59 protein-coding genes (2 of these 59 running past the window's edge) are annotated in these 55,037 nt (G+C 60.2%); 30 read left to right on the top strand and 29 right to left on the bottom strand.

The window, feature by feature from the left end; translation table 11 throughout:
* Positions 1-1,108: the 3' portion of a serine hydrolase domain-containing protein gene (locus HDF09_RS09650; RefSeq protein ID WP_183765237.1), read on the top strand. 101 nt of this gene lie to the left of the window's left edge; the window shows 1,108 of its 1,209 coding nt (coding positions 102-1,209); its start codon lies off the left edge, out of view; the stop codon is at positions 1,106-1,108.
* A gap of 34 nt (positions 1,109-1,142) precedes the next feature.
* Here HDF09_RS09650 and HDF09_RS09645 read toward each other — a convergent pair whose 3' ends face one another.
* On the bottom strand, positions 1,143-1,616 hold the full coding sequence (locus tag HDF09_RS09645) for a DUF4265 domain-containing protein (protein ID WP_183765236.1): 474 nt from the start codon (positions 1,614-1,616) through the stop codon (positions 1,143-1,145).
* A 66-nt stretch (positions 1,617-1,682) separates the two neighbouring features.
* Positions 1,683-2,882: a pyridoxal-phosphate-dependent aminotransferase family protein gene (locus HDF09_RS09640; RefSeq protein ID WP_183765235.1), complete on the bottom strand. Its 1,200-nt coding sequence runs from the start codon at positions 2,880-2,882 to the stop codon at positions 1,683-1,685.
* Between the two features lie 151 nt (positions 2,883-3,033).
* On the opposite strand from HDF09_RS09640, the gene HDF09_RS09635 reads away from it, so the two are divergent.
* From HDF09_RS09635 to HDF09_RS09625, 3 genes are all read left to right on the top strand, one after another.
* On the top strand, positions 3,034-3,501 hold the full coding sequence (locus HDF09_RS09635) for a GatB/YqeY domain-containing protein (RefSeq protein ID WP_183765234.1): 468 nt from the start codon (positions 3,034-3,036) through the stop codon (positions 3,499-3,501).
* 169 nt (positions 3,502-3,670) lie between these two features.
* A complete protein-coding gene (locus HDF09_RS09630; RefSeq protein ID WP_260181050.1) occupies positions 3,671-4,096 on the top strand; it encodes a hypothetical protein in 426 nt (141 codons plus the stop codon).
* Positions 4,097-4,337: 241 nt separating this feature from the next.
* Positions 4,338-4,793 (top strand): hypothetical protein, encoded by a 456-nt coding sequence (locus HDF09_RS09625; protein WP_183765230.1) that lies wholly within the window; start codon positions 4,338-4,340, stop codon positions 4,791-4,793.
* A 57-nt stretch (positions 4,794-4,850) separates the two neighbouring features.
* Here the strand turns inward: HDF09_RS09625 and HDF09_RS09620 are convergent, their stop codons facing one another.
* The gene (locus tag HDF09_RS09620) at positions 4,851-6,749 is read right to left on the bottom strand and encodes a TonB-dependent receptor plug domain-containing protein (protein ID WP_311719158.1); all 1,899 of its coding nucleotides are present in this window, start codon (positions 6,747-6,749) and stop codon (positions 4,851-4,853) included.
* A gap of 148 nt (positions 6,750-6,897) precedes the next feature.
* Here HDF09_RS09620 and HDF09_RS09615 point away from each other — a divergent pair, with 148 nt between their 5' ends.
* The gene (locus tag HDF09_RS09615; RefSeq protein ID WP_183765223.1) at positions 6,898-7,368 is read left to right on the top strand and encodes a MarR family winged helix-turn-helix transcriptional regulator; all 471 of its coding nucleotides are present in this window, start codon (positions 6,898-6,900) and stop codon (positions 7,366-7,368) included.
* A 36-nt stretch (positions 7,369-7,404) separates the two neighbouring features.
* Here the strand turns inward: HDF09_RS09615 and HDF09_RS09610 are convergent, their stop codons facing one another.
* Both HDF09_RS09610 and HDF09_RS09605 read right to left on the bottom strand, forming a co-directional pair.
* On the bottom strand, positions 7,405-8,616 hold the full coding sequence (locus tag HDF09_RS09610; RefSeq protein ID WP_183765220.1) for a hypothetical protein: 1,212 nt from the start codon (positions 8,614-8,616) through the stop codon (positions 7,405-7,407).
* A 156-nt stretch (positions 8,617-8,772) separates the two neighbouring features.
* Positions 8,773-9,447 (bottom strand): ribonuclease HI family protein, encoded by a 675-nt coding sequence (locus tag HDF09_RS09605; protein ID WP_183765217.1) that lies wholly within the window; start codon positions 9,445-9,447, stop codon positions 8,773-8,775.
* A gap of 405 nt (positions 9,448-9,852) precedes the next feature.
* Between HDF09_RS09605 and HDF09_RS09600 the strand changes: the two genes are divergently transcribed.
* The 5 genes from HDF09_RS09600 (at position 9,853) to HDF09_RS09580 (ending at position 14,846) form a co-directional block, all read left to right on the top strand.
* Positions 9,853-10,644 (top strand): RNA polymerase sigma factor, encoded by a 792-nt coding sequence (locus tag HDF09_RS09600; protein ID WP_183765214.1) that lies wholly within the window; start codon positions 9,853-9,855, stop codon positions 10,642-10,644.
* A gap of 137 nt (positions 10,645-10,781) precedes the next feature.
* On the top strand, positions 10,782-11,735 hold the full coding sequence (locus HDF09_RS09595) for a HEAT repeat domain-containing protein (protein WP_260181049.1): 954 nt from the start codon (positions 10,782-10,784) through the stop codon (positions 11,733-11,735).
* A 63-nt stretch (positions 11,736-11,798) separates the two neighbouring features.
* Positions 11,799-12,818 (top strand): PDZ domain-containing protein, encoded by a 1,020-nt coding sequence (locus HDF09_RS09590; RefSeq protein WP_183765208.1) that lies wholly within the window; start codon positions 11,799-11,801, stop codon positions 12,816-12,818.
* 180 nt (positions 12,819-12,998) lie between these two features.
* Complete coding sequence (locus HDF09_RS09585) at positions 12,999-14,063, top strand: radical SAM protein (RefSeq protein ID WP_260181048.1); 1,065 nt, start codon at positions 12,999-13,001, stop codon at positions 14,061-14,063.
* Between the two features lie 42 nt (positions 14,064-14,105).
* The gene (locus HDF09_RS09580) at positions 14,106-14,846 is read left to right on the top strand and encodes a class I SAM-dependent methyltransferase (RefSeq protein WP_260181047.1); all 741 of its coding nucleotides are present in this window, start codon (positions 14,106-14,108) and stop codon (positions 14,844-14,846) included.
* A gap of 56 nt (positions 14,847-14,902) precedes the next feature.
* Here the strand turns inward: HDF09_RS09580 and HDF09_RS09575 are convergent, their stop codons facing one another.
* Both HDF09_RS09575 and HDF09_RS09570 read right to left on the bottom strand, forming a co-directional pair.
* Positions 14,903-15,469: a PPC domain-containing DNA-binding protein gene (locus tag HDF09_RS09575; RefSeq protein ID WP_221270085.1), complete on the bottom strand. Its 567-nt coding sequence runs from the start codon at positions 15,467-15,469 to the stop codon at positions 14,903-14,905.
* 4 nt (positions 15,470-15,473) lie between these two features.
* On the bottom strand, positions 15,474-16,127 hold the full coding sequence (locus HDF09_RS09570) for a DsbA family protein (RefSeq protein ID WP_260181046.1): 654 nt from the start codon (positions 16,125-16,127) through the stop codon (positions 15,474-15,476).
* A 98-nt stretch (positions 16,128-16,225) separates the two neighbouring features.
* On the opposite strand from HDF09_RS09570, the gene HDF09_RS09565 reads away from it, so the two are divergent.
* From HDF09_RS09565 to HDF09_RS09550, 4 genes are all read left to right on the top strand, one after another.
* Entirely contained in the window at positions 16,226-17,710 is a 1,485-nt protein-coding gene (locus tag HDF09_RS09565) for a TolC family protein (RefSeq protein WP_260181045.1), read from the top strand.
* A gap of 36 nt (positions 17,711-17,746) precedes the next feature.
* Entirely contained in the window at positions 17,747-18,271 is a 525-nt protein-coding gene (locus HDF09_RS09560) for a hypothetical protein (protein ID WP_183765205.1), read from the top strand.
* A gap of 82 nt (positions 18,272-18,353) precedes the next feature.
* Positions 18,354-19,694, top strand: coding sequence for an MFS transporter (locus tag HDF09_RS09555; RefSeq protein ID WP_183765202.1), 1,341 nt, complete (start codon positions 18,354-18,356; stop codon positions 19,692-19,694).
* A gap of 38 nt (positions 19,695-19,732) precedes the next feature.
* Positions 19,733-20,476, top strand: coding sequence for a hypothetical protein (locus tag HDF09_RS09550; protein WP_183765199.1), 744 nt, complete (start codon positions 19,733-19,735; stop codon positions 20,474-20,476).
* Between the two features lie 84 nt (positions 20,477-20,560).
* Here HDF09_RS09550 and ppc read toward each other — a convergent pair whose 3' ends face one another.
* The 5 genes from ppc to HDF09_RS09525 form a co-directional block, all read right to left on the bottom strand.
* Positions 20,561-23,497 (bottom strand): phosphoenolpyruvate carboxylase, encoded by a 2,937-nt coding sequence (gene ppc, locus HDF09_RS09545; protein ID WP_183765197.1) that lies wholly within the window; start codon positions 23,495-23,497, stop codon positions 20,561-20,563.
* Between the two features lie 91 nt (positions 23,498-23,588).
* Complete coding sequence (locus tag HDF09_RS09540; RefSeq protein ID WP_183765192.1) at positions 23,589-23,933, bottom strand: DUF3052 family protein; 345 nt, start codon at positions 23,931-23,933, stop codon at positions 23,589-23,591.
* Complete coding sequence (locus HDF09_RS09535) at positions 23,881-24,366, bottom strand: hypothetical protein (RefSeq protein WP_183765190.1); 486 nt, start codon at positions 24,364-24,366, stop codon at positions 23,881-23,883. Before HDF09_RS09535 ends, HDF09_RS09540 begins: the two co-directional genes overlap by 53 nt.
* A gap of 37 nt (positions 24,367-24,403) precedes the next feature.
* Positions 24,404-24,652 (bottom strand): hypothetical protein, encoded by a 249-nt coding sequence (locus HDF09_RS09530; protein WP_183765186.1) that lies wholly within the window; start codon positions 24,650-24,652, stop codon positions 24,404-24,406.
* A 125-nt stretch (positions 24,653-24,777) separates the two neighbouring features.
* Positions 24,778-24,957, bottom strand: coding sequence for a Trm112 family protein (locus tag HDF09_RS09525; RefSeq protein ID WP_221270084.1), 180 nt, complete (start codon positions 24,955-24,957; stop codon positions 24,778-24,780).
* Positions 24,958-25,009: 52 nt separating this feature from the next.
* Here HDF09_RS09525 and HDF09_RS09520 point away from each other — a divergent pair, with 52 nt between their 5' ends.
* The 5 genes from HDF09_RS09520 to HDF09_RS09500 all read left to right on the top strand — a co-directional run bounded on the left by HDF09_RS09520 (position 25,010) and on the right by HDF09_RS09500 (position 29,441).
* Positions 25,010-25,957: a bifunctional 5,10-methylenetetrahydrofolate dehydrogenase/5,10-methenyltetrahydrofolate cyclohydrolase gene (locus HDF09_RS09520; protein WP_183765183.1), complete on the top strand. Its 948-nt coding sequence runs from the start codon at positions 25,010-25,012 to the stop codon at positions 25,955-25,957.
* A gap of 4 nt (positions 25,958-25,961) precedes the next feature.
* The gene (gene coaE, locus HDF09_RS09515) at positions 25,962-26,618 is read left to right on the top strand and encodes a dephospho-CoA kinase (RefSeq protein WP_183765180.1); all 657 of its coding nucleotides are present in this window, start codon (positions 25,962-25,964) and stop codon (positions 26,616-26,618) included.
* 153 nt (positions 26,619-26,771) lie between these two features.
* A complete protein-coding gene (locus HDF09_RS09510; protein WP_183765177.1) occupies positions 26,772-27,320 on the top strand; it encodes a hypothetical protein in 549 nt (182 codons plus the stop codon).
* Positions 27,321-27,572: 252 nt separating this feature from the next.
* On the top strand, positions 27,573-28,790 hold the full coding sequence (locus tag HDF09_RS09505; protein WP_183766180.1) for a S1C family serine protease: 1,218 nt from the start codon (positions 27,573-27,575) through the stop codon (positions 28,788-28,790).
* Positions 28,791-29,174: 384 nt separating this feature from the next.
* Positions 29,175-29,441 (top strand): hypothetical protein, encoded by a 267-nt coding sequence (locus HDF09_RS09500; RefSeq protein ID WP_183765174.1) that lies wholly within the window; start codon positions 29,175-29,177, stop codon positions 29,439-29,441.
* Positions 29,442-29,466: 25 nt separating this feature from the next.
* Here the strand turns inward: HDF09_RS09500 and purN are convergent, their stop codons facing one another.
* Positions 29,467-30,075 carry a phosphoribosylglycinamide formyltransferase gene (purN, locus tag HDF09_RS09495; RefSeq protein ID WP_183765171.1) on the bottom strand — a complete coding sequence of 203 codons (609 nt, stop codon included), beginning with the start codon at positions 30,073-30,075 and terminating at the stop codon, positions 29,467-29,469.
* Positions 30,076-30,138: 63 nt separating this feature from the next.
* Positions 30,139-31,875 (bottom strand): amidase, encoded by a 1,737-nt coding sequence (locus tag HDF09_RS09490; protein ID WP_183765168.1) that lies wholly within the window; start codon positions 31,873-31,875, stop codon positions 30,139-30,141.
* A gap of 116 nt (positions 31,876-31,991) precedes the next feature.
* Between HDF09_RS09490 and HDF09_RS09485 the strand changes: the two genes are divergently transcribed.
* Positions 31,992-32,654, top strand: coding sequence for a DUF6629 family protein (locus HDF09_RS09485; RefSeq protein WP_183765164.1), 663 nt, complete (start codon positions 31,992-31,994; stop codon positions 32,652-32,654).
* Between the two features lie 99 nt (positions 32,655-32,753).
* Here HDF09_RS09485 and purM read toward each other — a convergent pair whose 3' ends face one another.
* Both purM and HDF09_RS09475 read right to left on the bottom strand, forming a co-directional pair.
* On the bottom strand, positions 32,754-33,836 hold the full coding sequence (gene purM, locus HDF09_RS09480) for a phosphoribosylformylglycinamidine cyclo-ligase (RefSeq protein ID WP_183766178.1): 1,083 nt from the start codon (positions 33,834-33,836) through the stop codon (positions 32,754-32,756).
* Between the two features lie 202 nt (positions 33,837-34,038).
* Positions 34,039-34,488 (bottom strand): thiol-disulfide oxidoreductase DCC family protein, encoded by a 450-nt coding sequence (locus HDF09_RS09475; protein ID WP_183765160.1) that lies wholly within the window; start codon positions 34,486-34,488, stop codon positions 34,039-34,041.
* A gap of 46 nt (positions 34,489-34,534) precedes the next feature.
* On the opposite strand from HDF09_RS09475, the gene hemL reads away from it, so the two are divergent.
* Entirely contained in the window at positions 34,535-35,824 is a 1,290-nt protein-coding gene (hemL, locus tag HDF09_RS09470; protein WP_183766176.1) for a glutamate-1-semialdehyde 2,1-aminomutase, read from the top strand.
* A 32-nt stretch (positions 35,825-35,856) separates the two neighbouring features.
* Here the strand turns inward: hemL and HDF09_RS09465 are convergent, their stop codons facing one another.
* Positions 35,857-36,201 carry a hypothetical protein gene (locus HDF09_RS09465; RefSeq protein ID WP_183765157.1) on the bottom strand — a complete coding sequence of 115 codons (345 nt, stop codon included), beginning with the start codon at positions 36,199-36,201 and terminating at the stop codon, positions 35,857-35,859.
* A 381-nt stretch (positions 36,202-36,582) separates the two neighbouring features.
* Here HDF09_RS09465 and HDF09_RS09460 point away from each other — a divergent pair, with 381 nt between their 5' ends.
* The 5 genes from HDF09_RS09460 (at position 36,583) to HDF09_RS09440 (ending at position 40,339) form a co-directional block, all read left to right on the top strand.
* A complete protein-coding gene (locus tag HDF09_RS09460) occupies positions 36,583-37,830 on the top strand; it encodes an RNA polymerase sigma factor (protein ID WP_183765153.1) in 1,248 nt (415 codons plus the stop codon).
* Between the two features lie 141 nt (positions 37,831-37,971).
* Positions 37,972-38,409, top strand: coding sequence for a YciI family protein (locus HDF09_RS09455; RefSeq protein ID WP_183765151.1), 438 nt, complete (start codon positions 37,972-37,974; stop codon positions 38,407-38,409).
* Between the two features lie 172 nt (positions 38,410-38,581).
* Positions 38,582-38,968 carry a YciI family protein gene (locus HDF09_RS09450; protein ID WP_183765148.1) on the top strand — a complete coding sequence of 129 codons (387 nt, stop codon included), beginning with the start codon at positions 38,582-38,584 and terminating at the stop codon, positions 38,966-38,968.
* Positions 38,969-39,064: 96 nt separating this feature from the next.
* Positions 39,065-39,808: a hypothetical protein gene (locus tag HDF09_RS09445; protein WP_183765145.1), complete on the top strand. Its 744-nt coding sequence runs from the start codon at positions 39,065-39,067 to the stop codon at positions 39,806-39,808.
* An 84-nt stretch (positions 39,809-39,892) separates the two neighbouring features.
* A complete protein-coding gene (locus HDF09_RS09440; protein ID WP_221270083.1) occupies positions 39,893-40,339 on the top strand; it encodes a YciI family protein in 447 nt (148 codons plus the stop codon).
* A gap of 108 nt (positions 40,340-40,447) precedes the next feature.
* On the opposite strand, the gene HDF09_RS09435 is transcribed toward HDF09_RS09440, so the two are convergent.
* The 3 genes from HDF09_RS09435 to HDF09_RS09425 form a co-directional block, all read right to left on the bottom strand.
* On the bottom strand, positions 40,448-42,349 hold the full coding sequence (locus tag HDF09_RS09435) for an NHL repeat-containing protein (RefSeq protein WP_183765139.1): 1,902 nt from the start codon (positions 42,347-42,349) through the stop codon (positions 40,448-40,450).
* Positions 42,350-42,615: 266 nt separating this feature from the next.
* A complete protein-coding gene (locus tag HDF09_RS09430; protein WP_183765135.1) occupies positions 42,616-43,923 on the bottom strand; it encodes an MFS transporter in 1,308 nt (435 codons plus the stop codon).
* Positions 43,924-44,139: 216 nt separating this feature from the next.
* Positions 44,140-44,871, bottom strand: a complete 732-nt coding sequence (locus HDF09_RS09425; protein ID WP_183765132.1) for a polysaccharide deacetylase family protein — start codon at positions 44,869-44,871, stop codon at positions 44,140-44,142.
* Positions 44,872-45,389: 518 nt separating this feature from the next.
* Between HDF09_RS09425 and HDF09_RS09420 the strand changes: the two genes are divergently transcribed.
* Positions 45,390-46,124, top strand: a complete 735-nt coding sequence (locus HDF09_RS09420; protein WP_183765129.1) for a hypothetical protein — start codon at positions 45,390-45,392, stop codon at positions 46,122-46,124.
* Positions 46,125-46,220: 96 nt separating this feature from the next.
* Here the strand turns inward: HDF09_RS09420 and HDF09_RS09415 are convergent, their stop codons facing one another.
* The 4 genes from HDF09_RS09415 to fabD form a co-directional block, all read right to left on the bottom strand.
* Positions 46,221-46,505: a hypothetical protein gene (locus tag HDF09_RS09415; protein WP_183765126.1), complete on the bottom strand. Its 285-nt coding sequence runs from the start codon at positions 46,503-46,505 to the stop codon at positions 46,221-46,223.
* Between the two features lie 70 nt (positions 46,506-46,575).
* Positions 46,576-47,055: a peroxiredoxin gene (locus HDF09_RS09410; RefSeq protein WP_183765123.1), complete on the bottom strand. Its 480-nt coding sequence runs from the start codon at positions 47,053-47,055 to the stop codon at positions 46,576-46,578.
* On the bottom strand, positions 47,052-47,507 hold the full coding sequence (locus HDF09_RS09405) for a hypothetical protein (protein WP_183765120.1): 456 nt from the start codon (positions 47,505-47,507) through the stop codon (positions 47,052-47,054). The genes HDF09_RS09410 and HDF09_RS09405 overlap by 4 nt, the downstream gene beginning before the upstream one ends.
* Before the next feature lie 42 nt (positions 47,508-47,549).
* Positions 47,550-48,539, bottom strand: a complete 990-nt coding sequence (fabD, locus tag HDF09_RS09400; RefSeq protein ID WP_183765117.1) for an ACP S-malonyltransferase — start codon at positions 48,537-48,539, stop codon at positions 47,550-47,552.
* 121 nt (positions 48,540-48,660) lie between these two features.
* Between fabD and HDF09_RS09395 the strand changes: the two genes are divergently transcribed.
* Positions 48,661-49,098, top strand: coding sequence for a universal stress protein (locus tag HDF09_RS09395; RefSeq protein WP_183765114.1), 438 nt, complete (start codon positions 48,661-48,663; stop codon positions 49,096-49,098).
* Between the two features lie 35 nt (positions 49,099-49,133).
* On the opposite strand, the gene HDF09_RS09390 is transcribed toward HDF09_RS09395, so the two are convergent.
* The 3 genes from HDF09_RS09390 to HDF09_RS09380 form a co-directional block, all read right to left on the bottom strand.
* Positions 49,134-49,418: a hypothetical protein gene (locus HDF09_RS09390; protein ID WP_183765111.1), complete on the bottom strand. Its 285-nt coding sequence runs from the start codon at positions 49,416-49,418 to the stop codon at positions 49,134-49,136.
* Between the two features lie 385 nt (positions 49,419-49,803).
* Complete coding sequence (locus HDF09_RS09385; RefSeq protein WP_183765108.1) at positions 49,804-50,463, bottom strand: DUF4230 domain-containing protein; 660 nt, start codon at positions 50,461-50,463, stop codon at positions 49,804-49,806.
* A 232-nt stretch (positions 50,464-50,695) separates the two neighbouring features.
* Positions 50,696-53,056: an alpha/beta fold hydrolase gene (locus tag HDF09_RS09380; protein WP_183765105.1), complete on the bottom strand. Its 2,361-nt coding sequence runs from the start codon at positions 53,054-53,056 to the stop codon at positions 50,696-50,698.
* On the opposite strand from HDF09_RS09380, the gene HDF09_RS09375 reads away from it, so the two are divergent.
* Positions 53,046-53,282 carry a hypothetical protein gene (locus tag HDF09_RS09375; protein WP_183765102.1) on the top strand — a complete coding sequence of 79 codons (237 nt, stop codon included), beginning with the start codon at positions 53,046-53,048 and terminating at the stop codon, positions 53,280-53,282. The two genes, HDF09_RS09380 and HDF09_RS09375, sit on opposite strands and share 11 nt — an antisense overlap.
* Before the next feature lies 1 nt (position 53,283).
* Positions 53,284-53,709 (top strand): TA system VapC family ribonuclease toxin, encoded by a 426-nt coding sequence (locus HDF09_RS21315; protein ID WP_183765099.1) that lies wholly within the window; start codon positions 53,284-53,286, stop codon positions 53,707-53,709.
* 95 nt (positions 53,710-53,804) lie between these two features.
* Here the strand turns inward: HDF09_RS21315 and HDF09_RS09365 are convergent, their stop codons facing one another.
* Together HDF09_RS09365 and pyrG are read right to left on the bottom strand one after the other, a co-directional pair.
* Complete coding sequence (locus HDF09_RS09365; RefSeq protein ID WP_183765096.1) at positions 53,805-54,359, bottom strand: chlorite dismutase family protein; 555 nt, start codon at positions 54,357-54,359, stop codon at positions 53,805-53,807.
* 66 nt (positions 54,360-54,425) lie between these two features.
* Positions 54,426-55,037, bottom strand: the end of a protein-coding gene (gene pyrG, locus HDF09_RS09360; RefSeq protein ID WP_183765093.1) for a CTP synthase. It continues 1,032 nt past the right edge of the window; 612 of the gene's 1,644 nt are visible here — the last part of the coding sequence; the start codon falls outside the window, past its right edge — the gene reads right to left on this strand; the stop codon is at positions 54,426-54,428.

Here is a 55,037-nt window from a genome sequence, read left to right as displayed (position 1 = left end):
TGCTTGCGGTGAGGAGGTTCAGGTCGATGTGATGGGCCGGATGGCTGTCGACGGAGAGGAGCCGATGCGGCGAGATACGATCTTCCGGATTGCATCGATCACGAAGCCGATTGCTGCGGCCGCAACTATGATTCTGGTCGATGACGGCAAGCTTCGGCTGGACGATTCGGTGGAGCGGTGGCTGCCTGAGCTTGCGAATCGCAGGGTGCTCCGCCGCATGGATTCACCTCCCGACGACACGGTGCCTGCTAATCGCTCGATCACGGTGCGCGACCTGTTGAACTCTACATTCGGGTTCGGCAGCGTGATGGCTAGGCCGGGAACTTATTGGATTCAGCAGCTGATTCGTGATGGGAATCTTGGGGGCGATGGGCCGCCGCAGCCGTCGCTGACGCCCGGAACGGATGAGTGGATGCGCAGGCTGGGGGAGTTGCCGCTGATGTATCAGCCGGGCGAGCGGTGGCTCTACAACACCAGCTGCGACGTACTGGGTGTTCTGGTGGCGCGTGTTTCGGAGAGGTCGTTCGGAGGGTTTCTGCGCGAGCGGTTGTTTGATCCGCTGGGCATGAAGGACACGGGGTTCAGCGTTCCTGCGTCGAACCTTGATCGTCTGCCCGGTCTTTACTCGTTCAATCATGAGAGCAGGAAGTTGGAGGAGTTCGACAGTATGCGGGACAGCGAATATAGCCGGGCGCCAGCGTTTGAGTCGGGTGCTGGTGGGTTGGTCTCGACTGCGGATGACTACTATGCGTTCTGCCGGATGATGTTGAACAAGGGGGTGTGCGGGCGAGAGCGTGTGCTGACGGAGGCGTCCGTTGAGGCGATGACGAGAGATCAACTTACGCCTCAACAGAGAGAGGGTGCGGAGTTGTTCTTCGGCAATCACAGCAGTTGGGGCTTTGGGATGGCGGTGAGCCTTCGACGTGAGAAGCCCTGGATGGTGCCGGGAAGATTCGGCTGGGATGGAGGCTTTGGGACTTCGGCTTATTCGGATCCGGCGAATGACTTTATCGGTGTTTTGATGACGCAGCGGATGATGGATTCGCCTGAGCCGCCGGCGGTGTTTACGGATTTCTGGGCGGGTGCGCATCGGGCGCTCGAAGGTTGAATAGCGACCTAAGCGCTCCCATCCGCGGGCAATTTTATTGAGGCAGATAACTGAAACCTGAGTTCGGATGCCGAAGAACTCCTTCTTCAAAATCCCATTGCCCGTTCTCTTCACCCTGCTCAATAAGAGTCGAAATAGGTTTTATCTCTACAGTGCCAGGTATGTGTAAGGAAATGAAACCTTCGCTGACGAGCTCTGACGGGCAGCCAAGATCGCGAAACATCTTTCGAACAGCTGGTGCCTCTTCTTTATCGAAAACGACCAGACGGAATGTGCTGTTCGGGGACGCTTCCACGAGCTCAGAAAATACAAGCCTTCCATCCTCTTCTGGCTTTGCGGCGATTAGATCTCCGTCACTGACTCCTCTCACATAGAACGGAATGTTGTCTATGCGATATCGCCCTTCGCCCAAATCTATTGCCCAAAGATTCTCAAGAGTTACTGGAGGCCAGCCGTCTTCATCCTGCTCCAGGTAGAAACCGATCTTGACGTGGTTAGGATCTGACATAGTCGAAATTCTCTAGGACGCTTCGAAAGCCACGGCTTACATTGACCGTGGCTTTCGATCAAATAGCTACTTGGCGTGTTCGGCGAAGAAGGTTTGGGCGGCGATCAGGCCTTTGCCGAAGGCGAAGTTGGGGGCGGGGAACTTGGTTTTTGCGATGACTTGTTCCAACGCGCCGAGGATGGCGATGGTGTCCATGTAGTCGAAGAAGCCGATGTGGGCGATGCGGAAGAGCTGGCCCTTCATCTCGCCCTGGCCGTCGGTGACGATGGCGCCGAACTGAGATTTGAGGCCCTTGACGAGCGTGCCGGAGTCGCTGCCCTCGGGGGCGACGATGGCGGTGGCGGCTGCTGCTTCGTAGCCTGCGGGGGCGAAGAGCTTGAGGCCGAGTGCGGTAGCTGCGGCGCGAGTCATGGCGGCGCAGGTGATCGCGTTGTCGACCAGTTTGACGCGGCCTGCGGCGAGGTCGCCTTCTGGCTTTTCGGGTGTGGCGGCTTGTGCGGCGATGTAGTTCAGGGCTGCGCCCAGGGCGGCGATGAGCGCTACTGATGGCGTGTAGGCGGACTCGCCCTTGGCGGCGTTCTTGCGCTCCTTGCGGAGGTCGAAGTAGTAGCGCGGGTTGTAGGTGGCCTCCATGCGGTCCCAGGCGCGGGCGCTGACGGCGAGGTAGCTGAGGCCGGGGGGAATCATGACGGCCTTCTGCGAGCCGCCGATGAGGACGTCGATGCCCCAGCCGTCCATGTCGAGGTGCGAGGTGCCGAGGCCGGTGATGCCGTCGACGATGAGGAGTGCTTCGGATTTCTCCTGCTTGAGGAGATTGGCGATGGCCTCGATGTCGTGGCGGACGCCGGTGGAGGACTCGGTGGCCTGGACGAAGACGGCGCGGGTTTCGAGCTTCAGGTTGGCTTTGACTTCGTCGAGGGAGAAGGTGCTGCCGTAGGGGGCGCTGACAACGTCGACGTGGCAGCCGAAGGCTTTGGTGATGCCGGTCCAGCGCTCGCCGAACTTGCCGGCTGTCAACACCAGCACGCGATCTCCCGGTGACGTGAGGTTGGAGACGGCGGCTTCCATGGCGCCGGAGCCGCTGCTCGAGAGGATAATGACGTCGTTTTTGGTGCCGACGAACTCTTTGAGCTGGGAGAGGACGCGGGTGTACATTGCGCGGAACTCGGGTGTGCGGTGGTGGATATCGGCCGCGGCCATGGCGAACTGGGCGGCGGGGAGGAGGGGCGTCGGGCCAGGGGTGAAGAGGCGGGTTTTCCGGATCATGAGTTTATTGTAGCGGGGTCCTGCCAGACGGGCCTCCTGCGCGGAGGGCGGTCACTTCGTGACTTGTATACCTTGTCTTGGTTGGTGAAGGGCTTGGGGCCTCGCGTTGCTCGGCTTACTTATAATTGGGGATTGGTTGGATGGAGATGCGATGACGATTGGCGAGAAGATTCAGACGGATATTGTGGTGGCGATGAAGGCTAAGGATGAGCACAGGCTTACGACGCTGCGGATGGTGAAGTCGGCGCTGAAGAATAAAGAGATCGACAAGCGCGAGAAGCTGACGGATGCGGAAGAGTCGCAGATTTTGACGACGCTGATCAAGCAGCGGAGGGAGTCGGTGGAGTCGTTCACTAAGGGGGGGCGGCCGGAGCTGGCGGAGAAGGAGCAGACGGAGATCGGAATGATTGAGGGCTATCTGCCGCAGGCCGCGGGGGAGGATGTGATTCGCGGGGTCGTGCAGGGGGCTATTCATACGATGTCCGAGGGCGGTGCGAAGCCGACGCCGAGGGAGATGGGCGCGGTGATGAAGGTAGTGCAGCAGCGGATTTTGGCGGATGGGCTGAGAGCGGATGGGAAGCTGGTCAGCGAGATTGTGAAGGCGGAGTTGGCGAAGTAGTTGCGCGATGCCGGGAGCGGCGGTTGGAGGATTCAGGTAGGTTGGTAGGGTTGAACTATTGGTTTGATCGCGCGAACGGTTACGTAGGCTGTGGCGGAAAGGTTCTTGTCCAGGAGCTTGTTCTTCGATGCTGTCTGCTTCTTTCAAATCAGTTGAATCGGAAGGGACTTTGTCGCTAGGAATGCCTGCGGCGAAGGCGGTGAAAGCTCAGGGCGTTATTGCCTGGTCGAGCCTCTTCTTCGCGCTTCTGCAAAGCGTCTGCAGCTTCTTTGTCGCTCTGGATGGTCTGCGTGTCGTGATTGGAGTAGGGGCTTTGGCCGGCATCACACAGGCCGGGATGACCTGGGACAAAGTCCACACCGACTGGATTCGCGTACCCATGATTGCGTTTGCCCTGGTGGGTGCGCTGCTGAACCTGGCGATTCTGCAGCGTGTTCGGTATCTCCGCAGACGCCCGTCGGCGCTCTGGCGTCAAAGGCCTCTAACCCTGCGCAAGATTCGAATGGAGCGGGTGCAGTTGGTTTTATCGCTGGTCACGCTGGCACTTATAGCGATTGAAGAGCTGATGCACTTTCGCACGTTTCATCGGATGTGATCTTCGTTTTGCGTGCGGGTTGGCGGCTGTATCTTCGCGACCAGTTGAACTTGCGTGGTGCGATGATGGCGGAGCCTTGCAAGGGAGGCCGGCGGACGGGCTGCGCGCGGATGGGAAGCTCTGGTGAGCGAGAATGGTGAAGGTGGAGCTGGCGAAATAATCAGGCGCTTCGAGGGGAGTTTTCAGGATTGCGTGTCCGCTTCCAGCAGGTGTATATTTCTCGGCCATCGAGGTAACAACTATGCGAAAGATTCTGTGCGCGTTAGCGCTGTTAGCGTTTGCGACGCCGCTGCTGGCTAGTGATCCCTTCGTTGGGACATGGACGCTCAACTCGGCAAAGACAAAATATACGACCGGTACCGCACCAAAGAACGTAACACTTGTAATTGAGGAGCAGGGCGCCAGTCTTCAGGTGACTGGTACTGGCACGACCGGTGATGGCTCGCCGATATCGGTGAAATATACGGTTCCGGTCAAAGGCGGGGTAGGGAGCGTCATGGAGGGCGACTTCGACGGCGTCAGCTCAAAGGTGGTCAGCTCTCACAGTCGCGTCAATACCTTTACGAAAGCCGGAAAAGAGATCAGGACACGCCATGCCGTCGTTTCGGCAGACGGGAAGATGCTTTCGACCTCGGTCAAGGGAACTGGTGCGGACGGGAAGCCGGTGGCCGGGGAGGACGTTTACGACAAACAGTAGTTCTGGCGGTTGGGTGTTCCTGGATGGGTTCGCTGGGAATGCCCGACTTGTGCCGGGCTAATGGCGCGAAGTGGTCCAGTTGAACTCTGTGCCGGCGAGGATGGTGCGGCCTTGCAGGGGAACCTGGGGAATCTCCTGGTAGCCGGTGTTGCTCAGGTTCAGCAGGCGGAGGTAGGGGCGAATGTGGCCGGTGTTGCGCGAGAGTGCGACGTCCCAGAGCGGGTAGGCGGTGTGCTGGGTGCGTTGGACGATGTTGATTTGGGTGCGGGCGTTGATCTGGTGGCCGATTGCAGACGGCAGGATTCCGGGCAGGGTTCCATTCCAGGCGAAGATGGCGTTTTGTGCGGCGTAGTTGTAGGCGTACTCGGAGATGAGGTTGGCGGGGGGTGAGGCGGCGTGGGCGGCGGTGTAGCTGAACTGCAGGTTCTGGGTGGTGGTGAGGCGGAGGCGGAGGGTGGTCTCGGCTCCGGTGATGTTGAGGTTCTGGATGTTGACGGCCTGGTAGGGTTCGGCGAAGGTGAGGGTTGGCGTGGCGAGGGCTAGCTTCGAGTAGTCGATGGTGTCTTTTTGCTGGAGGCGGAAGGCGGTTGTGGTGAGGGTGAGGCGTCCGTTGTTTGGAGTCCAGTCGATGCCTGCTTCGTAGCTCCAGGAGGACTCGGGTTTGAGGTTGGGGTTGCCGATGGTGGTGGGGTCGGCGTAGTAGAGATCGACGTAGGTGGGGAGGCGGAAGCCGTGGCCGCCGGAGGTGCGGAGGCGCGTGGTGTGGGTGAGGGTGTAGGCGGCGGCGATGCTGGGGGAGAAGACGTTGCCGTTGCTGGAGAGGACTTCGTCGCGTGCTCCGATGGACAGGGAGAAGCGGGCTAGATACCGATTCGAAGGGGCGCGGAGGTTGAGGTTGGCGTAGCCTGCGCCCTGGTTGCGGGCGTGTTGACCGAGCGAGTTCGAGTGGATGGAGTCGCCGTTGGCTTCGAGGCCGTAAGAGAGGGTGGTGTTCGGGCTGAGGGTGTCGGCGCGGCGGAGCGCTGCTTCGTAGCTGGTGGTGATGTGGTTGTTCTCGTAGATCTGCGGCTGGTCGGCGAAGAGGACGAAGAGGTCGGAGTGGCGGCGGTAGCCGAAGCTGGCGGCGGTGCGTTGGCCGAGCTGCTGCTGGATGCTGGCGAACCAGCCTTTGGTGCGCTCCTGGGAGTCGTAGGGGCCGTAGAAGAGGTTGGCGCCGTAGGGGCGGTCGCTGGCGGCGAGGAGGATGTCGGTTGTGCCGGGTTTTAGCGTGAGCCAGGTCTCGGAGGCGAGGGCGTTCGACGAGTAGTTGCGGTCGGGGATGAAGCCGTCGGAGGTGTCGCGGCTGCCGGTGAGCTGCTCGGCGATGGGGCCGCGGGTGTAGGAGGCGCGGAGGTGCTGCTCGATGGAGTAGAAGCTGCCTGCTCCTGCGCTGGCTACGATGGCGAGGCCGGGGGCGGGCGGTTGGGTGAGAAGGTTGACGGCGCCGCCGATGGCGTCGGAGCCGTAAAACGTTGATCCCGATCCGTGGAGGATGTCGATTCTGGTGACGGCGTCGAGGGGGATGGGGAGGTCGAGGTTGAGGTGGCCGGTCTCGGGGTCGTTGATGCGGAGGCCGTTGAGGAGGATGAGGGACTGCTCGAAGGTGGTGCCGCGGAGGGAGAGGTCGGCCTGGACGCCGTTGGTTGCGCGGGCCTGCAGGTTGAGGGAGGGGTCCTGGCGGAGGAGGTCTACGACGCTGTTCGAGATGAGGGGCTGGTCGCGTGGCGAGAGGAGGTTGACGGAGCGGTCGCTCTCGGCGAGAGGGAGGGGTTCGAGGGTGGTGGTGACGGTGATGCTTTCGGCGATGGCAGGGATGGGTGCAGGCCTCTGCGGATTGGCGGTGGATGATGGAGGGGGTGGCTGCTGGGAGAGGGCTGTGCCGACGCAGAAGATTACAGGCAGTAGATTTCGCTTCACATATCTTTTTAATTGGTGCGCGGGCATGAGTCCATCATCGTCCTTGCGCGAGCGGAGTGAAAAGTAGTTTTGTCCTTGTCTAAACAATTGATCCGGTAAACCATATAAGCTGGTTGCGCTGCTTTTTGATTGATGTTGAGGAGATCAGGTGAGGATTGATGCGTTTTTGAGTCAGAGCCCTGTGGTGCAGACGATTCGTGCTGCTCGCCGGATGGAGTCTGCGGTCAATCAGGTTCTGCGGGGGCAAGGCGTCACTCTGTTCGAGTCGCTGGTGCTGGCGGCGATTCTCTTCGAAAGAACAGGGGAGATACAGCCGTCGCATCTGGCGGAGACGTTTCAAACGACTCGAGGCAATATAAGCCACTGCGTCTCGTCGCTGGAGGCGAAGGGGCTGGTTCGCAGAAAGATGGATGTGGAAGATGCGCGTGCGCTTCGGTTGGTGCTGTTGCCCGCGGGGCGCCGGCGGGCAGTCCGAGTGGCTGGGATTCTGGATGGGATGCAGAGGCGCTTCGAGGACAGGTTTGGGGCGGTGAAACTCGAGGGGATGATTGGGCAAATGGGTGCGGTGGAGGAGGTCTGCCGGAGCCTGGCCCGTACCGCAGACGGCGCAGAGTTGTGAGGTTGGATGGTGCGTTCGAAGGCTCGAAGCAGCTAGCTACCGGCTAGCAGCGAGGCCACTCTCCGCGTCGAACTGAGGGTTGACGTAGTCCCACTCCTCGGGATCATCCAGTCCAACCCTGAAGGACTCCAGTTTGAACTTTGTGTGATCGAGGAGATCCATCAACAATCTTAGAAGTGAAGGATTTTTTGTGACCAAGTCAAATTCGGTCACGTGGATGATAGGGCCCTGGGTAAAGCCGGCGAGATACTGCATCAGTTCGCTTGTGGTTTGCAGCTTATCGGGAAAGGTGGCGTAGTCGGTCGAGGCGGGCAGCTCCTGAATGCTGATGGTTTTGGCAGTTCCGTCGACGATACACTCCACAGGCGTCCACGCCTCGCTGAAGCCGAGAGGTCCGAATAGAACACGGAAGTTTGCATTGAGATGTTCCAGCTCTTTGGCGTGATCGGCTTTGATCTTGTCCAGAAGCCTGTTTCTCTCGGGACTATTGAAGGGCAGTTCATAGAGAGGGAAGAAAGCTTTGATGTCACGTTCGGCAATTTCGTGGAGGTTGCGGCAGAAGTCGGCACGCTGGCTGATCGCGGTGACGACGAGAGCCTTGTGGTTGTCGGGCACGATCCTCTCCTCGATGGTGAACGCGGAGACAAAACGGGTGTACGGCTGGGTAGGAAAGGTCTTTGCGAGAGCGAGGCACATGGTCTGCAGAAAGCCCTGCTTTGCGGCATCGCTGTCGCTGATGAGCGGGATCTTTTGCACGGAGAGAGGGCGCCACTGTGTCCGGCTCTTCAGCTTTGCATTTTGAACGATCTGCTGATCGATATGGACGGTGAAGTTTCCCATCACAACGCCGGGAGAGTGGGCTCCCAGGGTGGTGACGTCGCCCATCTTTACTTTTTCGATGGGCGCTGCGGGGCCGGCTGGCGCGGACGAGCCATAGTCTCCGCCGACAAACCCTGGGGAACCTGACCCCGCGGTGCGGATGTCGCCTATGGTCACGCTGCGGGATCTCCGGGCGGCGCTTCTGCTGACCAGGATGACGATAACCGCAGCAAGAAAAAGTCCGGCCGCAGCGATGCCGCCCTTGGTGAACTCCTGGCCGAAGATGGTGAACGCCACCTCGTTGCCGACGTGCTTCAGCGCCAGCACCGCACCGACGATAGCCAGGAGCGCAGCGATGAGGTATGCCCCAACAAGGGTCAGACGCCCATGATCCGATCTGTCCGGGTTTCTGTTTGGGTTTCCAGTCATATCTGACGGTCCCTCGCTCTTGTGGAAGATATTGGGAATGGTGTCAGGTGAAAGGCAAATTGGCAAATGCTTTTTTCTGAGGCCGCTTGTGATTTGCAGTCTTTCGGGCACTACGGGGACGCATCCAAGGGCTGGGTGCCTTCAGGGAGAAGGCAGCTATTCGCGGATGATTTTGACGAAGACGCCGTCGGGGAGGGTGGCGTTGCCGAGGATGTGGACGACGCCGTCCTTGGTGAAGCCGCGGAGCATGGTGTCGGCTTTGGCGTAGGGGTTGGGCGGGGCTTCGGCTTTGGTGGGGTAGGGGTTGGCTTTGATTGGGCTGGGTGCGCTGGACCCAGTGGCTGGACCGCGATGCATTCCGCGGTCCATGGCTTCGTTGGCGAGGCGGTCGGCGTCCTTGTTTTTGTGGCGGAGGGCGTGAGTGATCTCGAAGGCTTCGAGTTTGGCGATGCGGCTTCGGGCCTCATGCCAGAGGGGCTTCAGGTCGGGGGAGTTGACCTTGTACTTGCCCTGGATCTGCTTGACCATCAGCTCGGAGTCGGAGACGACGCGGAGGCGGGGGTGGTGGTGATCGAGGGCGTATTGCAGGCAGCCGAGGAGGCCGGAGTACTCGGCGTAGTTGTTGGTGCGGAGGCCAAGGAACTCGGAGAGCTCGGCGAGGACGTTGCCCTGGTCGTCCTGGATGAGCGCGCCGTAGCCGGAGGGGCCGGGGTTGCCGCGTGCTCCGCCGTCGCAGTGGGCGTTGATCCAATCGGTCTTTTTTGCGGCAGGCGGATTGGGTGTGGGGGCTTCGGAGAAGAGGCTTGGCGCGGCGGTCGGACGGGGAGGCATTGGGTGAGTTTACCGGATGGTGGGGCTCACGTGACTTAGGCGGGGGTCGATGGGGCGGGTCGATGGATTGAGATGGCTGGAACACGGCTGAGACAGGCAAACGAAATGCGGGGGTCTCTCCACTGCGGCGGCAAAGTGCGCCGCCCGTTCGACTTCGCTCAGGGTCGAGATGACGATGTTATTCCGGTTGGGTGAAGTAACAGCTACCCCTGCGGCGCGCCAAGTGGGCGGCTTGCGGTCGAGATGACGAGCGGTTAGTGGTCAAGTTTCGAAGTTACCCACTACCGACGAGTGTTATGGGATGGTTTGGGCTGCCCCTTTTGTGGTAGCTCTGGATGCTCACCTTTTGCAAGTTTGGGGGTCTATTGGGGTGTAGTTCGATTTCCTGACTCCGGAGTCAGAACGATGAATGCAGAGGTTGCTAGGTTGAATCCTGGCGGGGAGTTGTCTTCTCCGCTCGCTGTGGGGCTCCGAAAACGGCACGTCAGCCCGTTTGCCGCGGGATTATTAGGGGCAACAGCGGTAGAATCGTTGCCAGCGATGGCAAAGGCAGCGGCTCAACCAGGAACTAGGAACGGCGGCAAGCTGACGCAGGCGCAGCTGGATGCGCGGGCACAGCAGCGAACCGAAGACGACGAGCTGATTCGCGAGGCGCAGAAGGGCCAGCGAACGGCGTTCGACGCTCTGGTGCGGCGATATGACCAGTCTGTGCTTCGGCTGGCGCTGCATATGCTCGGCAATGAGCAGGATGCGCAGGACGTCCACCAGGAGGCCTTCATCAAGGCTTATCGCCACCTGGGGAACTTCCGGTTCGAGTGCAGCTTTTATACATGGCTTTACCGGATTGTCACAAACCTTTGCCTGGATCAGTTGAGAAGGCGAAAGAGCCGCAGGGAAGATCCGGCGACGGTGTTGGATGCCAGTGGCGATGAGATGGACCTGATGGCCAATATCACCGACGACCGGGCGATGGCGAACCCGGGGCGGGAGTTGGACCGGAAGGTGATGAGTGAGCGGATCGGCGAGGCTTTGAACAAGCTGACACCGCGCGAGCGAACGGTGTTCGAGCTGAAGCACTATCAGGGGCTGAAGCTGCGGACGATCGGGGAGATGTTGAGCACGACGGAAGAGACGGCTAAGAATACGCTGTTCCGGGCCACGCGAAAGCTGCGGGCTAATCTGGCGGAGCTTCGGTAGAAGCCGTGAGTAGTGAGTGCAGGCGGGTTGGGAATGATTTTATAAGGGCGCACGTAGAGCCCACGAAGAACAAGCAAAAATTTGAGGCTGGTTGAGGTAGGACAATGAAGTGTGAGAGCGCAAGAGACTGTATCGTTTTGTTGAACTACGGCGAGCTGCCCGATGAGCTGGCTGGGGGATTGGAACAACATCTGACCGAGTGCGAGGGTTGCCGCGCGGAGCTGGAGGCGTTCCAGATGTTCGAAGAGCGGTTGGCGTTGTTGCCCGTGCTGGAGCCTTCGCCGAATCTTCTGGCGCAGTCGCGGATGCGGCTCGACGACGAGCTGGATATGATCCCGCCGCATGGGTTTCTTACTCAACTAAGGACACATTTTTATCGCTGGCTGGGGCATGTGCAAGGCGCTCCGGCGTTGGCGACGCTGCTGCTGGGGGTGGGGTTCCTGGCAGGCAACTTTACGCTGCGCTATCAGGTGGCGCATGCGCCGAAGCCTCAGAAGCCGGTCGTTGTCACGGGTCCGGATGAAGGCGTGGATAAAGGCGTGATCGCCAATGTGACCGGGATCGTGCAGACGCCGAACTCGGAGCTGGTGCAGGTGAAGTACAACAGGGTGGTTCCCGAGACGATGGAGGGATCGCTGGACAGTCCGGAGATTCGGAACCTGTTGATGGTGGGGACACGTGCCGCCGGCGTGGATGGCGCGGATACAGTGCGGAAGGATTCGGTTGCGTTGCTGACGAACGAATGCAAGTCAGGGCATGCGTGCCAGCCGACTGCCGTAGACGGTAAAGAGATTCGCAATGCGCTGATGGTGTCGCTGCGATATGACCAGGATGCCGGGGTTCGCATGACGGCGCTCGAGGGGTTGCAGCGTTTTGTGGGACAGGATCAGCATGTGCGCGATGCGGTTCTCGAAGCCGTGATGCATGATTCGGATGCGCAGGTTCGGAAGACCGCGATTGGGTTGCTGGAGCCGGTGCAGTCGGACTCGAGTGTGCGGCAAGTGCTGCGAACGGTTTCAACGCAGGACGCAAATCCGTATATTCGGACGGCATCGTATAACGCGCTGCAGAGCTCCGCAGATATTCAGTAGACAGGGCAGGATAAGTGCGCTCCGTTGCCGAGTGCGAGAGTAGGTGCGGATGAGGGTAGGCCGATGAGATACCGCAGGTCGCTTGGGATTGTGGCGGGGGTTGTGGCGCTGATGGCTGGGACGACTGGTCTGCCGGGCGGGCATAGTTCGCTCGCGGCGCAGAGTATTCCTCTCTGGTCTGGGCTCTGGTCTGGGCGCACGGTGCTCGTGGGAGCGATGGGGGGCGGTTCGCACAAGTACGCGGCGCAGGGGTACCTCGGGGTGGACGCACGCGATGTAAGCGACGATCAGATTGGTTCTCTGCGGATGAAAGAGGCGCGTGGGGCGGAGATTGTGAGTCTGGATCATGATGGACCGGCCTGCAAGGCAGGGATGCGGATGCATGATGTGATCCTGCAGATGAACGGCCAGGCGATTGACGGCCAGGAGCAGTTGAAGCGGTTGCTGCGGGATCAGCCGGTAGGGCGGACGGTGAGCTTCGTGGTCAGCCGCGATGGGCAGACGATGACCATGACCATGCAGATGGCGGATCGGCGAACGGTCGGACAGCAGGCCTGGGACCAGCACTACACGGTTCCGGCTCCGGGGGATGGGCCTTCGGGGTCTGTGCGGGGCGGCAATAGTTTTATGGGCGCCTCGACGTCGTCCGGCACGGCAACGACTCCCAAGGGGCATCGGGAGATGCTGGCGATGAGTATGATTCTGAGTTCGTCTTACACAGGCGCTCAGCTTGAGGTGATGGGACCGCAACTTGCGGGTTTTTTTGGCGCGGAGGGTGGAGCGGGGCTGCTGGTGCGGAGCGTCGACAGCAACAGTCCGGCGGAGCAGGCTGGGATGAAGGCGGGAGATGTGGTGGTGCGGGTGAACTCGATCGCGGTTTCGAGTGGAACCGACTGGACCAAGACGATCCACGACAACCGGGGGCGGCCGGTGCCGGTGGTGGTGATTCGCGACAAGCAGGAACAGACGCTGACCCTGACGCCGGATACGAAGAAGCGCTCGTGCGTGATTCCAGGGTTTGGGCTGGAGGAGTTTTTTGGCGAGACGAGCCAATACACCCGCGAACTGCTGGCTAAATTGTAGGGCGAAGTGGGGTTCGGAGACTCGGCAGAGTTTTTTTAGCAGAGCTTTATTTGGGTGATAGGACGCGAGTTCTTTGGCAGGGAGCCGGGACATAGTTTTTGGTCTTTTCGCGCGGATTTGCCGGTCCTCTGGTCGGGGAAGAAGGAGATCGGCGCGCACTTCGATATACTTGAAGATGATATGTCTTCTGCTCCTACAACTGCCGTGGTGAATGGCAGCCGTCCGATGACTGCCAGGCGCCGCTGGAAGGCAGTGACGCGCAAGCTGCGTGAGCTGGGTTCGATCAGTTCGGCGGTGATGTCGACCGCGCATCCGTATATGGCGCACATTGTGCCGATGCGGCGATGCAACCTGGCGTGCACCTACTGCAATGAGTACGACGACCACTCGGACCCTGTGCCGCTGGAGGAGATGCTGCGACGCATCGACCATCTGGGGCGGCTGGGGACCTCGGTGATCACGATCTCGGGCGGCGAGCCGCTGCTGCATCCGGAACTGGACCAGATTATCGCTCGCATCCGGAAGACCGGCGCGATTGCCGGGATGATCACGAATGGCTATCTGCTGATGCCGGACAGGATTGAAAGGCTGAATAAGGCCGGGCTCGATCATATGCAGATCTCTATCGACAACGTGATGCCGGATGAGGTCTCGAAGAAGAGCCTGAAGGTGCTGGACAAGAAGCTGCAGATGCTGGCGGAGCACGCGGACTTTCACGTGAATATCAACTCGGTGGTTGGCGGCGGGATTGCGAATCCAAACGACGCGCTGACGGTGAGTGAGCGGGCGCTGGCGCTGGGGTTCAGCTCGACGATTGGGATCATTCACGATGGCAGCGGGCAGTTGAAGCCGTTGGGCGAGGCCGAGCGCACGGTCTGGGATAAGGTGCGTAACCTGACCCGGCGGAACTACTCGCGGTTCAATCACTTCCAGGAGGCGATCGCCAATGGGAAGACGAATGACTGGCGTTGCCGGGCGGGCGGGCGGTATCTGTATATCTGCGAGAACGGGTTGGTGCACTATTGCAGCCAGCAGCGTGGGTATCCGGGGGTGCCGCTGGCGCAGTATCAGACTGCCGATGTGAAGCGGGAGTTTTTGACGGAGAAGAGCTGCGCTCCGAGCTGCACGATCAGTTGTGTGCACCAGGTGAGCTACATCGACCACTGGCGCGCGCCGCAGACCTCGTCGGTGACGCCGGGCGCATCGGGGCATGGGGCTGACGCGGAGCTGGTACAGATTCGTTGATCGTGCGGGTGGAGTTGTTGGTGAGGTTGTAATCGACGCCGCATGGGAATTGCCCTCGTGCGTGAATTGGCGGATGCTGTTGGGATGATGTTTTCGAGCGGCTCTTCGCGGTTTGGGCTGGGTGGGGTTCTTCTTTGGCTGGCCTTGATGGTTGGGTTTAGTGTGCCTGCCGGAGGTCAGACTGGCGCAGCGGCTGGGCAGGATGTAACGCAGCGGCCTACGAGTACTCCTTACTCTGGCGACCTTTCCATCTTTGAGTATCCGGACCGCGATAAGAAGCTGCAGATCGATCGCGTGATGGACCTGCTTGGAATTGTCGCGGGGAAGAATGTTGCGGATATCGGTGCAGGCTCGGGGTGGTTTACGGTGCGTGCGTCACGCAGGGTAGGACCAACGGGCGTTGTGATTGCGGAGGATATTAATCCGTTGGCGGTCGAATACATCGGCAAGAGGGCGTTTAAGGAAGATCTGTCGAATGTGCGGACGGTGCTAGGGAGCCCGGACGATCCGCGGCTACCCTCGGGCAGCGTGGACGCGGTGCTGATGCTGAAGGTCTATCACGAGATCGCGCACCCTGTGTCGACGATGAAGGTGCTGCAAAAGGCTTTGCGGCCGGGGGCTAAGGTGGGGATCATCGACCGCAACGGCAACGGAGCTGATCATGGTTTGAACCACGAGGTCGTGGTGAAAGAGATGGAGCAGGCTGGGTACAAGCTGGTCGGGACCTATGACTTTACCAAGGCAGACGGGCAGGACTACTTCCTGATCTTCCAGGTTCGGTGAGACGACCTGACTCGGTGAAGCGGCGGGACCGGGGAAGCCGCGGAAGAGGGTACGGGTTACTTCGTGGGGTCGATGAGCCTGAGGCCGCTTGGATCGTCGCGTTTGTTGAGCGGTGTGTCGTCGGCGGTGACGAAGACCTCGAGGGTGGGGTTGACCCAGGCCTCGAAGAGATGACCGCCCACTGTGGTTCCGTCTTGTTTTCCCAGTACGACGTGGGTGTGAACGATCGGCCTGCCCTGGAAGGATGCGATGTCGCCGATCATGGAGAGGACCTCAACCTGCTCGTTGACAGGCAGCGGGTGGTAGAGTTTGCGATCTAAATCGAACCATGCGGTCAGGGCGCTGGAGACTGCTCCTATGCCGGTGAAGTGCGCGTCACCGACGTGGTATTGTTTGGCGAAGCCGGTCAGGCCGCTGACGACCTCGTCGCCTTTGCTGAAGATGACAGCGTAGGTGCGCTGACCCGTTTGCTGATTCACCAGCTTCACCTGCATGTGGGGTGCGAGGCCTGTCGGAACTGGTCGCGAGGGCTGAATGAACTCCGTAGAGCTTTGCTGGGCATTCGTTGTTGCGGCAACAGTCGTAAACAGGAGGCCCGAGAGTAGAAGCTGAGCCCTGGTCATGGGTCTACCGCTTCGCTGTCGTGGTCTTTGGCTTGGCCGCTGCGGGTGCCGGGTTCTCTGCGATTGCGGTGTCCAGCATGGCGTAGAGCTGGGTGACATCGTTGACCTCGACAAAGCCCTTGTGGGTGACGATGAAGATGGTCGGGGTCTTAGTGAGACCGACGCGCTCGCCGAGGGTCTGATCGGCGTGTACCTCGGCGGCGAAGAGACCGTTCGGATCGATGACGAACGGCATCACGCGGCCATGAGATTGGAAGTACTTTTGAGTGAAGGCGTTGAGATCTTCCTTTGAGGCGATGGAGATCTGGTTGGCGAAGACCGCGCGGCGATACTCTTCGGCGGCCTGGGGGGAGATCTTGTCCTGAATGTAGCGGGCGATCACGGCCGCATCGAAGCTCCAGACGTGCATCCGCAGAGGGAAGTCGTGGCGGAGAAGGGGGATCTTGTATTTCTCCACAGCCGCGTGGACGATAGGGAAGGCGTGGGAGCAGGCGGGGCACTCGAGGTCTTCAAACTCGTAGATGGCGACCTGGGATCCGGCGGGAGCACGGAGCATGGAGGTGTCTTTGAAACCCTGGGCAAGGGCCGGGATGGTGGCCGGAAGGGCGAGGAGCAGGGCTGCGGCGAGGACGATGCGGTTCATTGGTATAAGACGCATAGGATTATCTTTCGTATTTTAGCTGAGGGAGGGAGGCGAGGACCGTTTTCTCGCTATTTCTGCATCGAGAGGGGAGTGTGGCACTCTAATAAGAGAGCATGAAAGCCCTTACTGGAATTTCAAGAGAAGCGAAGATGCGGCTGTGGGCTGCGGTGTTGCCTGTGGCGCTGGCTTTATGCGTCCCCCTGGCGGTCGCGCAGACCCAAATTGCGCAGACCCAGAATGTTGATCTTCCGTCTGCGCCAATGCCGAATATCGTCAAACTGCCGGGCGGGGTGGTGGTCGAGCAGGGGACGCCTGGGGCGTTGCCGCTGAGCCTGGATGACGCAATCGCTCGTGGAGAGAAGCGCAACCTGCAGATGTTGCTGGTCATCCAGAACGAGCGGATAGTGCGCGGCCAGGTGTTGACGGTCGAAAATAGTCTGCTGCCGAGCCTGACCGCGAAGGGCCAGATCGAGGCACAGGAGGTTAATCTGGCGGCGCAGGGATTCAAGGCCTCCTCGCTGGAAGGATTTAACCTTCCGCCTGGGACCTTCAGCGAGATTGTCAAGGTGAATACGGCTTCGGCACGGTTGAGTTTGAATCAGCAGCTCTTCAATGTGCCTGCGTACTATCTGTACCGGTCGGCCCAGCAGGCGGCCAAGGTGGCGAATCTTACGACGCTGAATGAGTTGGGTGGGGTCACTCTCGCAGTGGGAACGCAGTATCTGCTGGCGCTGGCGGATGCTTCGCAGATTGCCAATGCGCAGGCTCTGGAGAAGGCTGACGAGGTGGCTTATCAGCAGGCGAAGGCCTCGCATGAGGCAGGCGTAGGGACGAATCTGGATGAGTTGCGCGCCAGGGTTCAACTGCAGACGCAGCAGCAGGCGCTGATCAACAATGAGAATGCGTTTGCAAAGGACAAGATTGCGTTGAACCGGCTGATCGGATTGCCGGCAGACCAGGAGATAACGCTGACCGATACGGCTCCTTATGCGGAGTTCGCGCAGCTGCCCTTGGAAGATGCGAAGAAGCTGGCGTATGAGCGGCGGAAGGATCTGCTGAGTCTGCAGGCCCAGCTTGAGGTTGCGGCAAAGGCGCGGAAGGCAGTGCGGGCGGAGCGTCTGCCGGTGGTGTCGTTCGATGGATACTACGGCGTGCTGGGTGAGATCGGTTCGCTCTACCACGGTGTGTTCGCGGCGACCGGCAAGGTGAGTGTGCCAGTGTTTCAGGAAGGGCAGCTTCGCGGCGAGCGTGAGGTAGCGGACGCGCAGGTTACGGGGCTGAGGCAGCAGATCGAGTCGTTGCGGGTGACGATCGAGCAGCAGATTCGCGCGGCGATGCTGGATGTTCAGTCGTCGAATGACTTGGTGAAGGTGGCGAAGAGCAACGTGGACCTCGCGACGCAGGAGTTGCAGGATGCGACGGACCGCTTCTCTGCCGGGGTGGATGATAATCTGCCGGTCGTGCAGGCGCAGGCGACGCTGGCCGCGGCGCAGAGCAGGCTGGTGGAGACGCTGTATCAATACAACCAGTCGAAGCTGCAACTGGCGCGGAATACCGGAGTCGTCGAGAGCCAGTACAAGGTTTACCTGGGCCGCTAGGACTATCTTAGGTGGTCCGATGATAGGATTCTCCGCATGATCCATGCGAAGCATTCCTCGCCGATGCGATTGGCAGCGTGGACCTTAGTTGGCAATCTGGTCATGGCGACCGCGGTGTTCTTCTTGGTCCTGCTTGCTCCGAAACTGTCGGCTGGAGTCACAGTTTTGCCGGAATGGGACTTTAGGTTATTCACTTTCGGCATACCGTTCCTAGTTGGACTTGCCATCGTCTTCCTGGTCGCGCAAAAGCTGCGTGACGGCACGAAGAAAGGTGTCTGGACCGATACGGAACTGGAGCCTTTGCGTCGACGGCTCCGAAACCCGGTGTGGGGTCTGGTATCGGTTGCGTTGGTCATCCTGGGCGTCGCCGTTGTTGTGACAGCTCGCGGATTCGATCATGCGAGCTTGTTCTGCTTCCTAATTATGCCCTTCCAGATTCTGTTGCAGATCGTACAGGCGGTTAGACCAGTTGAGAATTTGCGAGAACGAATCGATTGGAATAGTTCAGCGACGGTACGGTCGGATCATTGGGGCGAATCGCGCACCGGAACTGCGGACTGACCGCTGCGTAGGGGATCAAAACATGGCGAGAAGTCTGCGGTAGTTCCGACACGTTCGTAACGGAAGTGTGAAAACATAGGGCATGGCGGATGGTTCGGAACGAGTAGAGCTGGCGGTAGAGAAGGATTACCGCTCGGCATTCAAGTCACGGGACTTTCGGCTTTATCAGACGGCGCGGTTGATGGTGATTCTGGGGGCAGAAGCTCAATCGGTCGCAGTGGCATGGCAGGTGTATGCGATCACACACTCTGCGTTGGATCTTGGATATACGGGGCTCGCGCTCTTTCTGCCTGGGCTGTTCGTCATGTTGGCCGCAGGACATGCGGCGGATCGGTATGACCGGCGCAAGATTATTCTGCTCTGCTACGGGCTGCAGGCTTGTTGCACGGCTGTGCTGCTGTGGCTTTCCTTAAGCGCGACGGCGTTGGAGCATGGGCGAATCTGGCCGATCTATGCGGTGCTGGTGGGGATTGGGTTGGGCAGGGCGTTCAGCGGACCGGCGGCGAGCGCGATGCTGCCAAGCCTGGTGCCGAAGGAAGACTTCGTGAACGCGGTGACCTGGGGCGCGACGGTCTACCAGATTGCGAATATGTCGGGGCCCGCTGTGGGTGGTCTGTTGTTTACTCTGCCGCTGGCCGGTGTTGCGGCGATGTGCAATGGCGCGCCGCTCGTATACAGCTTTACGCTCCTGATGTTGCTGGGGTTCATCGTGCTGGTCAGCATGATTCGGACGAAGATGGTGACCACGGAGAAGAAAGCGTTCAGCATGAAGACAGTGCTGGCGGGGCTGGAGTATGTCTGGCGCGCGAAGCTGCTGTTGGGGTCGATCTCGCTGGATCTGTTTGCCGTGCTGCTGGGCGGCGCAACGGCGCTGCTGCCGATCTTTGCGACCGACATTCTGCATACTGGACCGCGTGGGCTTGGGTTGCTCAGGGCGATGCCATCGGTGGGCGCGCTCGCGGTTTCGCTGATGATGGTCGTGCGGCCGATCAAGCGCAAGGCCGGCTTGACGATGCTGGTGTGTGTTGGAATCTTCGGCGCGGCTACGGTTGTCTTCGGCTTGTCGAAGAGCATCTACCTTAGCGCGGCAGCTCTGGCGATCGTCGGTGCGAGTGACATGGTGAGTGTGGTGGTTCGGTCGAGCGTGCTGCAACTGGCGACGCCGCCTGAGATGCGTGGTCGCGTGAGTGCCGTGAACTGGCTGTTTATCGGAGCGTCGAATGAGTTTGGCGAGTTTGAAAGCGGCGTGACGGCGCACTGGTGGGGCGCGGTTCGGGCGGTGGTGATTGGAGGGATCGGGTCGATGCTGGTGACGGCCTCTGCTGCCGGGCTGTTTCCGCAGCTGCGCAATGCTGACGCTCTGACGGCGGAGGCTTTGATGAGAGCCAAGGAGCAGTTGAGTGTCGCAGAGCCGGTAGATTAGAGTGCAGTGGTTGCTATCTAAGGGGTAGGGGAGAGTCGATGGAGAACGGGGCTAAGGCGGCGATCGGTGCGACTGTGGTGCTGGTGCTGGCGGTGGGCATTCGGGTGGGGTTGATTTACCGGCAGCGAAATGCTCCGGATAACTCGGTGAAGGCGCCGGCACGCGAGGTGATTCCGGAAGACGATCTGGTTTTTCTGAAGAAGAAGCGGCCGGATACCCTGAAGGACATCAAGGATCTGGCTGGAACGACGGTCTGGGTTTCGGCTGGCGGACAGCTCGAATACTATCCTCTCGTTGGACATGCGGCGCAGTACGGCAAGGCTGCCGGGACGCTGTTGGGCGCGGAGCCGCTCGTGGTGAAGGACGCTATCGAGCAGGTGGCTCCGAAGGCTGCGACGTTTCGAATTCCGGGCGGCGACAAGCAGGTGTTGATGGTTTTTTCGCGGCCCGATGTCGCGGGAGATACGAAGGAATATGCTGTGCCGGTTGGGTATCGGCAGGCAGGCCAATACACCTTTTATACCGATGAGATTTTGTTCTATGACGATCCGCATGAGCTCTACAAACACTGGGGACCGGAGATCTGGAAGGCGGTGGATTCGCACCAGGTCATTCTCGGGATGAACGAGCGTCAGGTGGAGCTTGCGCTGGGACAGGTTAGCAAGAGTACGAGTAACGATTACGGAAACCGCATGGTGGTGTTTGCGAACCTTGGCAAACCGATGGCAGTCACGTTTGTGAAGAACAAAGTGACAGCGTTCCGGGCGGATCAGGGGTATTGATACTTAGCTTGGCAGTAGACGCAAAAGGGGGGAGCTCATTGCTCTCCCTTTTTTGCGATTCAGATAGTTCTAACTATTTCGCGATCAGCCGGTGTTGCGGAGGCCGGCGCTGATGCCGTTTATCGTTGCGGAGATGGCGCGGTCCAGCTCGGGAGAGTTGGACTCTTCTTTTGCCAGGGCGGCTCGCTTGCGTCGCATCAGCTCGACCTGTATCAGCGACATCGGATCGACATACGGATTGCGCAGCCGGATGGAACGCTCGAGAACCGGATTGGTCTCGAGGAGCGATCTTTGCTGGGTGATCTCGAGAATCATGCGGTGGGTCAGGTTGAACTCAGCTTCAAGCGTCGTGAAGACGCGGTCGCGAAGGGCTTCGTCTTCGACCAGGGATGCATAGAGGCGAGCGATGCCGAAGTCTGCCTTCGCAAGAGCCATCTCGACGTTGCGGATGATGTCGAGGAAGAGAGGGAAGTCGCGGGCCATGGTTTGGAGCTGCGCGAGGCCGTCGGGTTTGGATTGAATGAATTGATGAAGCGCGTGGCCGACGCCGAAGTAGGCAGGAACAAGCTGCCGCGACTGCATCCAGCCGAAGACCCATGGGATGGCGCGCAGATCGGCCATGGTTTTTTTGCCACTCCGTTTGGCGGGGCGTGAGCCCAGGCGGGCGTGTTCGAGCTCCGCGACGGGAGTGGACTGTTCGAAGTAGGTAAACGTGTCCGGGTTGTCGACGATGTGTTTGCGGTAGAACTCGTAGGAGGTGGCTGAAAGTTCGTTGAGCGTGGCCTCCCATGCGGGAAGGATCTCGCCGGTGAGGTGGGGAGTCTGGGCGCCACGCTGCAACGCTGCATCGGGGCGGGCCAGTGCGTCGAGGCTTGCTGCGATCATCAACTCGAGATTGCGCTCGGCGAGCACTACGTCGGAGTACTTCCAGTTGAGGACCTCGCCCTGCTCGGTGATGCGAAGTTCGCCGGTGAAGCTGTCGACGGGCTGAGCGAAGATGGCGCGGTGGGTTGGGCCGCCGCCGCGACCTACCGTACCGCCGCGACCGTGGAACAGCCGCAACGTCACATTGCACTCGCGGGCGACCTGGTGGAGCGCACGGTGGGCCTTCCATATCTCCCATGTGCTGGTGATCATGCCGCCATCCTTATTCGAGTCGGAGTAGCCGAGCATGACCTCCTGCTGGCGGTTCCAGCTTGCGAGCAGCGGCTTGTAGACATCGCTTGTCCAGAGCTTGCGCATGATGGCGGGGGCGTTCTGAAGATCCTCGATGGACTCAAAGAGCGGGACGGGCTGGAGGCCGGGATCGTCTATTCTTCCATCCGTGGTTGGGGCTGTGGCTTCAACTCTGACGCCGCCGAGACGCGCGAGCCAGATGACCTGAAGTACATCTTCCGCGCTGGTTGCGCCGCTGATGACGTACTGCCGGATGGACTCTGGTGAGTAGGTTTGCTTGAGCTCGGCTATGGCGCGAAAGGTGTCGAGGACCTCTGCGGTCTGATCGCTCAGCGCGGATGGGAGGTTGAGCGAGTCAGTCGAGTTGGAAGGGCACCATGCCGAGACCTCGGCAACGGCGGCGGCGTGGACGCGAGCGTGCTGGCGAATGTCCAGCGTCTGCAGGTGCAGGCCGTAGGTGCGAACCTCTATCAGCAGCGGGTCGATCAGCATCTCGGCGAGGCGCGGGCCGCTATTTTCAATCAGCGAATCGCGAAGGGTCGTGAGATCGGAGAGCATCTCGGCGGCGCGGGTGTAGGGCTTGAGCGCGGGGTTGGCCGGAACGGGAACCGCGGATTGCGGAGTTGCTCCCAGCCGCATCATGATGCAGGCGATGAGCAGCCGGATGGATTCGTGAGGGAAGCGCTCTCCGAGAGCACTCTGGCCGGCGGTGCGGAGTTGACTGAGGTAGCCGTCGAGCAACGCCCTTAGTTCTTTGGAGACGGGGACCTGGTGGGTCGAGCTTGCAAGCTGCTCGAAGATGTTTTGCAAACGGCGTCGATAGTGTGTCAACAAGAGAGCGCGAGCCATTGCGAGGGCGTCACGAGTTGCCTGGGGAGTGACGAAGGGATTGCCGTCGCGGTCGCCGCCGATCCAGGAGCCAAAGCGGATCAGCTGGGGTAGGTTGGCGATAGAGGATTGAGTTGCTGAAGACTTGTCATGGTTCGATTTATTTGTAACTGAATTAGAGCTTTTATCGTGGGGATATTCGGCTGCGAGCGCGGCGGCGACCTCAGAGTAGAGAACCGGAAGAGTGTCGAAGAGGCTCGACTCGTAGTAGTCGAGGGCCATGCGGATCTCGTCGAGTACGGTGGGGCGGGCGCTGCGTACGTCGTCGGTCTGCCAAAGTGCGGTGATCTCGGCCAGCAGATCGCGCTCAAGGGATTCCAGGTGAGGTTCGGGGACGGGAATGCGGTCGAGCTGTTCGAGCAGATCGGAGATGCGGCGGCGCTTGAACATGACGCTGCGGCGGGCGACCTCGGTGGGATGCGCCGTGAAGACCGGGGAGACGCAGATGCGAGTCAGCAGCGCGTGCACTTGTTCGGTGGTAAAGCCAGCCTGGCGGAGGCGGCGAAGAGTTCCGCGCAGATCGCCACGCTGAATGGAACCGGATGCGCTGGCGTTCTGATTGAGCTGCAGGGAGAGGCGCCGGCGCTTGCGATGGTTGGTCTCGGCGAGGTTGATGAGTTCGAAGTAGAAGCCGAAGGCGCGGGCCAACTGGTAGGCGGCGGGAAGGTCAAGCGTATGGACGCGGGCGAGCGCCTGCTGGAGATGGGCGGTGGCGGCGGCCTGGTCGGCAGCTCCGATCTGCGGGGCCTCCGCCTCGCGACGGGCGATTGCGATGCGGCGAAGCGCCTCGACAGCCTCGTAGAGCGGCTCGCCGGCCTGCTCGCGTAACACCTCTCCGAGCAGCATGCCGAGAGAGCGGACGTCGCGGCGCAGGGGAGCTTCTTTCAACTCACCAGTCGGAGCCTGTAGTTCGGCGAGGCGCTGGGGCCAGTCGGTTGGGGACCAGAGAGACGGCATGCTTTGATTATGCCTTGTGAGACGGGCCGAAGAATATTCGATGGGCTGGTGCAGGTGTTTTACGGGGGGAAGATCATCCGGCCACGACGGCCTAGCGCTTGCGCCATGCAAATTTGAGAGCGGACCAGTCTTCGTTGATGGAGCACACCTTGTAGTCGACCAGACCCAAGGCGAGGGATTCATCGCGTACATGGTTCTGGTTGAAGTCGACGTGGTGTTTGCCGCTGCGTTTTGGATGAATGATCCAGACGGATGCTTGTTTTGGGAGACGAAGCGCAAGGAGATCCAGTGTTGAGGCCAGGTCTGCGAGCGAGCGGATAAAACAGAGCGCGAGGCTGGTGGTGGGGCGCAGACGCGTGAGCAGGGCTGTCTTCTCCGGGAGGTCACCGAGCAGCTCTTCGAAGCCATCCGGGGCGGCGATGAGGGCTACCTCCATACTCGCGTTGATTTCCTAATTTTTTTAGCAGGGGTGTCGCCGAGAAGTCGCGTGGTGGCGCGACGGCTGGAGTGACCGGTGGATGAGCAAGAAGTGTGGAGAGGGCGCGCGAGGCTTCGGACCATGCGGCGTAAATGGAGTCGGGATTTTCAGAGCGGATTCGTTCTGTTTTTTCGGGCGATCCGCCTGCGAAGAGAATCGGTATGTGGTTTGCGGATCTGCTGGAGCGAAGAGCCAGAGCGATCTCACGGGAGCGCGATGGGAGTTTATCCAGATCGAAGACGAGCGCGGCGGGGTTGAGGTGGGCAAGCTCACCGACGACCGCTGAGGTTCTGATCAGCGGAGCAGAGTCGATCGTCAGGCCGCGACGTTTAAGCGATGCCGCCTTCGTCATAACGTCTTCGTGCCAGGAGAGAAGCTTGACGGTCTTCATGGGCTTTCGAGCGTCCAGACGTGCTGACGATCACGCTTTACATCAGCTGCGCGATCTTCTCCAGCTCTTCCTGGAGGCAAGGCAGGGAGCAGCTGATCGACTCCATCCGGAACGCCGCTTTGCGGGCATCCTGCGTGGAGACGCCGTAGCCGCGCGCGACCAGAAAGCTGCTGATGAGATCGGCGGCTTGCCAGGAGTCGAGCCCCGACTTCATCAGATCTTCCCGCAATCCGGAGAGATCGGCCTCGGTGAACTTTTCGACGTGGGCACCCTTTGCCTTTGTCATTTGTTCTTCTCCTGCCCGGCGTGTGTTCGCCGTCAGCTTACCCATCGTGTTAGACGTCATAATCTACCTATCGTCAGAAGACTTTACGAAAAGATGGCTCGGAAAGTTTCCTTGAGGCGCTCCCATTAGAGAGCGCGGTCCGCAAGCAGTACGGGAACTCCTTCGATCACCGGATAGCGTCGCCCGCATCCCTTGCACGAGATGACATCTCCCGAGCGGCCGAGCTTCTGATGGCACACAGGACAGACGACGTACTGCAGATCTTCGTACTGGAGATCTTCGGCTGGCAGAGATTGCACGCTCACAAAACTATCTTACCGTCAGAGAAGCCGGGGAGCGCGATACCATGAAAGATGTATGGATGAGATAAAGAGAACTCCGGCGATTTTAGACGGTGTCGCCATCGCTGCGCAGATCAAGGCCGAGGTCGCAGCCGAGGTTCAAGCTCTCTCGGCTCGCGGCATCACACCTGGTCTGGCGGTGATTCTGGTCGGCGAGGAGCCGGCGTCGCAGATTTATGTTCGCACCAAGGTGAAGACCTGCGGCGAGTTGGGCATCTTCAGCGAGATGATCACCCCACCGGAGAGCATTACAACCGATGAGATGCTGGCGCTGGTCGCGTGCCTCAACGCCCGCGAGGACATCGACGGAGTTCTGATCCAACTTCCGCTGCCGAAGCACGTGGACACCAAACGCCTGCTCGAGGCGGTGGCGCCAGATAAAGATGTGGATGGATTTCATCCCGTGAATGTGGGGCGGCTGCAGAGTGGTCAGCCGGGGCTGGCTCCGTGCACTCCCGCTGGCATCCTCGAGATCCTGCGGCGTAGCGGGTTGCCGGTCGCCGGACAGAACGCGGTCGTCGTGGGGCGCTCGGATATTGTAGGTAAACCCACAGGGGTGATGTTGCTGAATGCCTCTGCCACGGTGACCGTATGCCACAGCAAAACTGTCGACCTCGGCCGCTTCACCCGCGAGGCCGATCTTTTGGTGGCAGCGATCGGTCGACCGGGATTCATTACGGCGGAGATGGTCAAGCCGGGCGCAACGCTGATCGATGTTGGAATCAATCGCATCACCGACGCCGCCGAGGTGGAGGAGTTCTTCCCCGGCGATCCGGCCCGGGCAGCGGCCTTTGCCAAACGCGGATCGGTCGTCGTCGGGGACATTCATCCGGATGCCTTTGCGGTGTCGGGCGCGTACACGCCGGTCCCTGGCGGCGTCGGCGCGTTGACCATCGCGATGCTGATGCAGAACACAGTAGCTGCGGCGAAGCTGCGCCGAGGAATCTCGCTGGGGAGCAAGTAGCCGCATGCTGCGCGTTGGCCTCACCGGCGGCCTGGGAAGCGGCAAGTCCACTACGGCGAAGTTGTTCGCGGCTCAAGGGGCGCATATCCTGCAGTCGGACGCGATTGGGCGCGAGCTGATGGAGCTCGGCCAGCCGATCTACGAGGGGATGATCGCGCACTTTGGCCCCGGCGTGGTGCTGGCCGATGGCACTCTTGATCGCGCCGCCCTGGCGCGCATCGCCTTCACGGAGGGCCGCGTCGAAGAGTTGAATGCGATCGCTCATCCTCTTGTAATCGCGCGCCAGATGGAGTTGACCGAAAAGATCTTTCAGCAGAGACCTCACGCTGTCGTAATGGTGGAGTCGGCTCTGATCTTCGAGACGCACTATGTTGCCGCGGATGGTTCGCGCTGGCAAAGCCGTTTCGACAGGATCATCCTGGTGACGGCTCCGGAGGAGGTGAAGGTCGCACGATTCGTCGCTCGTTCTTCGGCGGGCAAGACGATCAGCGAGGAGCAGCGCGCGGAACTTGAAGCGGAGGCACGCCGCAGGCTGGCTCAGCAGATCTCCGACGAGCAGAAGGCAGCTTTGTCCGACTATGTACTGACCAACGGCGGCGCGCTGACCGAGCTGGAGTGGCAGGTCGATCAGCTCTGGCCGATCCTCGAAGCCGCTGCGTAGACGATCTTTTGTCCTGAACTCTAGAGAGTGGAACGCGCGGCGTCGAACCCCCCAAACAATTTGAGTGTCCCCTGATGATGCATTTCGATCTTCTGCCGATGAAGGGACTGTGTCAGACAGGCACACTTCACCGAAGGATAAGGAGACAGGCAGATGATCCGGCAAGCTATCAATTGCGATATCTGTGCAGCAGAGAAGCAGACGAGTAACTACTGGTTCGTCGCCTACGAACAGGGCGGCGAGTTGAAGCTCCGCGGCTGGGAGTCGCCGAAGAACTCGCGCAAGGACGCCAAGCATCTGTGCGGACAGAAGTGTGCGCAGCGCATGATGGCAAACTTCATGGCTTCGTTGATGGCGACCGTTCATAGCAGCGAGCAGGACGCCGAGCCTGCGTTGGACGATATTGAGGTCGTGGCGAAGAGCAAAGAAGTAGAGGTTATCAACCGCCCGGAACGCTCCGAGCGTATGGAAAGGCCTGAGCGCGTCGACAGATCCGATCGGCTTGATCGCACCGACCGCTCGCTGGTGGGTCGGGCAAGCATCGACAGCGCTGACCTCGAAGCCGAATCCTGGGCCGGTCCGGTAAAGGTCAAGGAGGAGCCATGGGAGGCGCAGACCAAACGCCAGCCCGAACGCGAGAACTTCCTCCACGCGCCGCGCATCAAGCCCTCGGCGCTCAATCGGCTGCAGCGAATGGTGTAAGCAGGCAGAGACTTAGCCCTCCCCGGCAAAGAGATCGGGAGCACGACCGACTTGAGTGCCCCGATGCTCTCAAAGAGCGGGAAGAATCTGGTCCCGTCGTCCCACTCTTCTGACAACATGTGGATCGCTTCGATAGGATCCACGACAAGATCCACGGTCTACGCTGCCCGAGCAGCAGGGCGCGCGCCTCGATACAATGAGAGGTGTCGGTCTTTCGCAACCGGCTATTTGAAAGATCAGGTCGTGCTCACAATGAAACTGCGCCCCGTTCTCCTTGTGGTCCTACTTCTCTGCGGCTTCTACTACCTGACTACGCATGTCTGGTCGACGGGAGCCGTCTCGCCCTGGCTGCATCGTGCCAAGGCCTCCGCCTCACTGCCTGCGGCGAACACTGCAGCCGTGAATGGCCCGTTGGGAACCTTCGAGCTGACCGAGGCCCATGCTGCGCCCGCGTACGACACCGAGGAGCAGCAGAATATCGCTGTCTACAAGAAGGCCCTGCCGTCGGTGGTCAACATCACTTCGACCGCGATCGCGATGGACTTCTTCTACGGTCCGGTTCCGCAGCAGGGGCAGGGCTCCGGATTCATTCTGGATAAGCAGGGACACATCCTCACCAACAACCACGTCATCGACAACGCCCAGCGCGTCGAGGTCACGCTCTCGGACAAGCACAAGTACAAGGCCACTGTGGTCGGCGTGGATAAGGGACATGATCTCGCTCTGCTTCTGATCAACAACGCTCCTAATCTTCAGCCGGCAACACTCGCCGAGTCGCAGAGCCTCACCGTTGGCCAGCGGGTCTACGCCATCGGCAATCCGTTTGGTCTGTCCGGCACCATGACACGCGGAATCATCTCGGCGATACGGTCGATTCGCGGGCCGAACAACAATCCCATCGAAGACGCGATCCAGACCGATGCGAGCGTCAACCCGGGCAACTCCGGCGGCCCGCTTCTCAACTCCCGCGGCGAGGTCATCGGTATTACCACTCTGATCGCTTCGAATGGCGTTGACCAATCGGCGGGCATTGGCTTTGCCATCCCGGTCAACACCGCCAAAGCTGTCATCGCGGACTTCGCGAAGTACGGGCGAATCCGTCGTCCGTCGCTCGACATCGCCACCCTGGAGATTGGTCCGGAGGTTGCGCAACAGATCGGTCTGGCAGCTGACTACGGTCTGTTGATCGAGCGTGTCCTGCCAGGTGGCGCAGCAGAGAAGGCTGGTCTGCATGGGGGGACTCAGAGAGCCTACCAGGGAAACATGCCGGTGATGCTGGGCGGTGATCTGATCGTCGGGATGGACGGGCAGGAGATCACCAACGCGCAGGATCTGGCGGCGACGATGAACTCGCATAAGGCGGGCGACGAGGTGACGCTTACAGTCTTCCGCGGGCGCAAACGGCTCGACGTGAAGGTGAGGCTGAACGATGCAACCGAGCAGCAGGGGCAGGCTGGTCGCGAGACTTAGAAGCTGTCCTGCCGGACGGGCCCCTGCGCGTGGAGCTGTCACTTCGTGACGCGTATACCGGCTTCGCCCGGGCCTTCCGATGGTCGGCACAAGATCTTTCTTCGCGACCAACGGGAGCGCCAACCGAAGGGGTATACACGCCATGAAGTGACAGCTCCACGCGCAGGAGGCCCGTCCGGCAGGACAGTCTCTGGACAGCTTCCTGTCAAGAGCGGAGCATAGTTGCGGACGAACGGATAAAATAGAGTCTCGAGTATCGCCCTGGCGGGACCGTTCGCCGGTCTGCTCGCTGCCGCCGTCTGCGGTGGCATCTACTTTTACACCAGGGTGGAGTTTTGGGCCGCACTGGCTCACGCAGGCGCATGGCTGAACCTGATAAACCTCGTGCCGGTGCTGGGTCTCGACGGCGCGCAGGCGACTCACGCGCTAAATCGTATGCAGCGCGGGTTGATCTTAGCCGCCGCCATTCTCTTCTTCGTGTTCCTGCACGAGGGAGTCTTTCTCTTCATCGCGGCCGGCATGGCATGGCGTCTCTTCACCGGCGCGGCCCCGGAGAGCCGAAGCAGCGCGACGATGATTCGTTACACCTTGCTGTTGTTCCTGCTGGGAGCCCTGATGGGGCTAGTGCCCGAGACCATGCGACGGTTCTAGCTTCCGTCATCTCGGATGACTACGGTTAGACTTTGCTGCGGACGTAGCGGCGATCCTGTATGGAGTATTCGCCGCTGAGCACGGCTGCAATCGCCTCCGGGTAGGCACGGTGCTCCTGTTCGAGGATGCGAGCCGACAGGGTCTCGTCAGTATCGTCGTCGTGAACAGGCACGGTCTTCTGCAGAACGATGACGCCATGATCCACCGCCTCATCGACAAAGTGCACTGTGCATCCGGCGACCTTGGCTCCATAGTTCAGCGCCTGCGCCTGTGCGTCGAGCCCAGGAAAGGCTGGCAGCAGCGACGGATGCACGTTGAGAATCCGATTCGGAAACGCCTCCACAAACATCGGGGAGATGATGCGCATGTATCCCGCCAGGCAGACCAGGTCCACCTTGTGCTGATGCAGACGCGCAATCATCTCCGCGTCATGCTCGGCGCGCTTGCGGCCAGCGGAAGGAATCGCAAACGTCGGAATATTCAGCTCACGCGCTGCCGTAAGCCCCGGAGCGTCTTCAAGGTTCGACAGCACCACAGCAATCTCCGCGCTCAGCAGCCGGTCTTCGTGGATAGCATTGGCGATCGCAAGAAAGTTTGAACCTCTGCCGGAGAGAAGAATGCCGAGTCGATGCATGAAGGGTCCCTTGCCTAGATTGTAGGCGACGCCTTCACTCCATGTCTCCGCCGAGCCACATCGTTATCGCGCATCCGGCAGCAAACCCTTCTCCACCAGCACCGGTGGCCTGCGATGCTTCGTCGCCTGCTCATACGCATAGGTCCAGCCCAGCAGATCTCCATCCCTCCACCGCCGCGCCGAGATCTCCAGCCCGAACGGCAGTCCCTCGGGATAGAAACCACCCGGCACCACCACCGCCGGCACGCCGATCATGTTCACCCATCCCGTGTCGCTGTGCGGCCCCTCGCTGAGCTTCCCATTCTGCGGCATCGTCTCATCCGGCGGAGGCATCTGCGCCGCCGGGTAGACAAACCCATCGAGATGCAGCCGGTCGAGCGTCTCGTTATAAGCTTCGAGCGCCTTCCTGCGCGGTCCATAAAAATTAGCTTCAGCCTGCGGGTCGCTCTCGATCGACTCCTGCACGATCGTCGGTCGCCCTCGTCTCGTCGCGGGATCGGCACCACCGATAATCGTCGGCGGCAGCGGCGACCCGATCACCTTCGCATACTCCTCAGCCGAGTGATACTGCGCCGGCCCATACTCCGCCAGAAACTTCTCGGTTCCCTCCTTCACATAAGGAAACGTCGCGACTCGCCCCACCGTCACGGCAAAGCTGTCCGGCAGAATCGAGTCATCGAATACCACCGTAGCTCCCGCCGCCCGCAAACCTTCAATCGCCTTCATAAACGCCGCCCGCGTCTCCGGCCGCAGCGGCTCCCGCGCGTCTTCGGTATCCTCTGCCACCTCGCTCGCTGTCGCCGATGCAGGAATCCCCTGAAACGGAATCCCCGCCCCTGCAAGAATGAAAGCCGGCACGCCAAACCGCTTGCCTTTCAGCGCATCCGTCTTCAGATACTGCGTGTACGGCCCCTTCTGAGCCTTCGCGGTGAAATCCGCCGTCGGCGCATCTGCAGCGTCCTCTCCGGCCATCACATCGAGCGCGATCGTCGCATCGGTCACTGTGCGAGCGATCGGTCCCGTGTTGTCGAGCAGCCAATCCAGGGGCGCGATCCCTGTGATACTCACCAGCCCTCGAGTCGGAAACACTCCTACCACCGAGCTCGTCGCCGACGGCATGCGAATCGAATTCCCCGTATCGGTCCCGTTGCCCAACAGCGCAAAGTTGCTCGTCACTGCCGTCACCGTCCCGCCCGACGAGCCGCCCGGGCTGAATCGCACGTCGTAAGCATTCCCCGTCCGCCCAAACGCCGTGCTGCGATTCGTATCGCTGGCCGCAAAGTCCGGCATGTTCGTCTGCCCCAGAATCACCGCTCCTGCCGCCCGCAGCTTTGCCACGATCGTCGCATCCTTCGGGGCCACCAGCTCGTGCCCTGGAATCATGTAGCCCTTCCAGCCATCGGTTGTCACCAGTCCCTTGATGCTCGTATTCGCCTTAGTCATAATCGGAACGCCCCACATCGGCCCGCGCCGAAATCCGTTCCCACCAGCCTTCGCCTCTGCATCCTCACGAGCCGCCGTGACCAGCGCATTCTGTGCATCCACCGTCTGCACGGCACGATAGATTCCGTTGTACCTCGCAATGCGCGCCAGATACCACTCGACCACCTCGGTCACGGTGTACTTATGTGCGCGGTACAACTCCTCCAGGCGAGGGATCGTAACCTCCATCAGGTCGCGATCCATCGCCGCCTGCGAAGCCCGCGCATTCGCGGAAGCCGCACCCTGCGCGTTCAAACGAGCACCTGACAACAAAGCGACCACGACAAAAGCAAAGCAAACGCCAGCTCGAATCTTCATACCGTCCCCTGAGTGATCTTGAGAAATCCTGATCTTGAGTGATTTGGTGCCTTCTATAAGAACACACGTCCGTTGCCAGACACGCAAGTTATGATGGCCTGAACTACGAGGCTCCTATGTGCTTCTCTGCAACCGCGAACTTTGTCGGCAGCGCCGTTCTGGGCGGCATCGGCGTCGCCACGTTGACTGAAGTAAAACATCGCCGCGAGCTTCTCTTCGCCGCCATGCCTTGCCTCTTCGCCTTCCATCAGTTCATCGAAGGCTTCGTCTGGCTGGGCCTCGGCGGAATCCTTTCGCCTGCAGTGACCCGTAACGCCGGCGCAGCATACGTCCTCTACGCACAGGGTCTGTTGCCGTTTCTCCTTCCCCTCAGCGTCCTGCTCCTCGAGCCTACGCGGAAGCTGCGCCGCCAGATGCTCCCCTTCGCCATCCTCGGCGGCGCGCTCATGCTCTACATGCTCTGGGGATTGATTGCCTATCCGCTGCAGATCTCGGTAGAGGACAACAGCATCGTCTACATCAACGCCATCACCACTACCACTCTCATCGCGATCCTCTACGTTATCGCCACTTGCGGCTCGCTCTTCTTCTCCGGCTTCCGCGACCTCATTACCCTGGCCTGGCTCAACCTCATTGGGCTGCTCGTCGTCATACTGGTCAAGCGATACGCCTTCACCTCGATCTGGTGCGCCTACGCTGCAGTGGTGAGCGTCATCATCTACTACTTCTTCCGCCGCAGCCGTGCGCACCGCCCGTCTACCTATGCCCTCGTCGCATAGCGAATTTCATTCGCGGAACAGAGCCACCAACGTGAAAGCCCGCTGACCACCTGAAAAATCCAGTGGCCAGCGGGCTCGTAAAGCGATACTGCGAACTACCTAGTTGTAGCTGACCTTGCGTTCTCCGCGCACCACACGGCCAATCAAGCAGTGCCGTTCGTTTGCGCGATTCAGAATCGCCTTTGCCTTTTTGATCTTCTCTGCCGGAATTACCGCGATCAGACCAATACCCATGTTGAAGGTGCGCAGCATCTCGTCCTCATCCACATTGCCCAGCTGCTGCAGATGTTCAAACAGCGGCGGCACCGTCCACGAGGCGCGGTCGATCAGCGCTCCCATCCCCTTCGGCAAAATGCGCGGCAGATTCTCTGTGATCCCGCCTCCCGTAATGTGCGCCATCCCGCTCACCACCTCGGCTCCGGTCAGCTTCTTGATGACCGACAGATAGCTGCGGTGCGTCCGCATCAACGCGGCTCCGGTCTTGTCCTTCAGCTCGTTGATGTATTGCTCCGGACCATACTTCGCCACTTCAAACAGCAGCTTGCGCGCCAGGGAGTACCCGTTGGTATGCAGTCCATTCGAGGGCAGCCCTACCAGAACATCCCCGACTTGAATCTGCTCCCCGGTAATGATCTTGTCGCGGCTCACCGCGCCGATGATCGTGCCGGCGAGGTCGTACTCGCCATCCGCGTAGAAGCCTGGCATCTGCGCCGTCTCGCCGCCGATCAACGCACAGCCGTTCGCCTTGCAGGCCTCGCTGATACCCTGCACCACACGCTCGATCACCATGTCTTCGAGCCTCCCTGTGGCCAGGTAGTCGAGGAAGAACAGCGGCGTCGCGCCCTGCACCGCAATGTCGTTGACGCAGTGGTTCACCAGGTCCTGTCCCACGGTATGGTGAATGCCCAGCTCAAACGCAACTTTCAGCTTCGTGCCAACGCCGTCTGCGCTCGAGACCAGCACGGGGTTGGGAAACTTTTCGAGGTCCAGCGCGAATAGGCCGCCGAAGCCGCCGATCTCGCTCAGCACCTGCTTGTTGAAGGTCTTGCGCGCCAGCATCTTGATGCGCTGCTTGCTGCGATCGCCCGAGGTGATATCCACCCCGGCATCCGCGTAGCTGATGCTCTTCTTCGAGGGACTCTTGGCCTTTTCCTCCGGGGCGGATGAGGCAGACTGCTTCATCCCTGCGGCCTTTCTCTGCGCAATTGCGGACTGCAGCGAAGCGGCATCCCTGGGCGTGTCCTGCTCGGACGTGGTGCGGTGCGTGGCGATTGAATCGGGCGGCGGGGAGGTCTCATCCGGCAAGGTCGTGCTCCATATCGTAGTGCTTGAAAAGAAGAAGTTTAGTCTAGCAGGGTGGCGGTCAAAGCATCGTAAACAAACGTTATTCGTACACGCCCAAAAGTTTTCGTCGCTGCTCCAATGGTGGTAGAGGGCAGGTATCGTAGCGCCCGAAGATGCGGTAGCGGAGGCGAGCGATAACCCCGTATCCGAACTCCCGCACAGGCCGTGGCACCAGGCTCACCAGCCGCCCCAGAAGCCTCCAGGGTGAGGAAAGCAGCATCAGCGCCGCGGCGACCGCGTCCGAACGCTGGTAGAGCCGTTCCTGCGGCCTCAGGGCATCGGTCAGCAACACTACGCCGTCGGGAAAGCTGTGAATGCCGAAGCGGCCAAGCACCTCGCGGCCAAGAGCGCTCTGGAGCGGAGCATAGCGCAGCCTCTCGCGATGGTCGTGTTCGAGCAGGAACTGAACCACGCCGTTGCACAACGCGCAGACGCCGTCGTAGAGCAGTAAAGCCCGGCCCTCAATCTCTGCATGTTCTGGCTCGGTCATGTCTCCTCGGTCCTATTAACATGATATGCCCTCTTATACTGTTGCTATGTCCCGCACCCTCACCCGCTCCCGTCAATTGCAGCTTCGTGCTGAAAAATTTCTGCCCGGGGGCGTCGACTCGCCGGTGCGGGCGTTTCGCGCCGTTGGGGGTGATCCGCCCTTCGTCACTCATGCCGACGGCGCCTATCTGTTTGATGCAGATGGAAATAAGTATCTCGACTTCTTCGGCTCCTGGGGGCCGATGATCCTTGGACATGCCTTTCCGCCGGTGGTTGACGCGATTCAGAAGGCGGCCTCGCGCGGTGCGAGCTTCGGAGCCTCCACTGCGGCAGAAGCAGATCTGGCTGAGCTGGTGACACGATGCTTTCCCGCGGTCGAAAAGCTGCGCTTTGTCAGCTCCGGCACCGAGGCTTGTATGTCTGCTATCCGACTTGCGCGCGGTTTCACAGGGCGTAATTTTGTCATCAAGTTCGAAGGCTGCTACCACGGTCACTCCGACGCCATGCTCGTCAAGGCAGGCAGCGGTGTCGCGACGCTGGGAATCCCAGGCTCGGCCGGCGTTCCCGCCGAGACTGCGATGCACACCATTGCTCTCCCCTACAACGATCTCGATGCTGTGCGAGAGGTCTTCGCGGCGCGGCCCGACGAGATTGCGTGCGTCATCGTGGAGCCGGTGGTAGGCAACGCCGGGACTATCGCCCCTGCTGCGGAGTACCTGCGGGGTCTGCGGGCAATCACCGCAGAGTATGGCGCGCTCCTGATTCTCGATGAGGTGATGACCGGCTTCCGTCTCTCGCTTGGCGGCGCCCAGCAGGTGTATGGCGTGAAGCCGGACCTCACGACTCTGGGCAAGATCATCGGCGGTGGCCTGCCCTGCGGAGCCTTCGGCGGACGAGCCGATGTGATGGAGTTTCTGGCTCCGTTGGGGCCTGTGTATCAGGCGGGTACGTTGAGTGGGAATCCGCTGGCCATGACCGCGGGAATTGCGACGTTGAGTCATTTGATCAAGTATGAAGAGGAGGTCTACAACGGCCTTGAAAGCACTACTGCTCGCATCGCTGAGGGAGTTGCGGGCGTGGCGCGAGAGGCGGGGATTTCCTTGACGACCAATCGCGTTGGGTCAATGTTTACCTGGTTTTTTTCGGATAAACCCGTTACTGATTTTGCCTCGGCTGCCAAGTCGGACACGGAAGCCTTCGGCCGGTTCCACCGTGCCATGCTCGATGCCGGGGTGTGGCTTCCGCCCAGCCAGTTCGAGGCCGCGTTCGTCTCGACCGCCCACGGCGAAGCGGAGATCGGGATGGTTCTTGAAGCTGCCCGGAGGTCGCTTTCCTGAGACTCGACGGGGATAAATTTCGGGGGGTTGGATTATTTTTCTGCAGATTTTTTTGGGTGTGGTGGGCGGGTGAGAATTTGCTGGTTTGCTGAGGTTTTTGAAGGGAGTTTCGGGAAAACTGTGTGTTTGGACGTGGTTTTTTGATGGTGAAAACGTGGTGGAATGCGTGGTGAAGGTGGAGTTTTAGCACCACGTTTTACTGCCTTGAAAAATACGCCAACTTTTTGAGATTTATTTTTTGGCTGGCCTGGCGATGTGGCTTCGGAAGCTTGTCGATGACAGATTCGGGCCGGCCGCCGAGTGCGAATTCGCCCGATCATTCCCCATTGCTCAAGGGCGATGTCATCAAGTGCCTTCCGGGCGTAGAGCATTGGCACAGTGCAGCCCCGAAAAGTACTTTTGCCTATATAGCGGTTACGCCGACTCAAAAGGGAAAGACAATTTGGTTGGAGCCCGTTAGCGACAAAGACTACAACAGCGTGAAGTAAGAGACCGTCGGGCTAACCGAGGCCACCAATGTCCGCCGATTGGCGGAGGGTGGCCTCATTTCGGCGGACCGAATTGATGAACTTATTAGGAACGACAAGCCGTCTTGCGTTTACCAATCTCTATAGCGTGCGGGAAGGGCGTTTTTGGGGATCTATGCTGGTGCACCATAGGCCGTCCTCAATCGACGCAGTGATCTCTTATTGAGTTGTGGATGAATAGCGAGGCGGGCGCAGTTGTGTGGAGTACGTTCGTTTGTTAGTTTGACGTGCATGCGGCAGAATGTTTCCGAAGAGCTCAGCAGAACCATAGAGAGGCTTTACCGGTCTGAATCGGGCAGGATTCTTGCTACGCTGGTGCGCCTGCTCGGAGATCTTGATGTCGCCGAAGAGGCCATGCACGAGGCCTTTGCCGCTGCTTTGGACACGTGGCCTCAGACCGGTGTACCGGATAATCCGCGCCCCTGGCTCATTTCGACCGCGCGCTTCAAAGCTATCGACGGAATGCGCCGGCGGGCGCGCTTCGACAGCGCACAGAAAGACCTCGTGCTCTACCTCGAGGCGCGCGTCAACGAAGCGCCTTACGAGGAGGAGGAGATCGAGGACGACCGCCTTCGTCTCATCTTTACCTGCTGCCATCCCGCTCTGCCGCCGGAAGGACAGTTAGCGCTCACGCTGCGTGAAGTCTGCGGCCTGACGACAGAGGAGATTGCCCGAGCATTTCTCATTACGCCGGCGACGCTCGCGCAGCGCATTGTGCGCGCAAAGGCAAAGATTCGAGACACACCTATTCGGTACGAGGTGCCGTCGCCGCAGGAGTTGCCGGAGCGACTGGGCGCGGTGCTTCAGGTCGTCTATCTCGTCTTCAACGAGGGTTATTCGGCTGCGGCGGGAGCGGAGGTAACGCGGGCCGAACTAACCGCCGAGGCGATTCGACTGGGCCGGCTGGTGAGCGGACTGCTGCCGGAGCCGGAGGTCCTTGGGCTGCTTTCCCTGATGTTGCTGCAGGAATCCCGTCGCGCTGCGAGAACGTCGCCCACTGGAGAGCTGATTTTGCTGGAGAATCAGGACCGCTCGCTCTGGAACCGGGAGCAGATCGCGGAGGGAGTGGCATTGCTGGAGAAGGCCCTGAAGTCCCGGGGCTTCGGCTCCTACACGCTGCAGGCTGCGATTGCGGCCGTTCATGCGGAGGCGGAATCGGTCGCTCTGACCGATTGGCGGCAGATTGTTGCGCTTTACGGCCGATTGATACGAATTCAGCCTTCGCCAGTTGTAGAGCTGAATCGTGCCGTGGCAGTTGCAATGCGCGATGGTCCGGAGGCCGGTCTGGCGCATATCGACGCGGTGTTGGAAGATGGCGAATTGGCAAATTACTACCTGGCGCATTCAGCCCGCGCGGATATGTACCGCAGGCTGGGCAGGACGGCTGAGGCCCGGTCCTCTTATGAGAAAGCTCTGGCGCTGACCCAACAGGAACCGGAGCGGCAGTTCCTGCAAAAGCGGATTCGGGAGTTGAAATAAAAAAAGCGCAGAAGAAGCAAAATTTCCTGGACGCTTTGTCGAATTCCAGTCTGGCCGTTCGACTATATCGTGAAGGCAGGGCAATCGGCCCACCCGAAGATCGTTTTAAAGAAAATCGCTCAACCCAAAGGAGATTCCGCAATGCGATTCATGGTCATCGTCAAATCAACCCCAGAGGCAGACAAAAAAGGCGCCCTCCCCGATCCGCAGCTCTTGGCCGAGATGGGCAAGTTCAACGAAGAGCTCATCAAGGCTGGCATCGTGCTCGCCATGGATGGCCTCCATCCCAGCTCCAAAGGCGCACGCGTCAAGTTCTCCGGCACGTCGCGTACCGTCATCGACGGCCCCTTCACCGAGGCCAAGGAGCTCATAGCGGGCTTTTGGATCTGGCAGGTCAAGTCCCTCGAAGAGGCCATTGAGTGGGTCAAGCGCTGCCCCAACCCCCACGGCAGCGACTCCGAAATCGAAATTCGCCAGGTCTTTGAGATGGAAGACTTCGCCCCCATCCTGTCCAAAGAGGAGATCGAGTACAAAGTAGCGAAACGGGCTGAGCTGCCGAATCAGGCCGTCAGCAAATAGCCGCTCTTGTATCCAGGATTGAAGCGGGTGTGATCGGTAGCAGTGTCTTCTACCGATCCACATCAGGTCTTTCATTGCACCATCGAAGCCGTCTGGCGCATCGAGGCTGCGCGCGTCATCGCCGGCCTCACCCAGCTCGCACGAAGAGCGTTACACGATAAAAGGAGAAATCATGCCGCAATATTTGCTTGCGAATTACCTTCCCGACAACTTCGACCCGTCCACCATGACCGAAGCGACGGTACGTGCTATCAATGATCTCAACGACGAGTTGGAAGCTGCTGGTGCCAGGCTCATGGCTTGCGGCCTCAGCCCAGCCAGCCAGGCGAAGTCGCTGCGGGGGCAATCAAATGGCGAAGCGCTCGTCACCGACGGCCCGTATCTGGAAACCAAGGAGCACATTGGCGGTTTTTGGATACTGGAAGCCGCTGACATGGATGAGGCACTGGCGTGGGCGCGCAAGGCTGCCTTCGATAGCCGGTCGAGGGGCGAGGTGCGCGAGATCCCATACAGCAGCCTGCCGGGCGGCACGCCTCACCCATCGCGGGTAAAGCCGTAAGTACCCCCACCGGCGAAACCGGCTCCTCCGACCTCGAGAACGTTGCTCGCAATAAGCCGGCGGTCACGGATAGCCCATTCTCAAGAGGGAAAACAAATGCGGAAAAAGAAGGTTCGCGCAATTGCAATCAAAAGCTTCGCGCTGCTTGTTGTACTCGGTACGGCGTATCAGGCGACGGCACAGGCCGTCACAACACCGTCTCCTGCGACACCTTATTCCAAGATGGCTCCGGTCGACCAGTACCTCATGACGGATCGGGATGCGGAGATAGCCCTGGCACGAAGCGCAGCGCCCGCGTCCATCTCACGCGATGCAGGGGTGCTGGTTCTTGGACAGCATGGTTTCGAAACAGCGGTCAAGGGCACGAACGGTTTCGTGTGTATCGTGGGACGCTCGTGGACATCCACTGTGGATGCTGAGTTTTGGAATCCGAAGGTGCGGGTTCCGATGTGTGTGAATGCGGCAGCCGCGCGTTCCTACCTTCTGCGCTTCACCAAAGAGACCGAGTGGGGACTGGCGGGACGCACGCCGGCACAGATGAATGAGGCCATCTCGGCTGCCATCGCCAGGAAAGAACTGCCGCCGATGGAGCCTGGGGCCATGTGCTACATGATGGGCAAGGAAGGATACGGCGGCGACAGCGTCCCCCACTGGCCTTCCCACCTCATGTTTTTCTATACGGATGCCGACCTCGCGAGTTGGGGAGCGAATCTGCCGGGTTCCCCGGTCGTTGGTTTGAACGACCCCTTGGAGCACCTGACGCAGTTCGTGGTAGTCGTGCAGCGGTGGTCAGACGGAACGGAGTATCGCGAAGGCTCCGGCGCCGCGCATCATCATTAGCACCTGCACGCCTCGCCGGATCTTTGCTGACGGGTCGATCTTCGGTCTTTTGGGTCTCCCGAACGACTCTCTGATAACAGAACGATGAGCTACGGCTCTCTGAGTCACAGGAAACAGGGAAGAATTGTGAAGTACATCTGTCTGGGATATATCGAGCCAGGAAAATTCGAAGGGATGACCGAGAACGAGCGAAACGCAGTGTTCGACGAATGTTTTGAGCACAACGACCATCTGCGCGGTAACGGACATCTTGTTGCCGAAGTACCTCTTCAGTCTCCGGCGACCGCGTTGACCCTGTACTGGAAAAACGGCAAAGTCGTGACGACCGACGGCCCCTATGCGGAGACCAAGGAACAGCTCGGCGGCCTTCAAATTCTTGAAGCGCGAGACCTCAATCACGCCATTCAGCTTGTCTCGCAGCTTCCAGGATTTAAGTATGGGCTTGGACCGATTGAGATACGGCCGGTTGCGGATTTGAACGAGATGATGAGGGAGAGCGAGCAGCGGCGACGAAAGAAGACGGCACGTTGAGAGTGATCCGCCGAGTGCGAATTCGGTAGGTCGGCCAGCATTACTTCGTCGTTGCCGAAAGCTGACTTTGTAGCGCCCTCAGCAAAACTGCATCGGGGCAACAAAAGGTCAGGGCTTGCTGGCTGGAGCCGAGTATGGCGCCATTAGGTTGGCGACGAGCGGCGTCACGACGGGCGTGGCGGCGCCGATAATCTCCGTTACACTATCGCCATTGGTGGTCCAGACATTGCCGGAACAGTCGATGGCAATCGCGTCCGGATTCACGCCGCCGCCTGTATAGCCTTTGCTCCCCGACAGAATGGAGCCGGAGTTCGAGAGCTCGACAACGCTACTCCCGAAAAAGTTCGCGATCCATGCGTTCCCGGCGCCATCAATCGCGATGCCAGTGGGCGAATAGAGACCCCCACCAGTGAATCCAGTTGGCCCCGAAAGGAAAGAACCGGAACTGGACAGCTTGGTGATGCTATTCCCGGTGCCGTTGGCTATCCAGGCATTTCCCGAGTTATCGAGCGCCATCTCCCAGGGCTCACTGATGCCGCCGCCCGTGTAGCCATTGGGTCCTGAAAGTACGGCGCCTGAATTCGATAGTTCGGTGACAGTATTGCTGGCCTGACTCACAATCCAGACACTACCCGGGCCGCTGATAGCGATAGTTCTGAGGTAATTCAGGCCGCCGCCTGTGAATCCGTTGACTGGTGAGATCGCCGTGCCCGAGTTGGAGAGTTCGCTGACAGTAGTGAAAAAATTTGCGATCCAGGCATTGCCGGAGCTGTCTATAGCTATTGATTCGGGATTACCTACGCCACCAATGCCGATGTATCCATTGACACCAGAGAGGACCGAACCCGAGCTGGAGAGTTTAACGACGTTCCCGCCGAAAGTATTAGCGATCCAGGCATTGCCGTTATTGTCGATGGCGATGCCTTGGGGGTTGTTGATGCCACCTGCCGTAAATCCATTGGCCCCTGAGAGTGCAGAGCCTGAACTGGAGAACTCGGTGACGCTCGACGTGTTGATGACCCAGGCGTTGCCGGAGCCGTCAATAACAATCCGTTGAGACTCCGAGAGGCCACTCCCCGTGAAGTTGAGGCCGACCGTGAAGTCATTAGGCTGGGTCGTCAGGGTGGGGCTGAAGAGCGGTGTTGCCGCAGCCAGCGCGTAAAGCGTGGCGACGTTGCTGGCTGGGTTATGGGCAATATTGATCGCTGCGGTTGCGGTGTCGGTCGGCAGAGTGCCATTGGACCCGCTGGAAGGGGCATTTATCAAGAGCGTGCTGCAAGCCTTCGATGACGGACCGATGGAGCCGATGCAGGCCCCGAGAATATCGGCGAGTGTGTTGATGGTGCTCTGCGGGACCGTGCCGTTGCCAGCAGGTGTGGTAGCGAGTGCTGCACCGCTGGAGATGGCGGCGAGATTAGCCGCGTTGGCAAAGGCGTTTGCAATGCCCGTGCGGGCAAGCAAGGTGCCGGAACTGGAGACGTGAGTGGCGTCCGCCGCGAAGCCAGCCATGGCGTAGGCTGCGGCGACAGTGGAGACCTCGTTAACCCAGATGACTGGCGCAGAGCTGTTGAAGTTGCCGGAGTTGTGGCAGTTGCCGAGTTCAGCCATGAGTCCAGAGGCAGAATTCACACCCGGTCCCGTATTGCCGCCCAGAGCGTAAAGATAGACCTGCGAGTTGGCGACGCAAGAATAGCCACTGTCCATTGAAAAGCTGCCGTCAGCAGCAGTCGTGACGTATGCGCCAATGGAATCGGAGGCACCGGTTAAGGAAGCGTCGAGCAGTGAGACAGAGGACTGGCCGTAGCCGGTGGTGTTGGCTGCGAAGAGATAAACATGGGCGCCGGAGATGGGCATTTGGCCATGGTGAACGCTGCCGCTGACCGTGAGGCTATTGCCTGGGGTGGGTGTGGGTGGAGGTGTCGCGGCGCTGGGGCTTGACGAGCAGCCAGTGAGAAGGAAGAGCAAACTCGTCAATGGAACACAGAGGACTACAGCAGGCACAACACGCATTGAGGCTCCGCGGGGTACGTGGTCAACTGTCGAAATGCTGATTCCCAAGGATAGCTGACGATAGCTGAAAGTCGAAGTAAATTGAATCTTGTGGTGCCATTCCGACCGCGGAACAGGTTACGGGTGATGATGACGCACACTCAATCTGCAAAAGATCTTTCCTAAGTCGATTGGGTGTGAATTGTAGGCTCCTTGGAAGCTATCCTCGACCGAACTGTCCAGTGGGCCGGGTCATACAGGTGTGGCAGCCTGCCTGAGTGGGGAGTTCAGGCAGGCTGTGTGACTGCGGGTTTTGGCTCCATCCAGATTTTGCCTGCTGCCATCAGGACGACGAGCATGGCGGCGCAGAGGGCGAAGACCTTCCGTACGCCCATGTGCTGGGTGAGGATGCCGGAGAGGACAAGGCCGGAGATCTGGGCGGTGAAGACGATCGACATGAAGGTGGAGCCGACTCGGCCCATGAGTTCCGGCGGGGTCGCCTTCTGAAAGAGCGTCTGAGAGGGGACTACGATTCCTGCTACGGAGAAGCCGATGATCAGGTTGCCGAGGATCGTCGACCAGAGGTGGGGAAGCAGGGTGAGAATCACAAGACCCGCTGCGATGCCGCAGAGACCGGAGTAGACGAGGAGTGTGTCCTTCAGATTTTTGCCGAAGGTGTTGAGGCCGTTGATGCCGACCAGCATGCCGAGGCCGATCATCGCTGAGGCGATGGCAAAGGATTTTGTTGATGCGTGGAGCGAGTCGCGGACGTAGATGGCGATCAGCGGACCGAAGCAGCCGATGACGAACATGCCTGCGGCCATCGCCAGAATGACAAACAAGAGGCCGGCGTGGTGCACGATGAAGTTGATGCCCTGCTTCATGTCGAGCCACACTTTGCCGATGGCGGAGGTGCTTTGGGCATCGGGTGCTGCTGCGGCAGCTTTTGCGGTTGGCGCGGTCAGGAAGGAGACGGAGGCGATCAGTAGCGCGGAGCCTACGAAGCTGGCCGAGTCGAAGGCGTAGCAGCTGACGGAGCCGAGGTAGGAGACCATGAGGCCGGCGATGGCGGGGCCTACAATTCGCATCCCGAACATGACCTGCTGCATGAGTGCGTTTGCGGAGCGCAGGCCGTGCAGTGGGACTGCGGAGCGGATGGCGACACCCTGCGCGGGGCCGAAGAAGCTGGAGATGACGCTGATGGCGGCGAGGATCGCGTAGAAGTGCCAGATCTGCGTGGCGAAGATGAGAAGGAGGCAGAGGGCCGCGCGGATGGAGTCGCTTGAGACCATGGTGCGCTTGAGGGGCCAGCGGTCGACGAAGACTCCGGCGAGGATGCCTAGGACCGCGATGGGGAGCATGTAGGCGATCTGCACGCCGGTGACCTGCTGGGCGGTGGCATGGAGCTTGAAGGTGAGGACGTTGATGACGGCGAAGAGGGCGAGGAAGTCGCCGAAGACTGAGATGATCTGGGCGTACCAGAGGCGGCGCATCATGGGGACGCGCAGGACATCGCCCATCGATAACGGTGCTGGGAGTTCGGGATCGAGGACGGGATTCTGCTGGGCCGCGGCCGGATTGGCGGTTGTGCTCATTCGGAGTTCCTCTCGGGTGTTGCCATGGTACGGGATCGGGTGGGGATCGGAGGCCAGAATTTGACTGGAGTCGGTCTGGAATCTGCGTGGGAATCTGTCTGGAAATCTATTGGGGAATCTGGCAATTTGCCTGATGGTGTTGACTGCAAACGCAGATTCCCTTCGGGAATGACAAAACAAAAAGGCTAGCGACTCTGCATCAATTGCGGCGTTGCTCTATGTCCAGGAATCTACTGTGACGAAGCTGATTTCTTTTTGGTTTCTGTAGTGCTGAAGAATCAGGGATGTGGCTTCGACGCTGGGCAGACGCGGCTGGCCGAGACCTGCCTGTCCGCCGTCGTGCAGCACGATATTGGATGAACGGTTTTGGCGTTGGTTGCGGAGAATTCCACGGAGCGTTCGGTCTGCGATCTCGCGGGCGGGGAGGGACAGCCAATCGCCCGGGAGGATGTTCCACTGGACCGGGGTGAGGCCGAGCTCGTGGGCGATGCGGAGGACTGCGGGGCGGCGGGCGCCGTGGGGGGCGCGGAAGTAGCGGACAGGGATGCCGAGTGAGTCTTCGATGGCGGCGCTGCAGCGCGTGAGCTCTTCGCGGATGCGGGCGGGCGACTGCCAGGCCAGCCAGGGATGGGTCATGGTGTGGTTGCCGATGAGATGTCCTGCGGTGGCGATGGCGCGGGCGATGGCGGGGCGCTGCTCGACATAACGGCCGATGAGGAAGAAGGTTGCGCGGGTTTGATGGCGGGCGAGGACTTCGAGGAGGCGTTCGGTGACGATGTCGTTGGGGCCGTCATCGTAGGTGAGGGCGATCTGGTTGGGATTATCGCTGGCGATGAGAAGCTTGCCGAAGAGTTGAGACTGAGCCGAGAGAGCGGCGTAGGTGAGGACTCCTGCGGCGGTGGTGGCCGCGGTGAGAAGGGCGGTGGTGGCTATTTGAGTTTGTGTCATGCCCCGTTCTTCCATTATAGGGAATGGGGTGGAGTCTGCGGGATTGGCGGGGATTGACGGAGGATCACGGTCGCCCGTGTCGACGCTGGGACGGCGTGCGCTAACAGGTTGGCTGGGCTGAGGTTCGGTGGCTCGCTGCTACGGGTGCGGTGTGCGGGCCGTCTGAGAGGGGGTGGGGAGCGGAAATTTGATTGCTTTCTTGCCTTGAAGTTCCTACTATTAGCCGCACTAATTTTGACACTTGCTTCCAGGCTCCGGGGAAAGACTCGTTCCCGGGCAGGCCGGCTGAGGATTTCGATCCAGGCGTGCCTGTCCGCATTGCAGCCCGATATACCTCTCGCGAAGACACCAGAGGAGTTCGTAGTCTGCGCACCGCCTCTGCTTCTCTCACGCTTCCATCCAGGAGAAAAGATCGTATGAAGCTATCAATTTGTTCTCAATGTACTGCATTGTCTGTGTTGTTCGTTGCTTTTGTAGGCAGCGCCACGGTGCCTGTCTTAGCGCAAGACAAGGTGCTTATGACTCCGAAGATATTGACGATTCAGAGAGAGTTCACCAAGCCGGGCAAGGAGGGTGAGGCCCATGAGAAGACCGAGGGAGCCTTTTCAAAGGCTATGGCTGATGCGAAGGCTACGGACCACTATGTCGCGATGAGCTCTCTTTCGGGGAGACCGCGGGTCCTGTTTCTGAGCGGCTATGCGAGCTTTGCGGACATCGAGGCGGAGCGCAAGAAGGTGAACAGCAATGCTACGCTCTCGGCTGAGCTTGATCGCGCGAATGAGGCTGATGGGGAGGTACTTGCGGAGACCGATTCCAGCGTGTGGAGGAAGCGCGAGGAGCTTAGTCTCAATCCGGGATATAGGGTGGGGACTCGCTATGAGGAGTTCATCCAATTTGTGATCCGCCCGGGACACAACGCGGAGTGGGAAGAGCTGGTGAAGATGGTGATCGCCGGGTATAAGAAGGGAGTTCCGGAGGGTTACTGGGGGATGTACGAGGAGCTCTATGGCGGAGGCAATACGTACCTGGTGATTATTCCGCTGAAGTCCTCGGAGCAGATCGATGCCAACCTGGCGAGCGATCCAAAGTTCGCCGAGGCGATGGGGCCGGAGGGATTGAAGAAGATGGCCGCGCTGGAGGCTTCGTGCGTGGAGTCGAGGGCGACACAGCTCTTCAGGATTGCACCGAAGATGAGTTACCCGCCGGAGGCGTTTGTGCAAGCTGAGCCGGAGTTCTGGAACCCGAAGCCGTAGTTGCCGGGAGGTCATGGCGGTCAAAGGAAGAGCCCCGCGCTGGCTGGCGTTGGGCTCTTCTTTTTTTGCGGCTTGCGCTGGAGCGGCTGCGCGGGATCAGGCGGGTACGTCGAAGCCTATGTCGCGCATCATTTGGTCGGTGACCTCGTAGTCCTGGTTGGGGTCGGGCATTATGTCTCTGCCGGTGTCCGGATGTCCGAAGGCGTGGAGGTAGAGGCCGGCTTTGAGGAAGGCTCCCTGAAGTTTTACTTTGTCGGCGAAGGTGACCTTGAGGGGGATCTCTTCGTGGGTGATGTCGGTGGCGCGCAGGTAGTGCAGGATGATTCCGCCGGGGTTTTGGGGGTCGGGGTGGGTCTTGAATCTGACGAGATAGGAGTTCATCGGTCGGGTCTCTGGGGTCTTCTGGGGTCTTCGATGCAGCGGGTGGTTTGTGGCGGCGGAGGTGGCGAGGTTATTTTTTGGCGTGGGCTTTGAGGAGGGCGAGGACCTCTTCGGCGTGGCCTTCGGGCTTGACCTCTTCGAAGACGTGGAGGAGGCGCTGGCCTTTTCCTGTGTCGGGGCCGATGAGGTAGGTGGTGCGCTTGACGCCTTTGACGAGCTTGCCATACATGTTCTTGGGCTTGACGAGGTCGTAGCGGTTGATGAGCTCCATGTCGGAGTCGGCGAGGAGGTCGTAGGGGAGGTCGTACTTGTCTTTGAACTTCTTCTGGTCTTTGACGGTGTCGCGGGAGATGCCGAGGACGACGATGCCTTGCTTCTGGAACTTTTCGAAGGCGTCGCGGAAGCCGCAGGACTCGATGGTGCAGCCGGGAGTGTCGGCGCGGGGGTAGAAGAAGAGGACTACGGGCTTGGTTTTGAAGTCGGTGAGGGAGACTTCTTTGCCGTCCTGGTTTTGGAGGGTGAAGTTTTCTACTTTGTCGCCGGGGTTCATGAGATCTTCTCCTGTCGAAGCGGTTCAAATTTTTGATTGAGCTTCGCGTATTCCATTTCGTTCACAAAATACGCTACGAAAACAAGCACTTTATGAGGATCGAGGCCCTGAGCCATCGCGTCCTGGACAGATGGCCATTCGGATGCCATTTTCCTAAAGTCCGTCTCTGCAATGAGCTTAGTAAAGCCGCTCAAAATCTCCGAGCAGGAGCGACGACAAAAGGCTGGCCATGGTTCGTTGGGTTTGCGCTCTTTCGAATCAACGCTGAGCCAGTACATTTCACAAGTGCCAGTAGAAAGGCGAAGTTGAAACTGCCCTCCAAGGCAAGCGAATCCGAAAGCCTCTGCCTTAGCGAGAGCACCAGGGAAACAATCAAGTTGCCACCCGTACTCGTTACCGTTTTGTGTTGCGCCTATTGTCATGTCCGGCGGAAGATTGTCAGGCTTGATCATGGGTTTTTTCTTGGAAACGAGATTGTAGGCAATGGAGAGGTATCAGGCCGTCGCTAAAGCCGTAAGGGTTTTTTCGAGGGAGGCGGAGTCGGAGACGTGGGAGGCGTGCTGGTTTTTGTCGATCTTGTGGACGAGGCCGGAGAGGACTTTGCCGGGGCCTACTTCGATGAAGTGGGTTGCGCCTTCGGCGATGAGGAGCTGCATGCACTCGACCCAGCGGACGGAGCCGGTGACCTGGCGGATGAGGCAGTCGGGGACTTCGGCGCGGCGGTGGATGAGACGGGCGTCGACGTTGGCGGCGACGGGGAAGGCGGGGTCGTGGAAGGTGACGGCCTCGAGGGTGGTGGCGAGGGCCTCCTGGGCGGGCTGCATGAGGGCGCAGTGGAAGGGCGCGCTGACCTGGAGCATGATGGCGCGCTTGGCTCCGGCTTGTTTGCAGAGGTCGGCGGCGCGCTCGACGGCGGCGGTGGCTCCGGAGATGACGGTCTGGTCGGGGGAGTTGAGGTTGGCGGGGGAGACGACGGCGCTGTTGGGGGAGAAGTCTTTTGCGGCGGGGTCGTTGGGGAGGGGCGTGAGGTCGTCGGAGACCTGGGCGCAGATGTCGTTGATGAGGGCGGCGGAGAGGCCGAGGATGGCGGCCATGGCTCCGACGCCGGGGGGGACGGCCTGCTGCATGAACTTGCCACGGGAGCGGACGGTGCGGACGGCTTCGGCGAAGGAGAAGGTGCCGGCGGCGACGTGGGCGGAGTACTCGCCGAGGGAGTGGCCGGCGGCGAAGGCGGGGGTGATGCCGCGTTCTGCAAGGATGCGGGCGGCGGCTACGGAGACGGTGAGGATGGCGGGCTGGGTGTGCTCGGTGAGCTTGAGCTGGTCTTCGGGGCCTTCGAAGATGAGTTTGGAGAGGGGGAAGCCGAGGGCGTGGTCGGCCTCGTCGAAGAGGGCGCGGGCGGTGGGGAAGTGGTCGTAGAGATCGCGGCCCATGCCGACGGTCTGTGACCCCTGACCGGGGAAGAGAAAAGCTAGTTTTGTCATCGTGAGTATCGTAAACCAGGGTGCAGGTTCCTGGCTCAACGACGGATTCGGGCTTCGCGAACAAATATTTCGCTCCCAACTTCCCCTGCATGTATCTGATAAGGAATGAAGGGAAGAGATTATGTTCAAAAAGATTGCTGTGGCATTCGATGAATCGCCCGAGGCAGGGAGGGCGTTTCATTCTGCGTTGGAGCTGGCCAAGTTTAGTTCGGCCACGCTTCATCTGATAACGGTGCTGGAGGGCTTTCCGGCGTATATGAGTTATGTTGCGGCGGTGGCTCCCAATGTGCCCATATTGTTGAAGGAGGAGAAGCGGAGTTTTTATTCGGACTTGCAGGGCAAGGCGAAGGCGGAGGCCGACCGGGCCGGCGTCAGTCTTTCTCTGGAGATTGCCGAGGGAGAGATTGTCGGCGAGTTGTTACGGTTGATCGAGGAGATCAAGCCTGACCTGCTGGCGATTGGGCTTCGCCATGGGCATGGCACGGTGGGGCGGTTGTTGGGCGGGACGGCGCACCAGCTGGCGGTCCATTCTAAGTGCCCCCTGCTTGGGGTTCACTGAGGGGTCGTGGGCTGCTGGCGTGCTGCTGAGAATTGCTAGATGCCGAGGCCGAAGTCTACGTCTTTTTCGTCGCCGGAGTGGGCGTAGAAGTCGTAGGGGGTGCGGCGGTTGAACTTGTAGCGCTGGCGGAGTTCGCGGCCTACGAAGAGGCCGAGGGCTACGGCGCCGAGACCAGCGGAGATCCAGCCTACGGTCTTGATGAGGGTCGATTCTGCGTCGTCCTCGTGATGTTGCGCGAGGCGTGGAAAGGGGAGCGGCGCGGTGACCGGGACGTCCTCGGTTTGAGGGTCTTCAGGCCTCGATTTGGAGCGGAAGATCATGCTTGAATGATAGCGCAGGTTCGTGGGTGGCTGGGAGAAGTGACGGTTGAGAGGTGCTGCTTCGGTGGCATTGACCAGTTGGACGCGGTGGGGCCAATAAGGTTGCTGCGGTTGTGGGCAGGCGGGAAAGGCAAAAGCAACGGCAACCGCAGATCGCCTTCGGGGATGACAACCAGAACGGTAACGGCAATGGCGTTGGAGGTAAGTGGTTTTCGGATTAGGTGACGTCGACTTGATAGACGCGGAGCGCGCTTTGATCTTGAGTGGCTTGGTTTAGGTGACGTCGACTTGATAGACGCGGAGCGCGCTTTGATCTTGAGTGGCTTGGTTTAGATGACGTCGACTTGATAGACGCGGAGCGCGCTTTGATCTTGAGTGGCTTGGTTTAGATGACGTCGACCTGGTGGAAGCCGAGGCTGTAGAGCAGGGTGGTGATGGTGGCGCGGGCGTTCTTGCGGGCGGTGTCGAGGATGCCGTCGGCGAGGGCGGACTGCTGGAGCTGCTGCTCGGCCTTGGCGCGGGTGTCGGACTCGAGGTTCTGGTCGGCGGGGACGAGGAGGCCGGTGGAGCGTGCGTAGACGCGGGTGTGCTGGTTGTCGAGGGTGGTGATGAAGAGTTGCGAGGCGGGGAGGGTGACGTGGATGGATTGGCCGTTGTTGTCGATGCGGACGTCTTCGGGTTTTAGTTGTGAGAGATCGATGCCGGCGATGGACTGGCCGTGGACGACGAGCAGGAGGCGGTCGCCGGCGAGGAGGTCGGGGAGGACGGCGCTGGACTTCGAGCCTTCGACTACGGTGTCGATGGAGTAGACGACGGTTTCGAGGCGGTTGAGTCGTTGAATGCGCTGGACGACGGCGGGAACCGAGGTGTCGAAGGTGGTGGTGCGGCCGGTGATGGCGGTGGCGACGCGGGCGAAGACGCCGGTGGTGGCGTGGCGGAGGAAGACGGCCAGGGCGGCGGCGCCGAGGATCAACGAGAGCAGGACGACGAAGAAGGTTCCGGAGGATCGGCGATCTGGACCGTAGGAGCCGTATTGGGTTGTCATGTTGTTTGGATGCTACTACGTGAGGTGATAACTATTGGGCGTGAGGGAGGTATGGGCAAACAAATACGGGGGGTCATTCCCCATTCGACTTCGCTCAGGGTCAGGATGACGGCTAGAAAGTAAACAACTGCAAGGGCAACCACAGATCCCCTTCGGGGATGAACCAGAAGGGCAACTGCAACTGCAACCGCAACAACTATGTAACTGCGATTCGCAGCGGTTGGGGTGGAGTTCAGGGCTTGAGGTAGGTTTCGAAGTGCCAGAGGATGCGGTTGAAGAGCTCGTCGCGTGCGGTGGGGCCGGCGATGGAGTGGGTTTTGCGCGGGAAGAGCTGGAGGTCGTAGGGGATGCCGGCGTCGATGAGGGGCTGGAGGAACTGGATGGTGTTGGCCATGTGGACGTTGTCGTCGCCGGTGCCCTGGGCTATGAGGAGATGGCCTTTTATCTTTGCGGCTTCGGTGGTGGGGGAGTCGGTGGTGTAGTTGGCGGCGTTCTCGGCGGGGAGGCCGAGGTAGCGTTCGGTGTAGATGGAGTCGTAGTTGCGCCAGTCGGTGACGGGGGCTACGGCGACGCCGGCGCGGATGCGGTCGGTGTGGGTCATGGCGTAGAGAGTGAAGGTGCCGCCCCAGCTCCAGCCCCACCAGCCGATGCGTTTGGGGTCGAGCTGCGGGTATTGGGCGAGGATCTGGTCGAGGGAGGCCATCTGGTCGGCGAACTGGACGGGGCCGAAGTTGCGATAGGCGGCCTGCTGGAAGTCGCGTCCGCGTCCGCCGCTGCCGCGGGTGTCGACGTCGAGGACGGCGAAGCCGTGCTGGGCGAGGAGCTCGTTGAAGATCTGGGTGGTGCTCCAGGAGTTACGGATGCTGCTTTCGGGAGTGGGTCCGTTGTAGGGGTTAAGGATGAGGGGAACGGAGACAGATGTGGGACTTGTTGAGGACGGAAGAGTGAGACGGCCGTAGAGTTTGGTCTTTCCGTCGGCGGCGGTGACGGACACGATGGCGCTGGTGACGGTCGTTGCCGGGGGAAGGGGTTTCGACTTCCAGACGGGAGAGCAGTTCCGGGTCACGTTGCAGAGACTGATGACTGGTGGAGTGATGGCGTCGCTGTAGTAGTCGGTGAAGTGGATGCCGTCGGGGGAGGTTTTTGTGCCGTGGGTACCGCGCCCGGCGGTGAGCTGATCTTTTGCAGTGCCGTCGAGTTTGATGGACCAGAGATTGTCTTCGAGGGGGGAGCCTTCGTTGGAGGTGTAGAAGACAGTGCCTGACTTTTCGTCGATGCTGTTGACGGACTCGACCTCGTAGTCGCCCTGGGTTAGCTGGCGGGTGAGGGTGGCGTCGGCGGCGAGCGGATGGTGCTCGTCGAAGCTGTAGAGGTAGAGGTGGGTGTGGCCGTCGCGCCAGCTGCTGATTACGAAGCGGCCACCAGAGACGGTGTTGAGGTCGGCGCTGAAGTTGAGATACTTGGAGTCAGTGTCGGTGTAGACGAGGCGGGTTTTGCCGGAGCGGGTGTCGGCGAAGTAGAGGTTGAGGTGCTGCTGGTCGCGGGTGAGGACTTCGATGTAGATGGTGTTGGCGTCGATCCAGCCGAAGCGGGGGATGTAGTCGTTGTTGGGGCTGAAGGGTACTTCGATGAACTTCGTCTTGCCACCTTTGGCGGCGACGATGCCGACGCGGACGGCGGGATTGGGGTCGCCGGGCTGGGGGTAGCGCTGGCTGTCGATGGTGGCGTGGGTGGGGATCCAGTCGGTAATGGGGTACTGCGGGACTTTGGCCTCGTCCATCTGGAGATAGGCGACTGATTTGGAGTCCGGCGACCAGAAGTAGTTGCTGCGGACGTCGAGCTCTTCGAGGTAGACCCAGTCGACTTCACCGTTGAGGAGGGTGTCGGTGGTGTCGTGGGTGAGGGCTGTTTCTTTGCCTGCGGCGGCTACGGGGTGGACGTAGAGGTTGTGGTTGTGGAGGTAGGAGACCGATTTTGCGTCGGGGGAGAACTTGGGGTCGTCGCCTGAGCCCTCGTGGGTGTCGACGATCAGGGTGCCGGTGCCGGCGGCGATGTCGTAGAGCCAGAGGCGGCCGCCGTTGTCGAGGAGGAGATGTTTGGAGTCGGCGGCCCAGAGGTAGGCGGACATGCTGTAGCGGGCGCGGTGGTCGGCATCTTTTTCGTTGACGGCGGCGGCGGTGAGTTTGCTGAGCTGCTCGGCGGTGGCGAGGACGCTGGCGTGGCCGGTGGCGGCTTCGATCTGGACGATGTCGCCGGCGTTGCCGGGGGTGCTGGGCTTGGGCTCGTCGACGAGGAAGGTGAGGAGTCTGCCGTCGGGGCTCCAGTCGATGCCGTGGGGCGGGGTGCCGGTGAGGTTTTTGTTGGTGTTGGCGATAGTGCGGAGGCCGGGGTCTGTCGGGGGTGCGGTCTGGTTTGGTGGCGTCTGGCAGAGGGCAGGAGCTGTGGCGAGGCAGAGAATGAGGGCGGCGCGCAGATTGGAGAGCATGGTTGGGTTGAGTGTACAAGGTGAGGCGGTGCGGGGGTGGCTTGTGGTTCCTTTGATTGATTGTGCTGGCTTGCCATAAATATGGTAGGTTTTGGATATGAGAACCACGGTTGATATTCCCGATCCGATCTATCGAGAGTTGAAGGCGCGTGCGGCACGTGAAGGGACTTCGGTGAAGGAGCTGATTCTTAAGGGAGTCAGCATTACCTTGCGATCCGAGGCTCCGGCGCCAAAGCGTAAAGGGAAGCTCAAATTTCCCGTGATTCGCTCGAAGAATCCTGGAACTCTCAAACTTGGACCGGAGGGCGTGTACGAATACATTCCTTTTCCCTGACGTGAATGTTCTGCTGGCGCTGGCGCATGGGATTCACCCTCATCATGACGTTGCCCTTTCTTTTTTCTCCGAGATGGATATAGCTGCTTCTGGTTCTTTTTTCTACCTCTGTCGCTTTACGCAGCTTGGTCTTCTGCGGCTACTGACCAATCGAAGCGCAATGGGAGCGGATGTGCTGACGCAGGCGGATGCGTGGGCCGCCTATGATCGCTTCTCAGAGTTTTGGAACGGCACATTGCTTGAGGAGCCGCCGGGAATCGACAAGGAGTTCAGGCGCCGCACGAGTCGTGATGAAGTATCTCCGAAGGTGTGGGCTGACGGGTACCTTGCGGCGTTTGCAGCAGCGGGAGCTATGCAGTTAGTGACGTTTGATCGGGGGTTGAGTTTGCGATCGAAGGGGTCTGTTTTGCTCAGGACTGCGAGCTGACCGCGGAGCTCTGAGGAGAGCTCGACGCGGTTGCTTGTCAGGGTTTTTTGGTTCCAGGCTGTGTTGGCCTGCCCGAGCGGGTTGGGCCGAAACGTTTATGCGCGGACGAGGCGGATGTCGATCTCGCGGTCGACGTACTGCCATTCGCTGGAGCTGCGGAGGCGGCGCACGAGTTCTTCGAAGATATCGCTGTGCTCGGGGGCATATTCGAACCAGGTGAGGAAGTCGAAGGGTTGGGCGAGGTCGCGGCTGTGGAGCAGGCGGCGCGCGATGGCGGGGAGATACTCGAGGCCGATGCCTATGTGGCTGGATTGCTCTTCGAAGATGCTGCGGCGCTCGTCCTGGGGGAGATCCCACCAGTCTGCTGTCTTGCGAATGGGGATGAGTGCGGCGCGTGTTGCGTGGGGGCGGTGAAGGCCTTGCTGTTTTGCGAGGAGCGCGCCGGATTCGGATCGATTGGTGTAGCGGGTGTTGCTGGTTACGCCGCGCAGGGTCCAACGGGGTGATTCGACGGGGTCGAACTCGGAGCCTTCAAGGACGGTGAGTCTCTCTGCTGGTTGAAGACCGTCGCCGGTGACGCTTTCGACTCGATCGATGCGCCAGGGGCCGGATGCTCCGGCGACGAATGAGACTAAGAGGGGTCGTGCCATATCGCTCCCTGACTGGTGCGCATGGTTCGACTCCGGGCTCGGTCTTTGGTTACAGCGCTTCGAGGGTTACAGGGCTTCCAGGCTGGAAGAGGTCGCGATCTCGTGGCGGATGGCGAGGCGGTTCTGGTAGCTGGCGGCGATGAAGTCGCGGAAGAGCGGGTGCGGCTCTAGCGGCTTGGACTTGAACTCGGGGTGGAACTGGCAGCCGAGGAAGAAGGGGTGGGTGGGGATCTCTACGATCTCGACGTAGGTGGCGTCGGGTGTGGTGCCGGTGAGGCGAAGGCCGGCGCCGGTGAGGATGGCCTCGTACTCGCGATTGAACTCGTACCGGTGGCGGTGGCGCTCGCTGATCTCGGTCTTGCCGTAGGCGTGGGCGGCGAGGGAGTCGGGCTCCATGACGCAGTCCCAGGCCCCGAGACGCATGGTGCCGCCCATCTCTTCGACGCCGGTGAGCTCGCGGAGTTTGTAGATGATGCGGTAGGGGGTGGCGGGGTCGAACTCGCCGGAGTTGGCGTCCTTGAGGCCGCAGACGTTGCGGGCGTATTCGATGCAGGCGGTCTGCATGCCGAGGCAGATGCCGAAGTAGGGGACGGCCTCTTCGCGGGCGAAGCGGATGGCGTTGAGCATGCCTTCGATTCCGCGCTTGCCGAATCCGCCGGGGACGAGGATGCCGTCGAA

Source organism: Edaphobacter lichenicola (assembly GCF_014201315.1).
Classification (GTDB): domain Bacteria; phylum Acidobacteriota; class Terriglobia; order Terriglobales; family Acidobacteriaceae; genus Edaphobacter; species Edaphobacter lichenicola_B.
The sequence above is the reverse complement of the archived record's forward strand: the minus strand, read 5'-3'. Positions and strand labels throughout refer to the sequence as shown.

Coding starts and splice junctions, on each gene's coding strand:
- HDF09_RS09645 (WP_183765236.1), bottom strand. CDS start 1,616: ATGTCAGATCCTAACCACGTCAAGATCGGTTTCTACCTGGAGCAGGAT.
- HDF09_RS09640 (WP_183765235.1), bottom strand. CDS start 2,882: ATGATCCGGAAAACCCGCCTCTTCACCCCTGGCCCGACGCCCCTCCTC.
- HDF09_RS09635 (WP_183765234.1), top strand. CDS start 3,034: ATGACGATTGGCGAGAAGATTCAGACGGATATTGTGGTGGCGATGAAG.
- HDF09_RS09625 (WP_183765230.1), top strand. CDS start 4,338: ATGCGAAAGATTCTGTGCGCGTTAGCGCTGTTAGCGTTTGCGACGCCG.
- HDF09_RS09610 (WP_183765220.1), bottom strand. CDS start 8,616: ATGACTGGAAACCCAAACAGAAACCCGGACAGATCGGATCATGGGCGT.
- HDF09_RS09605 (WP_183765217.1), bottom strand. CDS start 9,447: ATGCCTCCCCGTCCGACCGCCGCGCCAAGCCTCTTCTCCGAAGCCCCC.
- HDF09_RS09600 (WP_183765214.1), top strand. CDS start 9,853: ATGAATGCAGAGGTTGCTAGGTTGAATCCTGGCGGGGAGTTGTCTTCT.
- HDF09_RS09590 (WP_183765208.1), top strand. CDS start 11,799: ATGAGATACCGCAGGTCGCTTGGGATTGTGGCGGGGGTTGTGGCGCTG.
- HDF09_RS09585 (WP_260181048.1), top strand. CDS start 12,999: ATGTCTTCTGCTCCTACAACTGCCGTGGTGAATGGCAGCCGTCCGATG.
- HDF09_RS09580 (WP_260181047.1), top strand. CDS start 14,106: ATGGGAATTGCCCTCGTGCGTGAATTGGCGGATGCTGTTGGGATGATG.
- HDF09_RS09575 (WP_221270085.1), bottom strand. CDS start 15,469: ATGACCAGGGCTCAGCTTCTACTCTCGGGCCTCCTGTTTACGACTGTT.
- HDF09_RS09570 (WP_260181046.1), bottom strand. CDS start 16,127: ATGCGTCTTATACCAATGAACCGCATCGTCCTCGCCGCAGCCCTGCTC.
- HDF09_RS09565 (WP_260181045.1), top strand. CDS start 16,226: ATGAAAGCCCTTACTGGAATTTCAAGAGAAGCGAAGATGCGGCTGTGG.
- HDF09_RS09560 (WP_183765205.1), top strand. CDS start 17,747: ATGATCCATGCGAAGCATTCCTCGCCGATGCGATTGGCAGCGTGGACC.
- HDF09_RS09555 (WP_183765202.1), top strand. CDS start 18,354: ATGGCGGATGGTTCGGAACGAGTAGAGCTGGCGGTAGAGAAGGATTAC.
- HDF09_RS09550 (WP_183765199.1), top strand. CDS start 19,733: ATGGAGAACGGGGCTAAGGCGGCGATCGGTGCGACTGTGGTGCTGGTG.
- ppc (WP_183765197.1), bottom strand. CDS start 23,497: ATGCCGTCTCTCTGGTCCCCAACCGACTGGCCCCAGCGCCTCGCCGAA.
- HDF09_RS09540 (WP_183765192.1), bottom strand. CDS start 23,933: ATGGAGGTAGCCCTCATCGCCGCCCCGGATGGCTTCGAAGAGCTGCTC.
- HDF09_RS09535 (WP_183765190.1), bottom strand. CDS start 24,366: ATGAAGACCGTCAAGCTTCTCTCCTGGCACGAAGACGTTATGACGAAG.
- HDF09_RS09530 (WP_183765186.1), bottom strand. CDS start 24,652: ATGACAAAGGCAAAGGGTGCCCACGTCGAAAAGTTCACCGAGGCCGAT.
- HDF09_RS09520 (WP_183765183.1), top strand. CDS start 25,010: ATGGATGAGATAAAGAGAACTCCGGCGATTTTAGACGGTGTCGCCATC.
- coaE (WP_183765180.1), top strand. CDS start 25,962: ATGCTGCGCGTTGGCCTCACCGGCGGCCTGGGAAGCGGCAAGTCCACT.
- HDF09_RS09510 (WP_183765177.1), top strand. CDS start 26,772: ATGATCCGGCAAGCTATCAATTGCGATATCTGTGCAGCAGAGAAGCAG.
- HDF09_RS09505 (WP_183766180.1), top strand. CDS start 27,573: ATGAAACTGCGCCCCGTTCTCCTTGTGGTCCTACTTCTCTGCGGCTTC.
- purN (WP_183765171.1), bottom strand. CDS start 30,075: ATGCATCGACTCGGCATTCTTCTCTCCGGCAGAGGTTCAAACTTTCTT.
- HDF09_RS09490 (WP_183765168.1), bottom strand. CDS start 31,875: ATGAAGATTCGAGCTGGCGTTTGCTTTGCTTTTGTCGTGGTCGCTTTG.
- HDF09_RS09485 (WP_183765164.1), top strand. CDS start 31,992: ATGTGCTTCTCTGCAACCGCGAACTTTGTCGGCAGCGCCGTTCTGGGC.
- purM (WP_183766178.1), bottom strand. CDS start 33,836: ATGAAGCAGTCTGCCTCATCCGCCCCGGAGGAAAAGGCCAAGAGTCCC.
- HDF09_RS09475 (WP_183765160.1), bottom strand. CDS start 34,488: ATGACCGAGCCAGAACATGCAGAGATTGAGGGCCGGGCTTTACTGCTC.
- hemL (WP_183766176.1), top strand. CDS start 34,535: ATGTCCCGCACCCTCACCCGCTCCCGTCAATTGCAGCTTCGTGCTGAA.
- HDF09_RS09460 (WP_183765153.1), top strand. CDS start 36,583: ATGCGGCAGAATGTTTCCGAAGAGCTCAGCAGAACCATAGAGAGGCTT.
- HDF09_RS09455 (WP_183765151.1), top strand. CDS start 37,972: ATGCGATTCATGGTCATCGTCAAATCAACCCCAGAGGCAGACAAAAAA.
- HDF09_RS09450 (WP_183765148.1), top strand. CDS start 38,582: ATGCCGCAATATTTGCTTGCGAATTACCTTCCCGACAACTTCGACCCG.
- HDF09_RS09445 (WP_183765145.1), top strand. CDS start 39,065: ATGCGGAAAAAGAAGGTTCGCGCAATTGCAATCAAAAGCTTCGCGCTG.
- HDF09_RS09440 (WP_221270083.1), top strand. CDS start 39,893: ATGAGCTACGGCTCTCTGAGTCACAGGAAACAGGGAAGAATTGTGAAG.
- HDF09_RS09435 (WP_183765139.1), bottom strand. CDS start 42,349: ATGCGTGTTGTGCCTGCTGTAGTCCTCTGTGTTCCATTGACGAGTTTG.
- HDF09_RS09430 (WP_183765135.1), bottom strand. CDS start 43,923: ATGAGCACAACCGCCAATCCGGCCGCGGCCCAGCAGAATCCCGTCCTC.
- HDF09_RS09425 (WP_183765132.1), bottom strand. CDS start 44,871: ATGACACAAACTCAAATAGCCACCACCGCCCTTCTCACCGCGGCCACC.
- HDF09_RS09420 (WP_183765129.1), top strand. CDS start 45,390: ATGACTCCGAAGATATTGACGATTCAGAGAGAGTTCACCAAGCCGGGC.
- HDF09_RS09415 (WP_183765126.1), bottom strand. CDS start 46,505: ATGAACTCCTATCTCGTCAGATTCAAGACCCACCCCGACCCCCAAAAC.
- HDF09_RS09410 (WP_183765123.1), bottom strand. CDS start 47,055: ATGAACCCCGGCGACAAAGTAGAAAACTTCACCCTCCAAAACCAGGAC.
- HDF09_RS09405 (WP_183765120.1), bottom strand. CDS start 47,507: ATGATCAAGCCTGACAATCTTCCGCCGGACATGACAATAGGCGCAACA.
- fabD (WP_183765117.1), bottom strand. CDS start 48,539: ATGACAAAACTAGCTTTTCTCTTCCCCGGTCAGGGGTCACAGACCGTC.
- HDF09_RS09395 (WP_183765114.1), top strand. CDS start 48,661: ATGTTCAAAAAGATTGCTGTGGCATTCGATGAATCGCCCGAGGCAGGG.
- HDF09_RS09390 (WP_183765111.1), bottom strand. CDS start 49,418: ATGATCTTCCGCTCCAAATCGAGGCCTGAAGACCCTCAAACCGAGGAC.
- HDF09_RS09385 (WP_183765108.1), bottom strand. CDS start 50,463: ATGACAACCCAATACGGCTCCTACGGTCCAGATCGCCGATCCTCCGGA.
- HDF09_RS09375 (WP_183765102.1), top strand. CDS start 53,046: ATGAGAACCACGGTTGATATTCCCGATCCGATCTATCGAGAGTTGAAG.
- HDF09_RS09365 (WP_183765096.1), bottom strand. CDS start 54,359: ATGGCACGACCCCTCTTAGTCTCATTCGTCGCCGGAGCATCCGGCCCC.